Below are 56954 nucleotides of genomic sequence, written 5' to 3'. Positions count from 1 at the left end.
GTGGACGGCGCCCTGCGCGCCCTGCACGAGCTGGGCATCGACGAGCCCACCCTGCTGCGCGTCCCCGGCAGCTGGGAGCTGCCGGTGGTCGCCAAGGTGCTGGCCGGCCGGGGCTATGACGCCATCGTCGCCCTGGGCGTCGTCATCCGCGGCGGCACCCCGCACTTCGAGTATGTGTGTGAGGGCGTCACCCAGGGACTCGCCCAGGTCTCCGTGGACACCGGCGTTCCGGTCGGCTTCGGCCTGCTGACCTGCGACACCGAGGAGCAGGCCGTGGACCGGGCCGGACTGGAGGGATCCAACGAGGACAAGGGCCACGAGGCGGTCTACGCCGCGGTCGCCACCGCGGTGACCCTGCGCTCGGTCTCCGAACCCTGGCACTGACACCGGCGGGGGAGGCCGTAGGGTAGGACCACCATGTCCAAGAAGACGTTCGAGGAGCTCTTCGCCGAGCTCCAGCAGAAGGCCACCGGCGATCCCGCCACCTCCCGCACCGCGGAACTGGTGGGCAAGGGTGTCCACGCCATCGGCAAGAAGGTCGTCGAAGAGGCGGCCGAGGTATGGATGGCCGCCGAGTACGAGGGCGCCGAGGCGACCGCCGAGGAGATCTCGCAGCTCCTCTACCACCTGCAGGTGATGATGGTCGCCCGGGGCATCTCGCTGGACGACGTCTACGCCCACCTCTGACCGCACGAACGCCGTCCCCCTCCCCTCCCACGCACAAAGGAACCGACCTCATGCTGCGCATCGCCGTCCCCAACAAGGGTTCTCTCGCCGAGCCTGCGGCGGAGATGCTCCATGAGGCCGGTTACCGGCAGCGCAAGGACCGCAAGGAACTGGTGCTGGTCGACTCGGCCAACGAGGTGGAGTTCTTCTTCCTGCGGCCCCGCGACATCGCGGTGTACGTGGGCTCCGGCCGGCTCGACATCGGCATCACCGGCCGGGACCTGCTGCTGGACTCCGGCTCCCAGGCCGAGGAGATCATGCAGCTGGGCTTCGCCGCCTCCACCTTCCGGTACGCCACCCGTCCGGGCACGGTCCGGGACGTCGCCGAGTTCGGCGGCCTGACCGTGGCCACCTCCTTCGCCGGGCTGGTCACCAAGCACCTGGCCGACCACGGGGTGGACGCCGAGGTGGTGCACCTGGACGGCGCGGTGGAGACCGCCATCCAGCTGGGGGTGGCGGAGGTCATCGCCGATGTGGTGGAGACCGGCACCACCCTGCGCAACGCCGGGCTGGAGGTCATCGGCGAGCCCATCCTGGAGTCCGAGGCCATCGTCATCCGGCGCGCCGGGGCTCCCGCCGACGACCCCAAGGTGCGTCAGTTCCTCCGCCGGATGCAGGGCGTCCTGGTCGCCCGCCGGTACGTGATGATGGACTACGACATCCGCGCCGAGCATGTGGAGCGCGCGGTGGCGCTCACCCCCGGCCTGGAGTCGCCCACCGTCTCCCCGCTGCACCACGAGGGCTGGGTCGCCGTCCGTTCCATGGTCCCGGCCAAGGACGCCCAGCGGATCATGGACGAGCTCTATGAGCTGGGTGCCCGGGCCATCCTCACCACCGGCATCCACGCCTGCCGCCTCTGACCGCGGTCCGCACGCCGGACCGGTCCGCAGGCAAGAGCACGCCAGAGCCGCGAGAAAAGATCCCATGCCCGAGCTTCCCGTGACCTTCCGTCCCACCCGCACCCGTGTGGTGCTGCTGGGTGTGGGCGGCGCCATGGCCGCCGTACTGACCGTGGTGTCCTTCCTGCTGGACACCTTCACGGCCGGGGACCGGGCGTCCTTCGTCTTCGCCGGGCTGCTGGGCCTGGGTGTGCTGGCGCTGCTCAGCCGTCCCAAGGTGGTGGTGGCCGAGAGCGGGGTCACCGTGGTGAACCTCACCACGGTGCGCCGGCTGGAATGGGCCCAGATCGTCCGGGTCAATCTGCGGCCCGGCGACTCCTGGGTCCATCTGGACCTCTCGGACGGAACCGCGCTGCCCGCCATGGGCATTCAGACCGGCATCGACAAGCGGCAGGCCGTCAGCCAGGCCCGGGCGCTGAGCGCCCTGGTGGAGGAGCACGGCACCGGCCGATCGGCGACCTGACGGGCGGTGCCTGCCCGGTCCGCGGATTCCTTGATTACTCTGTTGCACACGAGCACACCCGTGCCCGGCCCCACCCGAGACGACCCGGCCGCCTGACGCGGCCCGGCGCGGGGCACCTGCGAACCGAGGAGTGAATCCCTCCGGGATGGACGGATCGTCCTGTAGTACCTGCGCCGCCCCGCTTTGTGAGGCGGCGCGATGAGCATCACCGTATCTCTGCTGCTGCTCGCGGCGGCACTGCTTCTGATCCTGGCCAACGGCTTCTTTGTAGCCGCCGAGTTCGGCCTGGTCACCGTGGAGAAGCCGGAGGCCGAACGGGCCGCGGCGGGCGGCGACCACCGCGCCCGGACCGTGGTCAAGGCACTGGGCGAGCTGTCCTTCCAGCTCTCCGGCACCCAACTGGGCATCACCATCACCTCCTTGGCGGTCGGCATGCTGGCCGAGCCCGCGTTGGGCCGGCTGCTGTCCGGGCCGCTGGGCGCGGCCGGACTGCCGGCCGGCGCCGCGGCCGGGGCGGCCGTGGTGACCGGCATGCTGGCCGCCTCCGCGGTGCAGATGGTCATCGGCGAACTGGTCCCCAAGAACTGGGCGGTCTCCCGGCCGCTGCAGGTGGCCCGCTTTGTGGCCCGCCCGCAGAGCCTGTTCGCCCACCTCTTCCGCCCGGTGATCACCCTGCTGAACACGGTCGCCAACCGGCTGGTAAGGGCCCTGGGCGTGGAGCCCGCGGAGGAACTGGCCTCCGCCCGTACCCCGGGCGAACTGGTCTCGCTGGCCCGGCACTCGGCGCGGGCCGGTGCCCTGGAGCCGGACACCGCCGACCTGTTCGTCCGCACCCTCTCGCTGGGCGAGCTCACCGCCCAGCATGTGATGACACCCCGGGTGAGGGTCAGCGCCCTGCAGACGGACGCCACCGCCGAGGACGTCCTCAACCTCACCCGGGCCACCGGACTCTCCCGGTTCCCGGTCTACCAGGAGCGCCTGGACGAGGTGGTCGGCATGGTCCACCTCAAGGACGCGCTGGCGGTGCCGCGCGAGGAGCGGCGGCGCACCCCGGTCGGTCGGATCGCGGTGCCGCCCATGCTGGTGCCCGAAACCCTGCCGGTGCAGCCGCTGCTGGAGCAGCTGCGCAGCGAGCAGCCGATAGCCGTGGTGGTCGACGAGTACGGCGGCACGGCCGGGGTGGTGACCCTGGAGGACATCGTCGAGGAACTGGTCGGCGAGGTCCGTGACGAGCACGATCACGCGGACGCCGCCCGTCCCGATCTCACCGCCGTGACCGGCGAGGACGGGCGTCCGGCCTGGGAGGCGGACGGCGCCTGCCGGGTCGACCTGCTGGCCCGCATCGGCCTCCAGGTGCCCGACGGGCCCTATGAGACGGTCGCCGGACTGGTCGCCGATCTGCTGGGACGTATCCCGGTGCCCGGTGACCGCGCCGAACTGCCCGGCTGGCGGCTGTCGGTGCGCCAGGTGGGCCACCACCGGGCCGAGCGGGTGCGCCTGGTGTGCACCGGTGCGGTGACAGGGGAGACCCGATGAGCCTGCTGCAACTGCTGTTTGCCGTACTGCTGGTGCTGGCCAACGGCTACTTCGTGGGCGCCGAGTTCGCGCTGGTGTCGGTGCGCCGCAGCCAGATCGAACCGAAGGCGGCCGAGGGGTCCGGGCGCGCCCGGACCGTACTGACCGGACTGGAGAACCTGCCGCAGATGCTGGCGGCGGCCCAGTTCGGCGTCACCATCTGCTCGCTGACGCTGGGCGCGGTGGCCGAGCCGACCGTGGCCCGGCTGCTGGAGCCGGTGTTCGCGGCGGTGGGGCTGCCGGACGGGCTGGTGCATCCGCTGGGCTATGTGATCGCCCTGGCGCTGGTGATCTCCCTGCATCTGGTGATCGGGGAGATGGTGCCCAAGAACCTGGCCATGTCCGCGCCGGACCGGGCGGCCCTGTGGCTGGGGCCCGGACTGGTCGCCTTCGCCCGGCTGTGCCGCCCGGTGACCCGGCTGCTGGGCGCCTGTGCGCACGGGGTGCTGCGGCTGTTCCGGGTGGAGCCCAAAGACGAGGTGGAGTCGGTGTTCACCAGTGAACAGCTGACGCACCTGGTGGAACACTCCCGGCAGGCGGGGCTGTTGGCGCCCGCCGAGCAGGAACGCCTGGAGGACGCGCTGGAGTTGGGCAGCCGGCCGGTGACGGATGTGCTGCTGGACCCGGCGCGGCTGGTGACCGTGGAGCCGTCGGTCACTCCCCGGGAGGTGGAGGAGCTGACGGTACGGACCGGGTACTCGCGTTTCCCGGTGTGCGGGCCCGGCGGGGCCTTTATGGGATACCTGCATGTGAAGGACGTTCTCGATCTGGAGGACCGGGACCGGGCGGTGCCGCAGCGGCTCTGGCGGCGGGTGCAGACCCTTCGGGCGGAGTTGCCGCTGGATGACGCGCTGACCCTGATGCGGCGGGGGGCCGCGCATCTGGCGGCGGTCGCCGACGCGTCGGGGCGGGTGCTGGGGCTGGTTGCCCTGGAGGACGTGCTGGAGATGCTGGTCGGCGAGGTGCGGGATCCGGCGCACCGGGTCGCGGTTCCCGCTACCCGGGGGGAGGGCGTCATGGTCGGCTGACCGCCGGTGGTGGGCACGCCCTTCGGGGCGTGTCCGCACCGCGCGCCCGGGGCGGTCAGGGGCGATCCGGCGAGCGGCCGGAGAGGACCTCGCCATAGGCCTGCATCAGATCGGGCAGGCGCAGGGTGGCGAGGTCGTCCCGGCCCGGGGTGCCGGGGAAGCCGGTGAGGCGCAGGTCCCGGTAGGCGCAGCTCTTCTCGTAGAGGGTGCGCAGGAACCGGCCGTTGCCGAGCTCGTCGATCCAGCCCTGCTCCACCACATGGGCGCTGATGCTGCGCAGTTCCTCCAGTGTTTCCTCGTCCCAGGTGTCGCCGTTGTCCGCGGCCAGCACCTCGCCGATCGCGGTGAGTTCGAAGGGGCGGTAGCTGGGGAAGTCGACCCGGCTGGTGAAGCGGCTGCTCAGGCCGGGGTTGGCGGCGAGCAGGCGGTCCATGCCCTCGGGGTAGCCGGCCAGGATCACCACCAGGCGGTCGCGGTTGTCCTCGGCCCGTTTGAGCAGGACCTGGAGGGCCTCGTCGCCATAGGCGTCGCCCTTGCTGTAGCCGGAGTTGGCCAGGCTGTATGCCTCGTCGACGAAGAGCACGCCGCCCAGCGCGGAGTCGATCAGTTCATTGGCCTTGACGGCGGTCTGGCCCAGGAACTCGCCGACCAGATCGGCCCGTTGGGCCTCCACCAGGTGGTCGCCGCCCAGCAGGCCCAGGGCGTAGAAGACCCGGCCGAGGATGCGGGCGACCGTGGTCTTGCCGGTGCCGGAGGGGCCGGAGAAGATGAAGTGGCGCTTGGGGGGCTGCACCGGCAGGCCCTGTCCGGCCCTCAGCCGGGCCATACGCAGTTGCGCGGAGAGCGCCTTGACCTGGCGCTTGACCGGTTCCAGGCCCACCATCCGCTCCAGTTCGGCCAGGGCCTCGGCCAGCAGCACGGGGTCGGCGGGGCCGGGTACCGGCCGGGCCGGGATCCGGCGCTTCTCCCGCACCCCGTCCACCGGGGCCGGGCTGCCCCCGCCGGGCTGGGGATCCCCGGTGAGCACCTCGGCGGCCGGTGCCCGGGGGCCGCCGGCCGGCTCGGTGCCGTCCGGGCCGGGTGCCACCAGCGCCACCGGGGCCGGGTCGGGCGGGTCGTCCAGGCCGTCCGAGTCGGCGATGGCGGTCAGCCGTGCGGAGGTGTCCATAAAGGTGGGGTCGACCCGGTGCACCGCGCGGTACAGCGGCAGCGCGGCGGCGCTGCGGCCGGTGCCCTCATGGGCCCGGGCCAGCCAGTAGCGCAGCTCCTTGCGCTGCGGCTGCTCGCTGCGGCAGCGCATCAGCGCGGTGGCCAGCAGGGGTTCGGCCTGGCCGTACATCTCCAGCCGCACCCGGGCCATGCCGCCGAACAGCCCGGCCTCGATGCCCAGCAGTGAATCGTCCAGCAAGGGGTCGGTCTGCCGGGCCAACTGCTCCCAGTCCTTGACCAGATACGCCCGGCAGGCGTGCAGGAAGCGGGCCTGGGGGTCGGTCTCCACCGGCGGGCAGTCGGCCAGCGCCCGGTCCAGCTCCGGCACATGGCGGCCGTCCAGCCAGTGCGAGGCGTGGGCCAGCAGCAGGTCGCGGCCGTTCTCCAGCACCGGCTGGACCCACCAGCCCAGCCAGTACCAGGAGTTCAGCGGGCGGCGGTGCCGGGCGCGCTGCTGGCCGAAGCGCTCCCGGTGGCGGTGCATGCGCAGCAGGGCGGTGGAGGTCTCGGCGCGCAGGGCATGCAGCCCCAGCCAGGCGTCGGCCATCCCCGGGTCGATGCGCACCGCGGTACGGAACTCCTCCTCGGCCTGGGTGTAGGCGCCCATGGTGTACGCGTCCACCGCGCGCAGCCAGGCGAGATCGGCCGGGGCGGGCGGGCCCTGAGTGCCGAAGTCCATCACATCCCCCACCAACCTGCCCCCGTGGCGGGCCGGTCCGTCTTCCGGGCCGCCCTGTGCGAAACACTCTTCTGTTTGACGGGAGTTGACCACAGCTCGGTCGGCGCTCCCGGCTGCGGGTGCGCCGTTCGCATCGTACCTGCGCAATCGGTGTGCGCCGTAGGGTGCCGAAGGCCCGTTCGCGGCGCGGCGGTGATCCCCGGCGCTCGGGAAAGCGCTCCGCAGAGTGGTCACGGTGGGTGACGTCAGGGGCTGTGCCGGAGCGGTACGAAGCCCCCGGTCACGGGGGAACAACCGGGGGCCTCGCGTTCACAAGCGGCCTGCGACGGCCGCGCATTCAGAACGTAAGTCCTGTAAGGCCCCGGGGTCAAGCGGAGTTGGGGCGCCGGGGGACGAGCGGATGGCCCCGTCCCGGGCGGCGGCCGGGAAGTGGCTACGGAGCGTAAGAACAAGGGGTGTTCAAGAGGTCTCAGCAGGCCCGGGAAGCAACTCATAACCCTCCTGGCACTGTCTCACCAGGATTTGGGCATAGGGACGGCTGGGATCCGCGGTGAAGTGCGCGTGTTCCGCGCGCATCCAGCCGTCCCAGAATTCGCTGAGCCCGGCACCATCACGGAGTTGACCCCGCTCCCAGGAGTGCTCATGCGTCAACTCCATCCAGAGCAGGGTCGCCAGATGGGGCCTCAGGTCGCGGCGGCCCGCGCCCACCCCTTCCAGGAGGACCACCGGTGCCGGCGCCAGCCGGTGTTCGGGGCCGGCGAACCGTTCCGCCACCCAGTCGTAGGCCCGGTACCGCGCCGCCTCGCCCCGGGCCAGCGGGTCCAGGACCTGTTCGCGCAGCCGGCCGACCCAGTCGAACAGCTGCTGATGGGTGGCCAGGTCGTCCAGGTGCAGTACGGGCGCCCCGCCCAGTGCCTCGGCCAGGCGGGCGCTGAAGGTGGTCTTGCCGGAGCCGGCGTGACCGTCGACGGCGACCAGCCGCACCGGACCCACGGACGGGGGGAGGGCGGGCAGCCAGCGGACCAGGGTGCCCAGGGCGTCGGTGCCGCCGGGGGAGAAGGGGGGAATGGAATCGCGCACCGGATCACCCTAGGAGACCCCCTACGCCGTGCGGAGGCAACGGGCCGCACAACGCTGGCCAAGCGGCGCCGGAAGCGGGGATAGTGGTCCGGCCGGACCCAGTCGCCCGCCGTGCCCCGACCAGCCGTTCGCCGCGCCGCCGACCGAGGGAACAACGCCATGTCCAGCAGACGCACCGTGCTCGCCGCCGTCCTCACCCTGACCGCCGCCGCCTCGCTGCCCCGGCCGGCCACCGCCTTCGCGGCCGGGCCGGCCGCCGGCCAGGGCGGACCGGCCGGGAACACCGGGCGCGCCGCCACCGGCTCCATCGACTACCGGGCCTGGACCGCGCCGGCCGACTGGCGCGACGGGACGGCCGACGGCACCGGGGTGGTGGCGGGGCGGCGGCCGTATCTGGCCATCGCCCGTCCGGCGGGCAGCATGGAGTACACCGATCCGCACACCGGCACCAAGGCCCGCTGGGAGTACGCCTCCTGGGTCTCGCCGGTGCGCACCCTGCCCGCTCCCGCCACCGAGCTGATCGCCTCCTGGAACGCCCGCACCCCGGCCGGCACCTGGCTGCAGGTCGAGGTGCGCGGCACCTACACCGACCGCACCCGCACCCCCTGGTACATCCTGGGCCGCTGGACCTCCGGTGACGCGGACGGCGACATCCGGCGCACCTCGGTGGACGGGCAGCGGGACAACAAGAGCGCGGTGTCCACCGACACCCTGGCCGTGGACCCGGCGAGCGGGGTGCGGCTGGCCTCCTATGTGCTGCGGCTGACCCTCTTCCGCCGGCCCGGTACCTCACTGACCCCCGAGGTCTGGCGGCTGGGCGCGATGGGCTCCGACATCCCGGACCGCTTCACGGTGCCGGCCTCCCGGCCCGGCGAGGGAGCGGGCCATCGGCTGGCGGTGCCGCGCTACTCGCAGGAGATCCACAAGGGCCAGTACCCGGAGTACGACAACGGTGGCGAGGCCTGGTGCAGCCCCACCTCCTCGCAGATGGCCGTCGAGTACTGGGGGCGCCGGCCCACCCGGGCCCAGCTGGCCTGGGTGAACCCCGCCTATGCCGACCCGCAGGTCTGCCACGCGGCCCGCTTCACCTATGACCACCAGTACCAGGGCTGTGGCAACTGGCCCTTCAACGCGGCCTATGCCGCGACCTACCACGACATGCAGGCGGTGATCACCCGGCTGCACACCCTGAACGATGCCGAGCGCCTGGTGCGGGCCGGGATCCCGGTGATCACCTCGCAGTCCTTCCTGGCCTCCGAGCTGGACGGCGCGGGCTATGGCACGGCGGGGCACCTGATGTGCGTGGCGGGCTTCACCAAGGCCGGGGACGTGATCGCCAATGACCCGGCCAGCGCCTCCGACAAGGTGGTTCAACGGGTCTACCAGCGGCGGCAGTTCGAGAACATCTGGCTGCGCACCAAGCGGCATGACGCCCAGGGGAAGGTCAAGTCCGGCTCGGGCGGGGTGTGTTACCTCTACTTCCCGGTCAGCCCCTCGGCGGCGCAGCAGCGGGCGCTGCGCGCGGTGGGGGTCCGCTGAGCCGCTGAACTCCCCGACGGATCCTGGCTGTTCCTCCCGGTCCGGCAAAAGATTCGCACAACGCTTCCCTCGCACTGGCGTATGGGTATGCTGTCGCCCCTCGAACCAGGGGGAGGGGTGTCGATGGAGCGCCGACGGTTCGGGCGCGGCGGACGGCGCACCCGCTCCCCGGATCCCGAGCAGGTGCCGTTGGACCGCCATCCCGCGCGCGGGGACCTGCCACTGCGCGCCGGGCTGGAGGACGCGGCGATGGGCCGCTGGGAGGGGCCGCGTGAGCTGCTGGCCGCCACCGGGCGGGACTGGGACCGGCGGATCTTCCGGCTGCAGGTGCTGGCCAGGGCCGGGGCCAGGCTGCGGTTCGCGGACACCTGGGCGCGGGCCGAGCCGGGTTCGGCCGACGCGCTGGCGCTGCTGGCCCATGTGCAGGCGCTGCGCTCGCTGATCGCCGGCCGGGGGGAGGGCCGGGAGCTGATGGAGGACGCCTGGCGCACCTGTGTGGCCGCCGCCGAGGCCGAGCCCGCCGATCCGGCGCCCTGGGTGGTGCTGCTGGCGCTGCTGCGGGTGCACGCCCCGGACCGGGCGCTGCTGCGGCAGGTGTGGGAGGAGGCCACGGCCCGGGATCCATACAACCGGGAGGCCCATCATGAGGTGCTCAGCTATCTCTTCGAGCGCAATCACGGCAGTGCCGGCGAGATGTTCCACTGGGCCCTGGAACGCGCCGAGACCGCGCCGCGCGGCCTGCCCCTGGCCGTACTGCCGCTGGTGGCGCTGGCCGAGTCGTACCGCCACCGCAGGGCGGCCGAAGGCGAACGGTACGGCCTGAGCATCCATCCATGGACCGACTGCCCGCATATCGACCGGGTGCTGGAGCGCTGGTGGCACCACCGGCCGCCCCGCCCGCACGCCCAGTTCGCGGAGGACGCCAACTACCTCGCGCACGCCCTGGGTTTCGCGGGGCGGCATGCGGAGGCGCACGAGGTGTTCGGCGCCATCGGCCCGTACGCCGTCGACGCGCCCTGGTGCTACTGCGGCGATCCGCGTGAGCTGTTCCTGAGGCACCGGGCCTGGGCCGCCCGTGCCGCCGCGGCCGGCCGGCCCCGGCCGGGCTGAGCCCTGCCGCCTCCGGTGCCGTACCTCCCCGACCACGACCGTTCGCCCCCGACCGCTCGCCCGAGGAAGAGGAATCCGTGCCACTCGATGTCCCCGGCGCATCCGGCGTCTCCGGCGTTTCCGATGAGGAACGCCTCGCCCAGCTCGGCTACCGGCAGACCCTGGCCCGCAGCATGAGCGGGTTCGCCAACTTCGCCGTCTCCTTCACCATTATCTCGGTGCTCTCCGGCTGTATGACGATGTATGGCTATGGGATGACCACCGGCGGCCCCGCCATGATCTCCTGGGGCTGGGTCGCGGTGGGGCTGATGACCCTGTTCGTGGGCCTGGCCATGGCCGAGGTCTGCTCGTCCTACCCCACCAGCGCGGGCCTGTACTTCTGGGCGCACCGGATGGCCCCGGAGCGCAGCCGGGCCGCCTGGGCCTGGTTCACCGGGTGGTTCAATGTGCTGGGCCAGATCGCCTGCACCGCGGGTGTGGACTTCGGCGCCGCCTCCTTCCTCAACGCCTACCTCGACCTGCAGTTCGACTTCGCGGCCACGCCCAGGCACACCATGACGCTGTTCGCGCTGATCCTGCTGCTGCACGCGGTGCTGAACACCTTCGGGGTGCGGATCGTGGCCGTGCTCAACACGGTCAGCGTCTGGTGGCATGTGGCCGGGGTGCTGCTGATCGTGGCGGTGCTGGCCGTGGTCCCGGACCACCACCAGTCGGCGTCCTTTGTCTTCACCCGGTTCGTCGACCGCACCGGCTGGCACAGCGGGCTCTATGTGGGCCTGCTGTCGCTGCTGATGGCCCAGTACACCTTCACCGGCTATGACGCCTCGGCGCATATGACCGAGGAGACCAACGACGCCTCCACCGCGGGGCCGCGCGGCATCGTCCGTTCCATCTGGACCTCATGGATCGCCGGCTTTGTGCTGCTGGTCGGGCTGACCTTCGCCATCCAGAGTTATGACGGGGCGGCCGGCTCGGACACCGGGGTGCCGCCCGCGCAGATCCTGATGGACGCGCTGGGCGCCAGCGGTGGCAAGGCCCTGCTGCTGGTGATCATCGGGGCCCAGCTGTTCTGCGGGATGGCCTCGGTGACCGCCAACTCCCGGATGATCTACGCCTTCTCCCGGGACGGGGCGCTGCCCTTCTCCCGGGTCTGGCACCAGATCAACCCGGCCACCCGCACCCCCACCAACGCGGTATGGCTGGCGGCCGGCGGGGCGCTGCTGCTGGGCCTGCCCTATCTGATCAATGTGACCGCCTATGCGGCGGTCACCAGCATCGCCACCATCGGCCTGTACATCGCCTATGTCATCCCCACCTTCCTGCGGCTGCGGCTGGGGGAGCGCTTCGAGCGCGGGCCCTGGCACCTGGGCCGCTGGTCCAGGCCGGTCGGGGTGGTGGCGGTGGGCTGGGTGTCGGTGATCACCGTGCTCTTTATGCTGCCTCAGGTGTCGCCGGTGACTCTGGAGAACTTCAACTACGCGCCCCTCGCGGTCGCCGTGGTGCTGGGATTCGCGGGGGTGTGGTGGCTGGTCTCGGCCCGTCGGTGGTTCCTCAATCCCGACCACCCCAGGAACACCACCGCCCACTCCGACCTCGTGGGCCCGGCCGACGCGGTCCGTCCGTAAACCCCCGCGGGGCAAGGATCACGCGCCTGACGCAATGACAGGGACCGCACTCGCACCGTGCGGTCCCTGTCGTGCGTCCGCGCGCCGGGGCAAGGCAGGACGCGCCCCTTGCGCGGGCGTCGGCACTCCATGATCATTTCCTGTAGTGGCTGAAATCGGGAACAGAGATGCATCTCACGCGCATAGTTGGTTTCGAACTCACCTGAGGCGCACACCTGCTGGAGGCGGGGGGTGATCGACGACCGGATGCGGACGCTCGGTGTCCACTTCCTTCTATCATTCGAACGAACGATCAGTAGCCTCTGCTCAGAGCCCTCAACACCCCCTGAGACGAGCTGGAGAGACGAAGTGACGGAGCGTCCCGCCTGGGCCCCCCAGGGCATCGATCTGTCCGTGCCTAGCGTGTCCCGCATCTACGACTACTACCTGGGCGGCTCGCACAACTTCGAGGTGGACCGCGAGGCCGGGCGGCAGGCCATGGCGGCCTATCCCGGCCTGCCCCAGGTGATGCAGGCCAACCGGGCCTTCCTACGGCGGGCGGTGCGCTTCGCGGTGGCCGAGGGGGTGACCCAGTTCCTGGACGTCGGCTCCGGCATCCCCACCTTCGGCAATGTCCATGAGATCGCCCAGCAGGCCGATCCCCGGGCCCGGGTGGTCTATGTGGACCACGATCCGGTGGCGGTGGAGCACAGCCGGGCCGTGCTGGCCGGCCAAGACCGCGCCACGGCCGTCGCCGCCGACCTCCGCTCACCACGGGACATCCTGCACAGCCGCCAGGTCCGGGAACTGCTGGACCTCGGCCGGCCGGTGGGCCTGCTGCTGGTGGCCGTGCTGCACTTCCTCCAGGACCACGAGGAACCCGGCAAGGCGGTGGCCGAACTGCGTGACGCCCTGGCCCCCGGCAGCCTGCTGATCCTCACCCACGCCACCGAGCAGGACGGGCCCATCCGCCCCGAGGCCGGCGCCAGGGTGCGCGATGTCTACCGGGCCATCGGCTCCCCGCTGCGCACCCGCTCCCGCAGCCAAGTGGCCGCCTTCTTCGAGGGGTTCACCCTGGTCGAACCGGGCCTGGTGCCGATGAACGCCTGGCGGCCGGAGCCCGACGGGCCCGGCGGCCCGGCACCCGCCGGTCCGGCCGAACGGGCCGGGGCCGCCGGGTTCGCCGGCGTGGGGCGCAAGCGGTGACGGGCGCGCCCAACGGCCGCACCCTCTATGGGACGGCCGCACCGTCCAAGCCGGCCACCGCGCCGCAGGAGCCCGCCCGGGACGCCGAGGAGCAGGAGCGGATCCGCGCCTTCGCCGCCGTCTGGTGCCGGGCGGTCCACCCCGCCGTCGGAACGCCGATGACGCGCCCCGAGTTCGAGCACTATCTGCGGCCGCTGGCCGGCCGGCTGCGCGACGCCCTGCGGGCCCAGCCCTTCGATCCGCGGCCCGGCTCCGAGGTGGGCGCCGCCCTGGTGCGCGGCCACTGCACCGACCCCGACGCCCTGCCACTGATCCTGGGCGCCGTCGACGCCTATCTGCCGCTGTACTGCCCGCCCGGCACCGGCCGTACCGTGGCCGAGGACCGGGCCCGCTGCACCCGGCTCCAGCACGCCCTGGCCGCCGGCTTCGCCCGGGCGCTGCGCGAACGCACCCTGGCCGAACAGGAGGCCATCTCGCGCGCCGCGCTGGCCGCCCAGGCCCAGACCGAACAGGCCCTGCACACCAGCGAGGCCCGGTTCCGCGCGGTGTTCGAGGGCGCGGCCATCGGGGTGGGCATCGCGGATGTGGACGGACACATCACCGATGTCAATGACGCCCTTGTGCGGATGTTCGGCAGCCTGGAACACCCGGTGGCCGGCCGCAATGTCGGCGAACTGGTGCACCCGCAGGACTCCCCGGAGGTCTGGGGCCTGTACGCCGAGCTGGTGCGCGGCGACCGCGACCACTACCGGGTGGAGAAGCCCTACTACCGGGGCGACGGCAGCGTGCTGTGGACCGACCTGTCGGTCTCCCTGCTGCGCGACGCCCAGGGCCGCCCCCAGTACCAGCTGGCGCTGATGGAGGACATCACCGAGCGCCGGCTGCTGCACGAGCGGCTGCGCCACCAGGCCACCCATGACGACCTCACCGGCCTGCCCAACCGCGCGCTGTTCTTCGAACGGCTGGACAAGGCACTGGAATCCGGCGGCGAGGGAGATGACTTCGGCCTGTGCTACCTGGACATCGACGGCTTCAAGGCGGTCAATGACAGCCTGGGCCACGGGGTGGGGGACCAGCTGCTGGTGGCCGTCGCTGAGCGGCTGCGCTCCTGTGTCACCGGCCCGCATGAACTGGTCGCCCGGCTGGGCGGTGATGAGTTCGTCGCCCTGATCACCGGACCCGGCGCCCAGCGCGATGTCACCGTCTTAGCCCGCCGGATGCTGGACGCGCTCGCCGAACCGGTTCGCCTCGACGGCCGCCATCTGTCGGTACGGGCCAGCATCGGCATCGTCGACGGCCCGGTCGGCCAGCTGGGCGCGGCCGAGGTGCTGCGCAGCGCCGACATCACCATGTACCGGGCCAAGGCGGCCGGCGGCAACCGCTATGAGACCGCCGACGCCGACTCCGACGCCCGGGCCATCGCCCGGCATGACCTCACCAACTGTCTGCCCGGCGCCCTGGACAACGGCGAATTCTTCATCGAGTACCAGCCGCTGGTACGGCTCGCCGACGGCACCGTGCGCGGCGCCGAGGCCCTGGTGCGCTGGCTGCACCCGGTCCACGGGGTGCTGGGGCCGGACCAGTTCATCCCGCTCGCCGAGAGCACCGGACTGATTGTGCCGCTGGGGCGCTGGGTGCTGGAGGAGGCCGCCCGGCAGGCCCGCGCCTGGCGCAACGACGACAACTGCCCGCTGCCGCTGCGGGTGAACGTCAACCTTTCGCCGGCGCAGCTGCGTTACCCCTCGCTGGTCGCCGACACCGTGGCCGTGCTGCACAACGCCGGCCTGGAGCCCTCCGCGCTCTGCCTGGAGGTCACCGAGAGCGCCCTCATCGGCGCCGACGAGGAGGAGCTGCGCCCGCTGCGCCAACTCGCCGACCTGGGCGTGGACATCGCCCTGGACGACTTCGGCACCGGCTACTCCAACCTCTCCTATCTGCGCCGGCTGCCGGTGAGCACCCTCAAGCTGGACCGGTCCTTCACCCGGGGCATGCAGTGCGCGCCCGCCGACCCCGTCGATGTGAAGATCGTCGAGGGCATCGTCTCGCTCGCCCACACCCTGGACCTCTCGGTCACGGTGGAGGGCGTGGAGACCGGAACCCAGGCCGACCACCTGCGGATAATGGGCTGTGAGACGGCCCAGGGCTGGTACTACGCGCGCCCCGGCCCGCCGGAACGCCTGCACACGCTCTCGCTGGCCGATGCCTCCTCCTGATCCCCGTCCAGACGTGCCTGCTCGGCGTCGGTCAACAGCCGGGAACGGACCAGGAAGCGCACCCCCTCCGGGGCCTCCAGGGAGAAGCCGCTGCCGCGCCCCGGCACCACATCCACCGTGAGGTGGGTGTGCCGCCAGCGCTCGAACTGCCCGGCCGACATCCAGAAGCCGACCGGCTCCGGCAGTCCGTCCACGGCGAGTTCGGCCAGCAGGACGTCCGAGGCGCCGGTGCGGAACTCGCCGCGCGGGTAGCACATCGGCGAGCTGCCGTCACAACAGCCGCCGGACTGATGGAACATCAGCGGCCCATGCGCGGCGGACAGCGCGCGGATCAGCCCGGCCGCGCGCGCGGTGAGCGCCACCCGGGCGGCATGTGTTCCCTCCATACCCTCAACTCTGCTGCGCCACCGCCGACTTGCCAAGGAGATATCAAGGCAGCCCGAACAGCTCATGGCAGGATTCCAGCCCTTCGACGCGCACCGGCACCGTCCGGTGCGCCGCCCACTCCTCGCGGGACAGCCGCCAGCGCCGCAGGGTGCGGCACCGGCCCTGCACGCTCTTGGTCTCCAGCCCGTCCGGCCGGTAGCCCAGCTTCTCCGACACCCGCTGGGAGGCCGGGTTGTCGCTCATCGAGGCCGAGGTCATGGACCGGGCGCCGAGCCCGGCGAAGGCCAGGTGCAGCACGGCGGCCCGCATCTCGGTGCCCAGGCCCCGCCCCTGATGGGCGAGCCCCAGCCAGGAGCCGGTGAGCCCCTCCCGGGTCACCCCGAAGTCCACCGCGCTGAAGCTCTGCACGCCCACCGGCTTCCCCTCGCTGAGCACCGCGAGCGGCAGCTCCCAGCACTCCGGGCGCCACCCGCCGATGGTGCCGAGCGTGTACTGGAAGACCGAACGCCCCCGCTCCCCGGGCGGTGCGTCGCTCCACGGCACGCTGAACGGCATGGCGTCCTCGTCATGCAGCCCCTCGGCGGCGACCTCCGCCAGCCCGGTCAGCACCTCCAGGCCGGGGAGGCGGAGCTCCAGGCGGGGGGTGGTCAGCACCAGGCCGTACAGCGGCCAGTAGCGGCTCTCCATGAACGGACTCTGCCGGGAACGGACGGGCGCTGTCGATCGATTTACCGGCCGGGCCGGCATGGAGTCCGCCGCCCGGCTTTAGCTGGAGCGGGGGCAGCGGTATCCGGTGGTGGACCGGCCGCCGGGCCGGCCTGCGGCTCAGGCCGGCCCGGGGGTGCGCTCGGCGCCCGTCAGATAGGCGGTGACCACCACATTGGCGCTGTACTCATGCTGGTCGCGGTCGTAGTCGCCGCCGCAGGTGATCAGGCGGAGCTCGGCGCGCTTGGTGTCCTCGGGGCCGTAGACGCGGTCGATGTCGAAGTGGTCCTTGGCGACCAACGAGACATCCTCGACGGTGAAGTCGGCGATGGAGCCGTCCGCCCGGGCGACCGCGATCTGGTCCCCGCGCTTGACGGTGCTGAGCTCGTAGAACACGGCGGGGCCGGTCTTGGTGTCCACATGACCGACGAGCACCGCGGAGCCGGAGGTGCCGGGCGCGGGGCCGTCCTGGTACCAGGAGACGGAGCCGGGGCGTTCATAGGGAGGCGGTTCCACGCCACCCAGGGGATCGAGGCCATGGCCTTCGATCGGGGCGCGCAGGCCCATGTTCTTGATGACCAGACCTTGAGGGCCGGCCCCCGGCAGCGGTTCATGCGCCGGGGGCAGGCCATGCGCAGGGGGGCGGGCCTGGGCGACGACATCGCCGGGCTTGGGAACCGTGGCTATCGGCTCCTCGGCGATGTCGTGGCCACGAAGCCAGAGGGCCAGCAGCAGTGCCACCCAGGCCGCCCCTGTCAGCAGGCGGCCGAAACCACCTGTGCGCGTCTCTGACATGATGCCGATCCGTTTCCCGTCAGCGCTTGGCCGCATTGGCGCGGCGGCGGGTCCAGATCAGGCCACCGGCGATACCCGCCGTGGCACCTGCGAGCAGGAGCGCGGGGGTGTCGGTGGCGGACTCGGCCGCGGCCACCTGGGCGGTGGCGCCGCCGCCCGCGTGCGCGGGACCGTGCGGACGGCCGTGTTCGTGGCGGCCCCCGTGGTCACGACCGTGGTCGCGCCCGTGGTCCTCACGGCCCTCGTGGTCGCGGCCGTGGTCCTCACGGCCTTCGTGGTCCCGGCCGTGGTCCTCACGGCCCTCATGGTCGCGCCCGTGGTCCTCACGACCCTCGTGGTCCCGGCCGTGGTCCTCGTCGCGGCCTTCGTCGCGGCCGTGGTCCTCGTCGCGACCCTCGTCCCGGCCGTGGTCCTCGTCCCGGCCTTCATGGTCGCGCCCGTGGTCCTCGTCCCGGTCACGCCCGCAGTCGTCCCGGCCGTGGTCGTGGTCGCAGGCCGGATGCTTGGCGACCATGCGGTGCTCCGAGTTGACCGGGGCAGCGGGATGGGCGCTGAGGGCGTAGGCGGCGGGAGCCGCGCAGACGGCGACGGCCGTCAGAGTGCCGCAGAAAGCGGTACGGATTGACTTCATTGGTGTACCTCCTTGATCCGAGGTTCACCTGGGAAATCCACCTGGGCATCCGGAGGGTAGCGGTATTGCTCCGTTCGGTAGCCAAGCTGCGCCGGATGGGTGGGCTCGGGGTGCCGGGAGGGGGCGGATGCGACGTGGCGCGGTCGTGGAGTGATAGGGCGCGGGCCGGGCTGGGCCCGGTCAGGACGCCTGACGCGCCCGGTCGGCCCTCGCATACCGGACCGGTGCGGGTCCGCAGGGCCACGGCGCGCCGGCGGTACCACACCGCCCCGCGGGCGGTGCCGGTGCCGGGCGGGGCGGAGCGCGGTCAGTGCCTTGCGTATGTGCGGGCCGTCTGCGGCTGGTCGCGCAGTTCCCCGCGCCCCTTATAGGGCGCCCCCCAGTCAGGAGCGCTGCTTTCGTGCGGTGACGTAAGTGAACGGTTCGCAGACGCCGGCGCTGTGGTGGCCGGCGGCCGTGAGGGCCAGGGTCAGGCGGTCACGTGGTTTGAGCCCCAGGTCCGCCGTGGCGTGCAGCGCGCCGAGGGCGAACTCGCCGCCGCAGCCCACGGCCGCGTATCCGTCGGCGGGTTCGGCTATCTGGTAGTCGTCGTAGACGGCGAACAGCCGGCCGTGCACACCGACCAGGAATGTCCCGGCCTGTTCCTGGTCGTCGTCCTTGCGCGCCCAGCCGCCGTTCTTCAGGCAGGCCCGCAGCCGGTCCACGAAGACGGTGGCCATAAAGCGGTCCAACTCACCTTTGGGCTTGGGTGCGTTGAACGCGTGGTGCAGCAACTGCCCCATGCGGAAGCTGGTGGTGAAGCCCATGGCGTAGGCGCCATTGCGGAAGATCTTCGGATCCCGGCGGACGGTGATTCTGAGGCCGGAGACTCCGGCCGAGTCCCCGCCCAGATGCACCCGTTCGTTGTGTACCAGCCCGACGATCACGGTCATGGTCCGCCTCCCCCTCCGCCGTACTCCCCCTCTCGATACTGCGCCCGGGGACGGGTGCGGAAACCGGCCGTCGCAGGGTCCGGCCGGCGGCCGGCGGACGTCGATCAACAACGCCCGCCGTCGTGTTGACCAAATGTTGATGCGGCGCCCCTAGGTTCCTTCTCCATAGCCGGCCGACGCCACAACGGACCGGTCCATCACCCACAGGAGGAGTTCCCATGGAGAACCTGTTCGACCTGGATGTGGAAGAAATCGCCATGCCGTCCTTTGAGGAGACCGGCTCCGCCGAAGCCGCGGGCTACTACTCCTTCCACCAGCCCCTCACCGGGCGCGTCTGCACCGTCGAGACCGGCTGCATCTGCTAGCCGGAGCCCCAAGCGCCGGCGGGACCCTCCGCCCCGCCGGCGTCGGAGCGGCCGGTACCCGAGGGAAGGGCAGGGAAGTGCGACAGGACATCAGGACCCCGGTATTCGTCTGCGGCGAAACCGTATTGCTCAGGGCGGCGGTACGGCCGCCCGCCCCGGCAGCCGCCGCGGCCACCGACCTCGCCGTACTCCAGCAGGCCGCCGCCGACCCCCTCCTGCGCGAAGCGATCGCCCTCGCCAGCCCCTCGCTGACGGCCGTCCTCGACACCGTGGCCACGGGCCGTATCCCACGGGACAAGGAGATCCGCCGGGCCGCCCGCGCGGTGACGCGCTACCGGCTGCGGATGAGCGGCCGGGCCACCCCCTTCGGCCTGATGGCGGGCGTGAGCACGGCCGGCTTCGCCACCGAGCCCACCGCCCACTGGGGCACCGGCCACACCAAGCACATCCGGGCGGACATGGGCTGGCTGTCCGGTGTCGTCGACCGCCTGGAGCGCGACCCCGCCGTGCTCGCCCGGCTCCGGGTCACCGCCAATGACCTCTGTACGGTCCGCGGTGACCGCCTGGTGCTGCCCTTCATTCCCACCGCGGACCAGGAACAGCCCCTCCAGGAGATATCGGTGCGGCACACCGATGCCGTGCGCCGCGCCCTGGAACTCACCGCCGCCCCGGTCGCCTGGACCGGCCTGCTGGCCGCGCTGCGCGACGCCTATCCGGACGCGCCCGCGCCGGTGGTGGAGCGGATGCCCGCCGAACTGGTCCGGCGTGGACTGCTGCTCACCGAGCTGCGCCCGCCCCTGGACGGGACCGATCCGCTCGACCATATCCTCGGCCTGCTCGACGGCCACCAGGACACGCTCTCGCCGGACAGCCGCCATATCGTCGGCGAACTCGCCACCGTGCGGAAGGAGTTGACCGGGTACGCGGCCCTGCCGCCGGGGGCGGGCCGGGCGGAGCTGGCCGGCGTCACCGCGCGGATGCGCCAACTCCACCCGGTCGAGCGCACGGTGCAGGTGGACCTCGCGCTGGACGCGCGTATCCGCCTCCCCGAGTCCGTACGGGCCGAAGCCGAACGGGCCGCCCGGACGCTGACGGCCCTGGCCGCCGGCCGCCCCGGCCTCCACCATCTGCGCGCCTTCCACCGGGACTTCCTGGAGCGCTATGGCACGGGCCGGGCCGTCCCCCTGCTGGAACTCCTGGACCCCGAGCGGGGCCTGGGGCTGCCGGCCGGCTATGCCCCGGGCTCCGCGCCCGCCCCCATGGCCGGCGAGGGCCTGGACGCGCGCGACCGGCAACTGCTGGCCCTGGCCCAGGAGACGGCCATGGCCGGCGAGCGCGAACTGGTCCTGGACGACGGACTGCTGACCGCGCTGTGCGCCGCCGGAACCCCGGCCGCCGACGCCGGACCACCCCCGTCCTTCGACCTGCTCGCCGAACTGCTGGCCGACTCCGTCGACGCGATGGCGGCCGGCGACTTCCGGCTGGTCGTGGGCGGGGCGTCCGGTGTCGCCGGAGCGGTCGCCGGGCGCTTCGGCCACCTGCTGGGCGACGCCGCCGAAGGCTTCGGCCGGGTGCTGCGCGCCGTGCCCACCCGCAACCGGCAGGCCCTGCGGGCCCAGTTGATCTTCCGTACCCGGATCGGCAGGGCCGGGAACGTCGCCACCGTGCCCCGCTGGCTGGACCACACCATCGCCGTTTCCACCTTCACCGACCGGTCCGCACGGCACAACCTCGCCCTCACCGACCTCGCCGTTGTCGCCGATCCCGAGCGACTCGCCCTGGTGTCGGCCACCCTGGGCCGGGAGATCGTCCCCACCCTGCCCAGCATGCTGCTGCCGCGCGGCAACGCTCCCGATGCCGCCCGTTTCCTGCAGGAGATAGCCCGCAGCGGGGAGAACGCCTGGCCGGGCTGGGACTGGGGGGCCGCGCTGGCCCTGCCGTACCTGCCACGGGTCCGCCACGGCCGGACCATCCTCGCCCCCGCCCGCTGGCGCCCCGCCGATCCCGCCCTGTACGGCCCCGCCACCGAACCGCACGACTGGCGGCGCCGCTTCGAGCACTGGCGCCGCAGGGCGGGAGTGCCCCGCCAGGTGGCCTCCGTCCATGGCGACCACCGCATCCCCCTCGACCTGGACGACCCCGCGCAGCTGGAACTGCTGCGCCATGAATGGCAGCGCCACCCGGACGCCTGCCTCCAGGAGCCGCCCGCCGGCGGGGACTACGGCAACGCCTGGGCCGGCGGCCGGCCCACCGAGGTCGCCTTCCCCCTGGTGCGCACCACCGCCGGCCACGCCCTGCCCCCCGCCTTCGGCCCGGCCCGCCCCCACACCACCTACGGCCCCGGTTCGCGATGGCTCTACGCCAAGCTCTACTGCGCTCCCGAGCGCCAGGACGCCCTGCTCACCCAGCGGCTGCCCACGCTGCTGGGCATGCTGCCCGAGGCGGTCGACCGGTGGTTCTTCCTGCGCTACCGCGATCCCGCACCGCATCTGCGACTGCGCTTCCACGGCGACCCGGCAGCCCTCGGTGCCGAACTGCTGCCCAGGCTGGGGCAGTGGCACCAGCAACTCGAACGGCGGGGCCTGTGCGGCCGGCTGGTCATCGACGGCTATGAACCCGAGTGGGAGCGCTACGGCGGTCCCGCGGCCATGGCCGCCGCCGAGGCGGCCTTCCGGGCCGACAGCCGCGCCTGCCTGGAACAGCTGGCCCTCAGCCGGGCCGGCACCCTCGGCCTGGATCCGCGTCTTCTCGCGGCGGCGAACTATGTCGACCTGCTGCACCGCTTCCACGCCGATGACGCCGACTGCGATGCCGCCGCCCGTGAACTCCTGGCCGGCGAAAGGCCCGAAGGGCACCGCGCCGCCCCCATCGCCCTCAGACGCGAAGCCCGCCGGATCATCGACCCCGAGGGCAACTGGCACCATCTCGGCTGGCTCCCCGGCGGGGCGGAACTGCTGCGGGTGTGGGAACGGCGCGGTCCCGCCGTCGCCGCCTATGGGGCACGGCTGCGGCAGCTCGGCGACGCCGCCTGGTGCGAGCCCGGCACCGCGGTGGCATCGCTGCTGCACCTGCACCACAACCGGCTGGCGGGCGCCGACCGCCGGGCCGAGGAGGAATCACTGGCGCTGGCGCGTATGGCCGTACGCGCCCACCTCGACCGGGAACGGGCCCTGGCATGAACCCACGACAGAGAGCGGCCGTCCTGTCCGCGGACATCGCCCGGCGGCTCGGCGACCCCGAGCACGTCCGTGAACTGCTGCCACCACGGCAGCAGTTCGAGTGGGCCCTGGGCCTGGCCGACGGCATCCCGGGCATCGCTCTGCTGCACCTCGAACGCGGCGGTGCCGACCAGCCGGCCCGGCGGACCGCCCACCGCTGGCTGAGCGAGGCCGTCGCCCGTGCCCGCACCATCCCGGGCGACGCCCCGGCCGTGCCTCCGGGCCTCTACCGGGGCGTGCCCGCGCTGTCCTTCGCCCTGGCCCGGGCCGTCCTGATCTCCGACCGGCCGGTCAAGGCGGCCGAGCACCTCGGCGACCAGGTCCGCGCCTTCGCCCGCGCGCTGGCCCGGTGGGAGCGGCAACGGCGCCCGCAGGACGGCGCGTGTGTGAGCATCGGCACCTATGACGCCATTTCCGGCCTGGCGGGCCTGGGCGCCCATCTTCTCGACGACCCCTGCCGCTTCGGCGTGCTCGCCGAGGTGCTGACCACACTCACCGGGCTGACCGCACCGCTCCGGGTGAACGGCCGGGTCCTGCCGGGCTGGTGGACCGCACAGTTCCAGGAGGGCCTGGCGCCGGCCACGGTGGAGACCGGACACGCCAACGCCGGACTGGCCCATGGCGTCCCCGGCCCGCTGGCCCTGCTCGCCCTGGCCCGGGAGGCCGGTGTGACCGTCCCCGGACAGGACGCGGCCATCCAGGTCCTGGCCCGGTGGCTGATGGACATCCGGCAGGACGGCGAGGACGGCCCCTGGTGGCCGCGCACCATGGTCCTCGGCCCCGGTGGTGAGGTCGTCCCCCGGGAGAGCGCCCCCGGCCGGCCGTCCTGGTGCTACGGCACGGCCGGCATCGCCCGGGCCCTGTACCTGGCCGGACGCGCCCTGGACAGCGCCGAGTGGCGCGAGGCCGCGGTCGCCGCCTTGCGGGCCGCCCTGTCCGGCGCCCGGCGGGCCCATGGCGGCCCGGCCGCCGACCGGCTCAAGGACGCGGGGCTGTGCCACGGCTGGAGCGGCCTGCTCCAGGCCGCCTGGCGGATGGCGGATGACACCGGCGACCCGGTGCTGCGGGCCCAGCTGCCCTGGCTGGCCGAGCGCGTGCTGGAACTCGCGGATCCCGACGACCCGTTCGGCCTGGTCCCGCCCCTGGTCCAGCACGGCATCACCAGCGACCCGGCCGGCTTTCTCACCGGCGCGGCGGGCGCGGCCCTGGCCCTGCACACCTTCGCCACCGACACCGCCCCGGCCACCCGCTGGGACCGCGCCCTCCTACTGGCCTGAACTACTCCGGCCGGAGCGGGTCATGGAGCCGGTACCGGCCGGGGGCGTGGGTGTCCAGCAGCCCGGCGTCCACCAGCGCCTCCGCGATGCGCTCCGCTTCCCGCGCGCCGGTGCCCAGGGACGCGGCGACCGCGTCGACGGACAACTCGCCGGCACCGCACCGGGCGAGCAGCCGGAAGGCGCGCGCCTGGCCGGGCGGCAGATGACCGGGGGCGGACTCGCCTCGCCCCCCGGTCCGGTGCCAGGGCCCGAGGGAGTAGTGCACGGCCCCGGGCAGGACCAGGACGCGGCTGCGGCCGGTGACCAGGACCGCGCAGCCGGGCGTGCCGGGCAGCAGCGGGGTGACCTGCGCGGCGTCCGCGGTATCGGCCAGCACGACCAGGACACGCCGCCCCGCCAGCATGGACCGGTACAGGGCGGCGCGTTGCTCCGTCTCACCCGGAACCTCACCGGCCGGCACTCCGAGGGAGCGCAGGAAATCCGCCAGGATGTCGGCGCTGTCGGCGGGTTGGGGGCCGGTCCCGCGCAGGTCGGCGAACAACTGCCCGTCGGGGAAGGCGTCGGCGGCCCGGTGCGCCAGCTGGACCGCGAGCGCCGTCCTCCCGGCCCCGCCGGTCCCGCCGGTCCCGGTGATCACCGCCACCGCCACCGCCACCGCCACGCCCTGATCCAGGGTCGCCCCACGGAGCACCCGTTCCGCCTGGTCCAGGATCGCCCGGGGGGCGGTGAACGCCGCCGATTCCGGGGGAAGCCGGGCCGGGCGATCGGTCGCGCGCCGCCCTTCCGTACCGCCGGTGCTCAACTCCACCCGCAGAGCGGTCAGTTCGCGGCCGGGCGGGACACCGAGTTCATCGGCCAGCAGCCGGCGCATGCCGTCGTACACCCGCAGCGCCTCGGCCTGCCGCCCACAGCCGGCGAGGGCGCGCATCAGCAGACACCGCAGCTTCTCGTCGAGCGGGTGCTCCTGGGCGAGCGCGGCCAGTTCGGGTACGGCCCCCTGGTGCATGCCGAGATCCAGGGCGCAGGCGAAGTACCGCTCCAGGGCCGTCAGCCGCAGTCCGGCGAGCCGGGTGCGCTGCCGCTCGGCGTGCGGACCCGGCACTCCGGAGAGCGGCTCCCCGCCCCATAGCGCGAGGGCTTCCGCCAGCAGGCCGTGCGCCACCGCCACTTCGCCGCGTTCGCGGGCTTCCCGGGCCGCGCCCAGGCGCCGCTCGAACAGGGTGGTGTCCACCGACTCCGCCGGCACCCGAAGCGTGTAGCCGCCCCGGTCCGATACCAGGACCCGGCCCGGCTCCCGGACGGCGCGGCCGGGTTCCAGCAGGGCGCGCAGGGCCCATGCGTAGGTGCGCAGGCTTCCGAGGGCACGGTCCGGGGCCTCATCTCCCCAGACGCCGGCGACCAGTTCGTCCGGTGCGACCGGCTGCCCCGGCCGCAGCAGCAGGATGCCGAGGACCGCCTGCTGCCGCGGCGGGCCCGGACGCACCGGCCGCCCCCGCAGCCGGATCCCCACCGGCCCCAGCAAGCGGAAGGCCAACTCCGTATCACCCCGGCGTTCGCCGTCCGCCACCCCGGTCCGCACGCCTGACCTCCCTCGATGCCTTGGGTACGCTCCTGATGATCAAGAACTTCAGTATCGGACAGGGGACGGACGGGAGTTCCCATGCACTGCGCCCACACCGTGGGGGAGCGGGGGAGAGAACCATGAACGGCGGTCCGGCCGAGCCGTGTTACTCCGTGCTGGGAGCGGTGGAGGCACGCCTGGGCGGCACACCGCTCGCCCTTGGCTCGCCTCAGCAGCGCACCGTGCTCGCCATGCTGCTGCTGCGGCGCGATGCGGCGGTGGGGCTGGACGAACTGATCGACGGCCTCTGGGGCGAGGAACCGCCGCGCAGCGCGGTGGGCACGGTCAGGATGTATATCCACCGGCTGCGCCGGGTGCTCGGGCCGCGGATCGCCACCCATGGCCAGGCGTACACCCTGCACCTCGCGCAAGGGGCGCTGGACCTCGATGAGTTCCAGGAACAGGCCGCCCGGGCCCGGGCCCGGGCGGCGGCCGGTGAGCCGGGCGTGGCGGGGGAACTGCTGGCCCGGGCGCTGGAGTTATGGCGGGGCGTGCCCCTCGACGGACTGCCCGGACCGTATGCCCGTATCCAGCGCGAGCGTCTCGCGGAGCTCAGGCTGACGGTGCTGCTGGAGCGGATCGAGCTCGATCTGCGGCTGGGGCGGCACACCCGGCTGGTCCCCGAACTGACCGGGCTGTGTGCGGAGTACCCCCTCAACGGGCGGCTGCGGACCCTGATCAAGGCGGCGCTGGCACCTGGCGGCCGGGCAGCGGAAGCCGCCCGTCCGGTTGCGTCCGCACTGCCCCCGCCGGCCCAGCTCCCTTATGTTCCCGGGGACTTCACCGGACGCGCCGAGGCGGTGCGCGCTCTGCTCAAGGCGCTGACGCCGGGCGGCGCCGAGTCGGTGGTGATCGCCTCGGTGGGCGGGATGGGCGGTGTCGGCAAGACCACGCTCGCGGTGCGGGTGGCCCAGCGTCTGCGGGCACACTTCCCGGACGGGCAGCTGTACGCCAATCTCCGGGGCGTACGGGAGGATCCGGCGGACCCCGCCGCGGTGCTGGCCGCCTTTCTCCGGGCGCTGGGTGTGCCGCAGGCCGCGATCCCGGACGATCCGGAGGGGCGCGCCGCGCTCTACCGGTCGCGGCTGGCGGGCCGGCGGGTCCTGCTGGTGCTCGACGATGCCCGGGACCAGGCGCAGATCGCACCGCTGCTGCCCGGCTCACCGGCTTGTGCGGTGCTGGTGACCAGCCGGGGGACGCTGCCCGAGCTGACGGCCGCGCCGCGGCTGTGGCTCGATGTGCTGCCGCCGGCGGAGGCGTTGGCCATGCTGGGCCGGATCATCGGGGAGGAGCGGGTCGCGGCCGAGCCGGCGGAGGCCGCGGCGCTGGCCGAACGGTGCGGCGGGCTGCCGCTCGCCCTGCGGCTCGCTGGGGCACGGCTGGCCACCCGGCCCGCATGGTCGCTGTCCGACTTCGTCCGCCTGCTGGACCACCACCGGCCGTCCCTCGCCGCGCTGACCGGCGGCGAGGACGGCGTGGCGGCCTGCTTCCGGCTCAGCTATGACCTGCTCGACGACCAGGAGGCCCGGCTGTTCCGGCTGCTGGCCCTGCCCCGTCAGGGGGCGACGGATGTGGCGGGCGCGGCGGCACTCGCGGGGCTGTCCCCGGCGGAGGCCGGCCGGCACCTGGAGCGGATGGCCGAGCTGGGGCTGCTGGAATCCCCCGGCCCGGAGATCTACCGCTACCACGATCTGCTCCGCGCCTTCGCGGCCGGGCGCTCGCGGGAACTCGACCGGCCCGAGGATCGGGCGGCGGCCCTCACCCGGCTCCTCGACCACTTCCTTGCCTCCGCCCGGCTCTGCTACGCCGTGCAGCGCCCCGGCCATCCGGTCGCCGGGCAGCTGATGCCCACCGCTTCCCCGGGCAGCGAACGGCAGTTGGCGGTGTCCGGGCACGAGGCGGTGCTGGCCGTCGCCGGCCAGGCGCCGGCAGCGGACCCCTCGTCGGCCGCCTTGGCCGCCGATGTGCTGCTGGCCCTGGAGCCGCTGCTGGACGGCTCGTTCCTCTGGGCCGCCCTGGTCGCCCCGGCCCGCCGGATCCTGCGCGCCGCCGGGGAGCGGGGACAGCCACGGGCGGCGGGACGCGCCGGATACATGCTCGGCACCGCGCTGACCCAACTGGCCCGGTTCGACGAGGCGGAACGGGTGCTCCAGGACGCCGAGTCCGCCACCCGGGCGGCGGCGGACGAGGCGGTACGGACCGAGATCCTCAACCGCCAGGCGCTGCTGCGGCAGTTCCGGGGAGAGTGGGCGCCGGCCGAGGCACGCTTCCGCGAGGCCATCGCTGCGGGGGAGGCCTGCGGCAGCACCTGGGGCGTCACCAACGCCCGCCTGAACAGCGTCAGTTCCCTGCTGCGCCTGGGCCGCCTCGATGAGGCGGCCGAGACCTGCCGGGCCACCCTGGCGCCGGCCCGGGAATCGGGGAACCGGTACGGGGAGGCGTACGCCCTCTACAACCTGGGGGTGGTGGCCCGGCACCGGGGGGACACGGACGAGGCGATCGCCCGGCACCGGGAGAGCACCGAACTCGGCGTCCGGATGGGATACCCCGCGTTCGAGGTGCTGAACTCGGTGTCGGAGACCGCCGCTCAACTGGCCGGAAACCGGACCCGGGAGGCCGTGGAATGCGGCGAACGGGCCCTGGCGGCCGCGCGCCGGTTCGGCTGGCGGGCGGCGGAGGCACGGACCCTCAGGCTGCTGGGCACCGCCCTGGCGGCGGCCGGGGAGCCGGAGCGGGCCAGGGTGCGGCTGGCGGAGGCCGTGGAACTCCTCGGCGCGCTGGGTGCGCCGGAGGCGGCACAGGCGTCGGCGGCCCTGGCCGCACTGTGAGCGGGCGTTCCCAACTCCCCATGCGACGACGCCGGTTAGGGCCTCATAAACCGGTTGACTCCATCCGCCGGCATCGCCCGGCATCGGGCCGCGCGTTCGTGACATGACGTCAGGCGTGTCTCACCTCACAGCCTGCGGAAGGTGTGCGGTGAGACACTGTCATTAATCGAACAAGTGAACCACTCGGGGGTAAAACGTGAAGGTGACGATTTCGCCGCGCTTCTCCGAAGTCGATGTGCTCGGCCATGTCACAAACTGACCGGCCAACTGGCCGACATACCGGCGGAGTGGGCCGACACCAAGGCCGGCGTGCGCCAGTGACCGGCGGGCACAGGAATCTCAAGGGCTCGCTCATCGCCCTGGCATTCGTCGTCGTCTATGGATCGGGATTTGTGGGCGGCCGCTATGGCCTGCCCTATGCGGAGCCTCTGTACTACCTGGCAATCCGGTTCGGCACCACCGCGGTTGTCCTGTTTGTCCTCGTCATATGCCTGAGGATCGACTGGCCGCGCTCCGGCTATATCCACCTCATCATCAGCGGCATCCTGCTCCAAGGCGTGTTCTCCGTCGGGGTGTTCTACGCCCTCTACCGGGGGATGACCCCCGCGGTCTCCGCGCTGATCATCGCGCTCCAGCCCATTGTGGTGTGGCTGATGGTCTCCGCCGTGACCGCCAGAAAGGTACGGCCGCTGTCGGTACTGGCCCTGGTCGGCGGGGTCGTCGGTGTCGCCATCACGGTGTACCGGGGCCTGGAGTCGTCATCCGGGCTCACCCCGGCCAATATCGCCTTTGGCTTCCTCGGCCTGGCGGGAGTGTCCACTGGACAGTTCTACTTCCAGATGAAGAACCCCGGCGCACACCCCTTGGTCAATGGCTTCGTCCAGTCCGGCTCGTCGGCCGTCGTCATGCTCGCCGGCGCGCTGATCTTCGAGAAGGGCGTCATCCACTGGACGCCCAAGCTGCTGTTCTCGGAACTGTGGATGTCGGTCGGGGTGTCCATCGGTGCGCTCAGCCTGCTGTTCATCCTGATGCGCTCGGAGAGCGCGGACCGGGTGGCGTCGTACTTCTACGGGGTACCGATCGCCGCGGGCCTGATCGCCTGGCCGGTACTGGGCCAGCGCCCGACCGTGTCGCAGATCGTCGGGTTCACGGTCATCGTGATCTCGATCATCGCCTTCAACCGCAGCAGCAGATCACCCGGCGCGGTGCCGGCTGACAACTCCCTGGCAGCCGAACGGCGTTGAGCGGGGTGGGGGCCAGGGTCGCGCCATGGCACGACGGTGGCCGGGCCTTCGGCTCCGCATCACAGCGCGCCCCGTAAGGGGCGCGGGGCAGTTGCATGATGCGGCTCCGCCGCGTGGGCGCGACCAGCCCCCAGCGGCCCGCACCGTGCATCGCACGGGGACACCCCCGACCTGACCCCAAGGCCCGTACAGCTCGGCGTTGTCGCCGACGCGATGCACGGCTTCCCCAGGCGTCCCTCAGCGGAGAAGCCCCTCTCCTGACGGGAGGAGAGGGGCGTGGAGTCACTTCTTACGGCGCTTGCGAGGCATGGGCACGGTCGGCGCCTCGGTTTCGCGGGCGGCGGCGTAGAAGGGCGCCATGACGTCCTCGTACTGCTTCAACGACTCGGCGCCCAGGTCGATTTCGAGCCACTTGGGCACCTGGATTTCCTTGATTTCCGTCACCGGCGAACCGTCCTCGTCCACCTCCCCGGTCAGGTCCTCCATTTCCTCGGTCACCGTTACGGCGAACCTGACCGTGGTCAGATTTTCGGTCACCTCGGGGGCGAGATCGTCGAAGTCGATTCGCTTGACGTAAATGGGCGTCGTGATCGTCTGACCGCCGACCTCGATCGTCTTCACCCCTTCTTCCACACCGGACTGACCCTTGTGGGATTCGTCGACCTCAATGAATTTCGTGCCCATGGACGGCGCCCTTCCTTATTGCTGGTACGTGGGCAAATTCTAGTGGAGCAAGGCGTGCTGACGCCAATTCAGATCGGGTGGGGAGGGTAATTCTGAAGTTCTATGACAGTTTGATCGGTTGGCCCTTTTCGTAGGGGAGAATCGAATCGCCGGGGACCGCTGAAAACAGGAGCCGGGGGCCGGCCGGCGGGCCGGTGCGATGTGTTGGCGCGGGACACCGGCCCGCCCAACTCCCCTAGAAGAAGCCGAGCTTCTTGGGGGAGTAGGACACCAGGAGGTTCTTGGTCTGCTGGTGGTGCAGCGCTCGTAGTGGTGCTGACCTGTTGTGATGGCGGCCTTGACTGCCGTTGGGAGAGCGTTGGTCCGGGTATGGTCCGGATCTTGGCCTCAACTGCCGAGAGCTGGGCGAGGGTTGTCGGTACCGCTCGGGAGGGCGACCGTCGCCAGGCTCCGGTGTTGAGGGGACGACGGCCGCTGCGGGCTCCGGCTCTCCGTGGACTCGGCGACGACCGCACCAATGCCCTTCGCGGCGCGTTGCGATCCTCGGCCGTCCCGGAGGACGACCCCTTCGCAGGGCGCACCACCATCGTTGCTCCCTTCACCCCGCACCGCACCTGGCCTCCTGCCGCGCGACCGGTAGTCGCCGCAGGCCAGGCGGGAAACAGCCGTCGGGGCGCTTCGCGGGGCGCGGGAGGACACTGGAGAGGTCCTGACAGCGCATTCAATTCAGCCGGGCGCCGGCGGGAAGCACCGGCCGGTTCCACGGGAGTGGTGGTGGGGCTGATGAGTATCAGCAGCGGCATGCGCATTCCGACCGAGTCCGGTACGGACATGGATACGGCAGATCCCTATCGGCGGATGGCGCAGACCTTCCCCCGGCTCGCCGACGAGCAGGTGGCTCGGACCCGCTGCTTCGGGCAGGTCGAGGACCTCCGCGCCGGAACCGTGCTGTTCCGGCGCGGAGACCGGAGCGCGGACTTCTTCGTCGTTCTCCAGGGCAGCATCGAGGTCTACCACCAAGCCCCGGACGGCACATGCCAGGTCATCACGGTGCACGGCCCTCACCAGTTCACCGGTGAGCTGGACCTGTTCAACGACCGTAAGACCCTGGTCAACGGCCGGATGGGCGAGGATGGGCAAGTGGTGCGCCTGCACCGGCCGCAGTTCCGCCGCCTGCTGGCGGCGGAACCGGACATCTCCGAGACCGTGATGCGAGCCCTGATCCTGCGCCGCCTGGGCCTGATCCAGCATGGTCAGGCCACCGTGCTGGTCGCCGGCCCGCCCACCACCGCCGACACCCTGCGTGTGCTGCGGTTCCTCGAGCGTAATGGCTACCCCGTTACTGGAATCGACCCTGCCGGAGGTCCAGGCGACCGGGAGCTGCTGAGCCGCTATGGCCTGGACGGCCGCAGGGCCTGGCCGGTGGTGGTCTACCGGCCCGACCGGTTCCTGGAGAACCCCACCAACCGGGAACTGGCCCACCACCTGGGCCTCGCCGAGGAACTCGACCCGACCGCGGTGTTCGACCTGGCTGTGGTCGGCGCCGGCCCGGCCGGACTGGCCGCCGCTGTCTACGCCGCCTCCGAAGGACTGCGCACCGTGGTACTGGAGGCCGAGGCGCCAGGCGGCCAGGCCGCCACCTCCTCCATGATCGAGAACTATCTGGGGTTCCCCATCGGCGTCACCGGCCAGGCACTGGCCGGACGCGCCCAGGTCCAGGCCCAGAAGTTCGGCGCCCGCATCGTTCTGCCACGCCTGGTGGTGGGCCTGGACTGTGGCCGGCGGCCCTACACGATCACGCTGGAGGACGGCGACCAGGTGCGGGCATGGACGGTCGTCGTGGCCACCGGCGCGCGCTACCGCCGACTGGACCTGCCCGGCCGGGCACGGTTCGAGGGCAACGGCATCCACTACGCCGCCACCCTCATGGAGGCGGGCCTGTGCGAAGGCGAGGACGTCGTGGTCGTCGGCGGAGCCAACTCCGCAGGTCAGGCCGCCGTCTTCCTCTCCCGGCACGCCCGCCGGGTCCACATGCTCATCCGGGGCCCGGGCCTGTCCGAGAACATGTCCCGCTACCTGCAAGACCGCATCGACGCCTCCGAGCGCGTCCTTGTACACCCGCACACCGAGCTCACCGCCTTCGACGGCGACGAGCACCTCAGCCGGGTGCAATGGGCCGACAACCAGACCGGCGCCACGCAGAGCCACACGATCGCCAATGTCTTCCTGATGCTCGGCGCCACCCCCAACACCGACTGGCTGCACGGCTGCCTGGACACCGACCACAGGGGCTTCGTCCGCGTCGGCACGGACGTCACCGACCGCCGGATGTACGTCGACGGCGCACAGCCAACCGGACTGGAGACCAGCCTGCCCGGCGTCTTCGCGGTCGGCGACGTCCGTGCCGGGTCCGTCAAACGCATCGCCTCCGCCGTCGGCGAAGGCTCCGTCGTCGTCTCCGCCGTCCACCACTCCCTCGCCGCCGTAGGCCCTCAATAGGAGGTGCTGGAGCGCCGGGGGGGACTGTGGTGCGGCGTTCGGCTCCCGCCCGCGTGACCGCTTCCGGGTCGTCTGTCCCGCCCGCCGTCCGTGGGACATACGGGTCATCGAGTGCCGCCGTTCGATGGGTGCGGCGGTCGGTCCGATGCGGCTGTCGTCGGCTGGGAAACCTTCCTTGCGGGCGTAGCGGAAGATACGCCCCGGCCTGAAGAGCAACCCGGTGTCGTGCGCGTTCCGAACCGCTTGCCCGTCGTTCACCTGGGTGATTGCAGGAAGGACCCTCGAGGTGTCTGATCCCGTCGTCCTCATCACGGGCGCGCTTACCGGTATCGGCCGCGCCACCGCCTTGGCGTACGCCCGTCAAGGCGCGAACCTTGTGGTCTCCGGCCGCCACGAGGACGTGGGCGAGCAGTTTGCCAGGGAGCTGGCCGACCTCGGTGCCCCGGCCGAGTTCGTGCGCGCCGACGTCCGCTTCGACGCCGAGGTGAAGGACCTCGTCGACCGTGCGGTCGCGCGGTTCGGGCGGGTCAATGTCGCCTTCAACAACGCCGGCACCGAGGGAACACCCGGCCCCATCACCGAGGTGACCGACGAGAGTTACCAGGCCACCTTCGATACCAACGTCAAGGGAACGCTGCTGTGCCTGAAGCACGAGTTCCGGGTCATGAGGGAACAGGGCGGCGGCAGCATCGTCAACGTCAGCTCCGGCTACGGTCTGATGGGTTACCCCGGGGCGGCCTTGTACGTCGGGAGCAAGCACGCCGTCGTCGGCATCACCAAGGCGGCCGCACTCGAAGGCGCCGCTTACGGTATCCGGGTAAACGCGGTCGCGCCCGGCTACACCCGGACCGCTATGTACGAGCGGTTCACCGGCGATGACACGGCGCGTGACGCGGTCGATTCGGTGCTGCCCATGCACCGGGCGGGTGCCCCGGAGGAGATCGCCGAGGCCGTCCAGTACCTGGGTTCCGGCCAGGCGAGCTACGTCACCGGGCACATCCTCGTTGTCGACGGGGGCCTCATGGCGGGCGGGCCGCTGTTCCCGAGCACGTGAATGGCGGGGGACGGCGCAAGCCGTGTCGGCCTCGGCGGTGCGGCGTCCGCTTGACGGGATCCTTCCGGTGCTCATCACCGGCCAAGACCGTGCGGACCGTCGCCGGCGTGGGAAGTCGGATGCGGCCGATGCACAGAACGCGGCCTGGGCGGTGCTGAGCGGGCGGGGACACGCCTGGGCCAAGTCCGGTGACGCCCGGTGCAGTTGGCCCGGATGTTCACACTCGCCAAGGGCTCGGCGGCCAAGGCCCGCACAATGTTCGGGCCAGCTGTACCCGATACGCTGGGTACAGCTGGCCCTGGGCCAGAGCCATGCGGCGCGTTGATGCCGCACGGCCGTGGGCAGTCAGATGTGTCGGGCCACGAAATCGGCGACCTGCGTGCCGAGTTGCTGGCCTGCCCGGTTGTCGATGGAGGTGTGCTGGCCGGCCCATATCCGGCTGAGCCATGCTTCGGTGGCGGCTTGTTGGAAGCCGGCGAAGGTTCGGGAGACGCCCTTCGATGTCACCACGAGGTGGTGCTGTGCACCGTAGAACCTGGTGAGCGTTGTTGCCGCCGCCTGGCTGAGAGCGCCGTGGGCGGCGGGGTAGGACGGATCCGGGGCGGTCGGCAGCAGGGGGGTCCAGTTGGGATCGCCATCGATGCGCGGGTTGTAGTGCGTACCGCCGAGCCGGATGGCGGTCACGGGCCGCCATACGTGGTAGGCGTACTTGGCGTCGTACATCGCGATCGTGGTGTCGGCGAGGGACAGGTTGAGCTGGGCGAAGACCTTCACCGCCTGGTCCAGGCTTGCGTGCTGGGAGGTGACGAGGTCCTGCGCGATCTGATTCCAGACGTTCCAGAGGGGCGCCGCCGCCCAGAACTTCCCGGCTGCGGTCTGATCGGGGGTGCGGGTGGTACTGGTCTTGCTCCCCAGGCTCTTGACCTCATTCAGGGCTGTGGCGTATTCGGCGGTGCTGACGGCCGACGGCGGCGCCGGGCGGAACTGGCTTCCTTTGGCCAGCACGAATGGCTTGACCGAGCCCCAGTTGGTGAACACCGGTGTGGGGAAGTCGGGCGGTGTGGGCCGGTAGCCGCCGGCCACGTTGCCGGGACTGAACGGCGGCGGCTTGGCCGAGGACCCATCATGGGATCGCAAGCTGATCAGTCGGCGGGCGACCTCGGCTCCCACGCGAGTGCCCGCCTGCTTACCGGGGTCGTTGGGAATCGCGGACAGCTGGCTGCTCAGCCGCCGGTCCACGCTTGCGCTCTTGGCCGGGTACAGGGCCACCAGCACATCGTGGGCTGCTTGGTCCGCTGCGGCATCCGCACGGGCGCCTCGCGGCGCCGACACCGAGAACAAGTAGGCAGGGCCGGTCCGGTTGACCGATACCACCGCGTCGTACTCGGCGGCCTGAAGGAGCGCGAAGCTGCGCGTGGGGTGGATGGTGGGCGGTTGGGCCTTCGGATCGCTCAGGACGGTAATGAGCTCACGGTTCCACTCCACGACCGACATCCCGGAGGGCGGGGCGGCGGCGCGCAGGGTTGGGGAGTGATCAGATGTGGTGGCGGCGGACGCGGGGGCCAGGCCAGTGAGTCCGGCTGCCAGCGCAGTTCCGGTCAGAACAGCGAGTATCTTGTGCTTCCCGTTCATTTTCTGTGGCTCCCTGTGATGGGTGATGGGCTGGGGCAATCGGTGGCCACGCACTTCGACCACGTGGGCCACTTCGGGCCAGACGGTCACCGGCACCACTGAACGAGCGTGTGCCGCAAAGAAGTACCCCGGGCGCCTGCTCCGGAGCCCGACTGGGCCATAAAGCCAGTTCCGTCTGCCCAGTAGTGGCGCTTGTTCATTTCCACGGGCGGCGGACGCCATACGGTTCGACGGACTCGCACCCGTCGCGCCGTGGCCGTGATCATGTGGGGTTGCCGGCCTGGTAGGCGGGGGTGGCGTGGTCACGTCCGGTGGCGTCCGCCGAGGCCTCGCATCGCGAGGACCGTGCGGACCGGTTGCTGCGATGAGTCGCGCCCCGCGCCAACCCCAGCCCACAGCAGGCTGATCCGCCCACCGGGCGGTCCATGCCGCAGGTGCCCGAGCCCGGTTTGTTGGAGCAACTGCTCTGGCAGAGAGCCGCAGCGCATGGTCGGGAGGCGTGTGCATGGGCCGCACGGTGGGGCGGCCCCGAGGGGGTTCCACGGGTGCCGGGGGGTTGCGCGGTTCGGCGCGTAAGTGTCTTTTGTGAGATTTCAAATGTTTGCGCAATATGCGATGATCGTCTTATGGCGTGGAGTCTCCGGAAGCGCGGTCCAACGAGTGAGCCGGATCGCTCCGCGAACCGTGTCTCTGATACGGGGACCATTTCCCGCGCTGACGAGGAACTGCTCCGCATGCTGTACGCGGAGCATGCCGGGCCGCTGTTTCACTTCGCCCTGCGACTGACCTCAGGAGACTGGCAATGGGCCGAGGATGTCGTGCAGGAGACACTGCTGCGGGCCTGGCAGCACCCGGCGGCGTTCGACCCCGAGCGCGGACCGGCTCGGGCGTGGCTGTGCACGGTTGCCCGGCATCTGGTCATCGACGCCCACCGGGCCCGCCGGGCCAGGCCGACCGAGGTCGATGGCGAGGCGCTGGAACGGGTCGCGGAGCGGACGTCCGGGGAAGACGAGATCGAGCAGGCGCTGCAAAGCTGGGCGATGGCCGACGCCATCCGGACTCTGTCCCCGGACCACCGGGCCGTGCTGCTGGAGACGTACTACAAGGGCCGGACGATGGTCGAGGCCGCGGAGGTGCTCGACATTCCGGTAGGCACCGTGAAGTCGCGGACGTACTACGCCTTGAAGGCGCTACGGCTGGCGCTGCAGGAACGGGGTATCGAGCCGTGACAGCGGCGTGGAGGAGGTGCGGACCATGAATGGCGACCATGACGCCGTCCGGTTCTCCTTGGGTGGATACGTGCTGGGAACACTGTCCCCGGCGGAGGCGAAGCAGGTGCGCGCCCACCTCGCGGAATGCGACGAGTGCCGGGCCGAGCATGCCGAACTGGCGGGGTTGCCCGCGCTGCTCGCGACGGTCAGCGTGGCCGAGGCCGAGGCCGCAGGGGAGGCCGCGCCCGCAGCAAGCGAGGAACTGGCCGACCGGCTCGTACGGCGGGCCGCGGAAAGCGCGCAGCCGCAGCCTGCGGCCGCTGCCGTACCGGGCGTACCGCGGCGATTCGAGCAAACCCGGCTTGACCGGTTGCTCCAGCAGGCCGCGTACCGACGTCGTACCGTCTGGCGGAGGCAGCTGGTGGCGGTCGCCGCGGCCACGACGCTCATCGCGGCGGCGGCGTCGGGCGGCACGTGGCTGGCCGTCATCGCGTCCACGAGCAGCCAGGTGGCACAGCCCGCACCGACGTCACCGGCTCCGGCTCGCACTTTGTCTGCAAGCGACCCCACCACTGGCGTGTCCGCCTCGGTGAAGGTCTCGCCCGCCGCCTGGGGCAGCGCCCTGCAGGTCTCGGCCAAGGGAGCGCCCCCCGGGATCACGTGCAGGCTGCAAGCGGTCGGGGTCACGGGCGCCACGGCGACCGCCGCCACCTGGCAGGCGGGCAGGTACCCGGGCGACGCCATGATCTTCGGGACGGTACCCATGTCCCCAGGAACGATCAGTCACTTCGACATCTACGCCGGCAACGGCCAGAAGCTCCTCACCATCCCGGCGTGATGCCTCGGCCCGGCTCGTACCTCATGGCCGGCGGTGTGCTCGCGCAGATTGCGCTGGCTCGATGCCGTTCATGCCGGGCATGTGGGCGTCCATCACCACGAGATCGGACAGGTGCCTGCTCGACGGCGGACCGCCCGTCCTGCGCCCCGGCGACAACGAGATCACACGGCTGGGACTGGCGTGGATCACCGGCTTTATCGACCATTTCGCCCTCGAACCCCGCCGGCAACCCCTGGTGCACATGTCTTGGGACCTCATAACGCGCGAACCGCCGCCCGGCAAAAGCCGGACGGCGTGCATTCGGTCGGCATGTGAGCAACACGGTGACGTGGTAACCGAAGCTCACCGAGTTCGGTCATGCCGAGCACTGAAGGCAGGCGTGTACTTCGCGGCCGTCCAGAGCTTGGTGGACCTCGGTCGATTGCGCGAGGCACTCGATGATGCCGTTGCCGCGGCCGTGTTCGTCCGGAGCGACGTCACGGCGAGGGCGGTCTATGTCGGCTCCGAAGTCGATGACCACGATGTGCAGCGTGTGGTGGTCGAGGGCCAGTTGCAGCGTCATGTACTCGTGGCCGTATCGGGCGGCATTGGCGGCGAGCTCGTCGACGATGAGGACGGCGGAGTCCCGCTCGTCCTGGGGAATGCTCCAGTTCTCCAGCAGGTCCGCAGTGAGGTGACGGGCGGCGGAGACATGTGCTTCCTGCGCCGGCAGGGTGAGCAGCGCCTGGCGGCGGCAGTCTCGCGGGGGCGGTGTGGGCCGGGAGCGCTGCGGGCCTCGGTTTGTGGCGTGGGGGCGAGCGTCGCGGACGCTGCGCGCGTCTGCCGGGAGTCGCTGGATCATTTCAGCTCACTCCTTGCGGATGGGAGGGGGGAGAGGAGGAGATCTCGTGAATACCAGCGCTTGTCTACTTTCACGTGCGGCAGGCGTCATCGGGTTCAGCGCATTCATGCCCTTCGTTCGATTGAGACCGTGTTCTATGTGATGAGGTGGACGTTGGCCGAACATGGGGCGGTTACGTGGAGTTGGATCGTTCCGGACGGGCTGTGGGAGATCGAAAGGCCGCTGATCCCGCAGGAGTGGGTGCGGCCGCAGGGCGGCGGGACACCGAACACTCCGCTATGTCGCCTGAGAGGTCTTCGACCTGGTCAGGCCCTCACCGTCAGGTCCCCGTCATAGGGGCAAGGGCGGCGATCCTCTGTCGGACTCGGTCTCCAGGGTGATCCTGGAGCGAGCACTACCTGGGCCTGTGGCGGTTCGACGGCTCGGGCCGCCGGGTGTTCGAAGCCGACCAGCGCAGGCTGGAGCCGGGCCGGCCGTTTCTGCGCCACCTGGCCGAGTGGCGATACGAGCAGGAGGATCTCCCTGATCTTTCGGACGAAGCCTTGAGACGAACCATCGATCTGTACCCGGACGGGAAGAACAGCCAGGGCCTGTACCCACGTGGGCGGCGCGGCGGGGCGAGCCATACGCCGGTCGACCTGCCGCGTGACCTTTGGTGGCTGCCCGTTCCGGAATTCGGGCGCTGGGAACACCTCCTGACGGCGCCCCAGTTCGGGCTGCGGGCAACGTTCAAGACCGTCGAGGAGACGTCTGCTCCGAGCGGGCCGAGCGGAAGGCGCCTGACGGGCAAAAGCCCAGGGCAGGCGCCTTTTCTTGGGCCCTTAGAAGAAGCCGAGTTTCTTCGCCGAGTACGACACGAGAAGGTTCTTGGTCTGCTGGTAGTGCTCCAGCATCATCCTGTGCCCCTCCCGCCCGATCCCCGACTGCTTGTAGCCGCCGAAGGCGGCGTGGGCCGGATAGGCGTGGTAGCAGTTGGTCCACACCCGGCCGGCCTGGATGGCGCGGCCTGCCCGGTAGGCGGTGTTGGTGTCGCGGGTCCAGACGCCGGCGCCCAGGCCGTAGAGGGTGTCATTGGCCAGGGAGATGGCGTGGTCGAAGTCGGCGAAGGGGGCCACGGCGACCACGGGGCCGAAGATCTCCTCCTGGAAGATGCGCATACGGTTGGTGCCCTCGAAGATGGTGGGCTCCACGTAGTAGCCGCCCTCCAGCTCGCCGCCCAGGGCGGCGCGGGAGCCGCCGGTGAGGATGCGGGCGCCTTCCTGCTTGCCGATGTCCAGGTAGGAAAGGATCTTCTCCAGCTGGTCGTTGGAGGCCTGGGCACCGGTCATGGTGGCGGTGTCCAGCGGGTGGCCGGGGACGATGGCCTCGGTGCGGGCGATGGCCGCCTGGAGGAAGGCGTCGTAGTGGCCGCGCTGGATCAGGGCGCGGGACGGACAGGTGCAGACCTCGCCCTGGTTGAGGGCGAACATGGTGAAGCCCTCCAGGGCCTTGTCCAGGAAGTCGTCCTCGGCGGCCGAGACATCGTCGAAGAAGATATTGGGGCTCTTGCCGCCCAGTTCCAGGGTGACCGGCTTCAGGTTCTCCGAGGCGTACTGCATGATCAGGCGGCCGGTGGTGGTCTCCCCGGTGAAGGCGATCTTCGCCACCCGGGGGCTGGCGGCCAGCGGCTTGCCCGCCTCCACCCCGAAGCCATTGACCACATTGACCACGCCCGGCGGCAGCAGGTCGGCCACCAGGCCCAGCCAGACATGGATGGAGGCGGGCGTCTGCTCGGCCGGCTTGAGCACCACGGTGTTGCCCGCGGCCAGGGCCGGGGCCAGCTTCCAGGCCGCCATCAGCAGCGGGAAGTTCCACGGGATGATCTGGGCGACCACGCCCAGCGGCTCATGGAAGTGGTAGGCGACGGTGTCCTCGTCCAGTTGGGAGAGGCTCCCCTCCTGGGCGCGCAGCACGCCCGCGAAGTAGCGGAAGTGGTCGATGGCCAGCGGGATGTCGGCGGCCAGAGTCTCCCGGACCGGCTTGCCGTTCTCCCAGGACTCGGCCACCGCCAGTGGCTCCAGATGGGCCTCCATGCGGTCGGCGATGCGCAGCAGGACGGCCGACCGCTCGGCCGGCGAGGTGCGCGACCAGGCCGGTAACGCCGCGTGCGCCGCGTCCAGCGCGCGCTCCACGTCCTCGGCCGTGCCCCGGGCCACCTCGGTGAAGGGCCGGCCGTTGACCGGGGTGGGGTTCTCGAAGTAGCCCCCCTGGGCGGGCGCCACATAGTCGCCGCCGATCCAGTGGTCATAGCGGGAGCGGAAGGAGACCAGGGCGTCGGGGGAGCCCGGGGAGGCGTAGCGGGTCATGGTCGTGGACCTCCTGCGACGGTGCCACCCGCACCATCGCGGGCGGCGGACGGCAGGAAGCTACCCCTCGGGCCGCCGCCATAGCCCTGATCACTGTGGTGTACACATCAGTAAAAGACCGTTCCCGTTGCCTGAGGCCCCGTCAGGCCCGTGCAGAAATAGGTGAATTCATGAACAAGAAGGTGCTCATCGACATAGCCGAGCGCACCCTCGCCGCGTATGTGACCACCTTCCTCGGCCTGATCCTGGCCGATGGCTTCGACCTCACCAGCGTCTCGGCGCTCAAGGCGGCCGCCATCGCCGCGCTGCCGGCCGCCCTCTCGGTGATCAAGGGGGCGCTCGGCAGGTTCATCGGCGACAAGGACAGCGCGGCCTGGCTGCCGGCGCGGGATTCCCGGAGTTCTCAGTCCAGTTCGTAACGCCGGGCCGCCTCGCGCACCGTCTCCGGCTTGACCTCGCCGCGGCGGGCCAGGGCGGCCAGCGCCGCCACGGTGACCGATTGCGGGTCCACCCCGAAGTGGCGGCGGGCGGCCTCCCGGGTGTCGGAGAGGCCGAAACCGTCCGTGCCCAGGGACGTCCAGTCCTGCTCCACCCAGGGCGCGATCTGGTCCGGAACCGCGCGCATCCAGTCGCTCACCGCCAGCACCGGTCCAGGCGCGTCCCGCAGCACCCGGGTCACATAGGGGATCCGGTCCTCGCCGTGCAGCCGGGCCGCGTCACAGGCGAGCGCGTCGCGGCGCAGCTCGGTCCAGGAGGGGGCGGACCATACATCGGCCGCCACGCCCCAGTCGCCGGCCAGCAGCCGCTGGGCGTCCAGCGCCCAGTGCACGGCCGTGCCGGAGGCCAGCAGTTGCAGGCGCGGCGCGTCGGCGGGCAGGCCGGCGGCGGCCTCCCGGTAGCGGTAGAGGCCCTTGAGGATGCCCTCGGTCACACCCTCGGGCATGGCCGGCTGGACCTTGGGCTCGTTGTAGACGGTCAGGTAGTAGAAGACGTCCTCGGCCTCGGGGCCGTACATCCGGCGCAGTCCCGCACGGACGATGACCGCGATCTCATAGGCGAAGGCCGGGTCGTAGCCGAGGGTCGCCGGATTGGTGGAGGCGATCAGGTGTGAGTGGCCGTCGGCGTGCTGGAGTCCCTCCCCGGTCATGGTGGTGCGGCCCGCGGTGGCCCCGATGACAAAGCCGCGTCCCAACTGGTCGGCCAGCGCCCAGAACTGGTCGGCGGTGCGCTGCCAGCCGAACATCGAGTAGAAGATGTAGAAGGGGATCATCGGCTCGCCATGAGTGGCGTACGAGGTGGCGGCGGCGGTGAAAGAGGCCAGTGAACCGGCCTCGGTGATGCCCTCGTTGAGGATCTGGCCGTCCTTTGCCTCCTTGTAGTACAGGAGTTGGCCGCGGTCCACCGGGTCATAGGTCTGTCCGGCGGGCGAGTAGAGGCCGGCCGAGGGGAAGAGCGACTCCATGCCGAAGGTGCGGGCCTCGTCGGGCACCACGGGCACCCAGCGCCGGCCGGTCTCCTTCTCCCGCATCAGGTCCTTGACCAGCCGGACGAATGCCATGGTGGTGGCGATCTCCTGGGCTCCGGAGCCCTTCTCCAGCGCGGCGAAGGGCTGGTCGGAGGGCTGGGGCAGCGGCCTGGGCCGCACGGTGCGGGCGGGCGCCGTCCCGCCCAGCGCGGCCCGCCGTTCGCGTAGGTAGCGCACCTCGGCGGAGCCGGCCCCGGGGTGCGCGTACGGCATGCTCCCGCCGTCCAGATCCCGGTCGGGGATGGGGAGTTCCAGCAGGTCCCGCAGGGCGCGGAACTCCTTGCCGGTGAGCTTCTTCATCTGGTGGTTGGCGTTGCGGGACTCAAAGCCCGGGCCGAGGGTGTAGCCCTTGACGGTCTGCGCCAGGATCACCGTGGGCACGCCGGTGTGCTCCACCGCGGCCCGGTAGGCGGCGTACACCTTGCGCGGCTCATGGCCGGCCCGCGAGGTGTGGAACAGCTCCAGCAGTTCGCCGTCGGTCAGGCCGGCGCCCAGTGCGCGCAGCGCGGGGCCGGTGCCGAAGAAGTGGTCGCGGATATAGCCGGCGTCCCGGGTGGCATAGGTCTGGAACTGGGCGTCCGGCACCTCGCCCAGCCGGGCCGTCAGCATGCCCTGGGTGTCCCGGGCCAGCACACGGTCCCAGGCGCTGCCCCACAGGGACTTGATCACCTGCCAGCCGGCCGCGCGGAACTGCGCCTCCAGCTCCTGCACGATCTTGAAGTTGGGGCGGACCGGGCCGTCCAGCCGCTGGAGATTGCAGTTGACCACGAAGACCAGGTTGTCCAGGCGTTCGCGCCCGGCCAGGGCGAGTGCGGCGGTCGACTCCGGCTCGTCCATCTCGCCGTCGCCCAGGAACGCCCACACCCGGGAACGCGAGGTGTCCTTGATGCCGCGGTGCTCCAAGTAGCGGTTGAAGCGGGCCTGGTAGATCGCGGAGAGCGGGCCCAGGCCCATGGAGACGGTGGGGAACTCCCAGAACCAGGGCATACGGCGCGGGTGCGGGTAGGACGGCAGGCCGTCGCCCGCCGCCTCCTGCCGGAAGCGGTCCAACTGCCCCTCGGTCAGGCGGCCTTCGAGAAAGGCGCGGGCATAGATCCCGGGGGAGGCGTGGCCCTGGAGGTAGAGCTGGTCGCCCGAGCCGTCGTCCTTGCCGCGGAAGAAGTGCTGGAACCCGGTCTCATAGAGCCAGGCCGCCGAGGCGAAGGTGGCCAGGTGCCCGCCCAGCCCGGCACGCTGGTTGCCCCGGCTGACCATGGCGGCCGCGTTCCACCGGTTCCAGGCGGTGATCCGGTGCTCCAGCGCCTCGTCGCCCGGGTAGGGCGGTTCGGCGGCGGTCGGGATGGTGTTGAGGTACGGCGTCCTGAGCAGCGGGGGGACGTCCAGTCCGGTGTGCCCGGCGTGTTCCACGGTCCGGTGCAGCAGCTGGGCCGCGCGGTGCGGGCCGGCGTGCCGGGCGGCCGCGTCCAGTGACTCCCGCCATTCGGCGGTCTCGGACGGGTCCGGGTCGGGCAGTTGGTCGAGCTGGGCCACGGTTGGATCCCCTTTCGCTTCCGGATGGAACCTCATTGTTCCGTCAATCGGAATCCATTTTCCGTGATCGATGATCGATCATTCGAGGCGAGGGGTCAAGGGCCTTGGTCCGGCCTCAGCGAGGGCCCTCGGCCCGGCCTCGGACGGAACAGCGGAATCCGGGGTTTCACACCGGGTGTGCGGCAGCGCACTCCAAACCGGCCCGTACACACGCTCCCGGCGCACGCCACCGCACGGGACCCTTTTCCTGCGAGTCCCACTGGCGCGACGGGACCGGGCTGCCGGTCGTCCCCCCGAGCCGGCGGCCCGCCGCCCCGTACCGCCGGGCGGACGGTACGGGGCGGAGCCATGCGTCCGAGCGGGGGGAAGCGGACCGATCACCCGCACCCGGCCGTCGCGCGGCTCGGGGCGGGTGCAACGATGTGCACGTCATGAGTGCGGGACAGCGGGCGGAGCAGGGACCCAGGGCGTTGCGGGCCATGGTGTTCGCAGCGGTCTGTGTGCTGCTCGCGGCCCTGGGCCACGCGGTGATGTCCGGCAGCGATGTCCCCTGGTGGGCGGTGGCGGTGGCGCTGTCCGGTACCGCCGGCTGCGCCTGGTTCCTGGCCGGCCGGGAACGCGGCCCACTGCTGGTCACCCTGGCCACCGTGGGTGCGCAGGCCGGCCTCCATCTGTTCTTCTCGCTGGCGCAGACGGTCGCCCAGGGCGCCGGGCCCGCCGCCGTGGCCCAGCGGATGGCCATGAATCCCGGCCGGATGCTGTGCGGCGCGCACGGCATGACCGCACAGACCATGACCGGCGGCCACTCCATGACCATGGGGCACGCCATGTCCGGCATGCCCATGGGCGCAATGGACGGGATGGATGTGATGCCGGCGCACACCGGGCACGGCGCGGCCGGCATGTGGTCCGCGCACCTGCTGGTGGCGCTGGTCTGCGGGATCTGGCTGTCCGGCGGCGAACAGGCCGCTTTCCGGCTGGGCCGCGCGGTGGGGGCCCGGCTGTTCGCCCCGCTGCTGGTCCTCTTCCACGGCCCGGTGTCCGCCCCGTGCCCGCCGCGCATCCGCGGCGGCCTGGGGCGCGCCGCGCAGCGGCTGCGGCAGCTGCTGTACGCCCATGTCCTGGTCACCCGGGGTCCGCCCGCGGCCTGCGCCGCCCTCGGCTGAGCCCACGACCTGGCACAACGGGTCCATGGGGCTCGTCGACGGCGGCCGGTGAAGGCCGTAACCGTCACCGGGCCGGGCACGCCGAGGCGTCGCCGGGGCCCGGATTCCAGGAAGGACCCAGGGCGATGACCCCTGCCCGTACGCCGTTCTCAGACCTGTTCACAGCCCCGGCCTCAGCCGAGGCCGAGGCCCGCCGCGAGAATCTTCAGCCGCCGGGCGCGTTCGCCCCAGCCGCGGCACTCGGCACAGTCCCGCAGATGCGCGTCCAGCGCCGCCCCGGACACCCCCGGCGGCAGTTCCTCCCCGTCGACGCGGGCGGATATAGCGGTACGAAGCTCACTGCAGTGCACCCCGCCATGGTCTCCGGCGCGCGCCGGGCGCAGTCCACCGGGGGCCGCGGTGCGTGACGACGAGACGGTGACCACCTGGGCGCTGGCGGCACGGACCGGCGATGCCGAAGCGGTGGAGCACTTCATCCGGGCCACCCAGAGCGATGTGCGGCGGTATGTCGCCCGGCTCAGCAATGACCCGCAGGGTGCGGACGACCTGGTGCAGGAAACCTATCTGCGGGCGCTGCGGGCCCTGCCCCGCTTCGAGGGCCGCTCCTCGGCCCGTACCTGGCTGCTGTCCATCGCCCGCCGCACGGTGGTGGACCGGCTCCGGTTCAACGCGGCCCGGCCCCGGCTGTCGGACACCGATGACTGGCAGTCGGCGGCCGAACGCGCCCAGCCCGCGGAACTGCCCGGTTTCGACGAGGGCGTGGCCCTCTCGCAGTTGCTGGACCGGCTGCCCTATGAGCGCCGGGAGGCCTTTGTACTGACCCAGTTGCTGGGGCTGCCGTACGCGGAGGCGGCGCTGGTCGCCGGCTGCCCGGTCGGCACGGTGCGGTCCCGGGTGGCGCGGGCCCGGGAGGCGCTGATCGGCCAGCTGGAGACCGCCGAGCGGGCTGCGGCGGAGCGGGTTCGGGTTCCGGTGCTGATGGCTGCCGCCGACTGAGTGGGGGGCGTCGGGATCGCCGGGTGCGCCCGGTGGTCCCGCCGGGGGCGCCCCTGAGGCCCTGTCCGACGGCTGCCCGGCGGCACCATCGCCGGGTCGGGGTGCCCCCGTGCCGTCGAGTGCGGGCCGTCGGTGGCTGGTCGTGCCCACGCGGCGGAGCCGCATCATGCAACTGCCCCGCGCCCCTTATGGGGCGCCCCCCTCAGCCTTGGTAGAAGCGGAACCGGCTGCCATTGGGCAGCCCCAGCCGGGCTCGCAGGCGGATGCTCTCCCGCGCGTCGGGCAGCGTCAGGTCGGTGCCGGACTCGGCGAGACGGGCCAGCCGCTGCCCCCGGTAGCGGAAATAGACGCGCAGGCGGTGCTCGCCCGGCGGCAGGTCGAGTGCCTGGTCGCCCCACTTCGCGGGGCGCTCCGCCCCGTCGATCTCGACGACGGGCCGGGTGAACGAGTGGTGGAACCAGGCCGCCAAGGGCGCGGGGCGTATCGACAGCAGCAAAGTGGTCACCGGGAGAGTCGATCACGTGGGTGCCCCAGGCGCCAGACCCTCAGCCGTTGCCCGGCCGCACCACTTCCGCGGTCACCCGTACCACTCCGCTCCTGGCGAAGGTCAGCACCAGCGGCAGCCGGTCACCCAGGCGCAGCCGGGGCGGGCGGGTGATCATGATGTCCAGATCATGGGGCGACATGGTCAGCGAACCATGCGCCCTGATCACCGCCGACTGAACCATTTCCATATGGCTGACCGCGTTGCGGGTGACCGTCCGGCTGAGCATCGCCCCGTCCGCCGAGGGCGCGTCCACGTCCAGCAGCCGGTCGTCCTCGTCGCCGTTGTTGCGCAGCCGGACGAAGGCCGCGGTGTCATCGGTGCCGAAGGGCAGCAGCACCCGGGCGCCGGAGGCGGTGACCTCCGCCGGGTGGCCGGCCGCCCCGGACGCCGTCCAGGCGCCGAGTCCGCCCAGGGTCAGGGCGCAGGCGCCCAGCGGTACCAGTGCCGCCCGCAGGGCGCGCAGCGGGGCCGGGATCCTCATCGGACCGCCTTTCGTCGGGTCGGGACGGGCTGCCAGGTGCGCAGCCGCAGGCTGTTGCCCACCACCAGCAGGGAGCTGACGGACATCGCGGCCGCCGCGAACATCGGGCTGAGCAGCCCTACCGCGGCCAGCGGCACGGTGACCAGGTTGTAGCCGAAGGCCCAGGCCAGGTTGGCCCGTACGGTCAGCGAGGTGCGCCGGGCCAGCCGCACCGCGTCGGCCAGCGCGCCCATGTCCTCGCGGACCAGGGTGACATCGGCGGCGCCGATCGCCGCGTCGGTGCCACTGCCCATGGCGATGCCCAGGTCCGAACCGGCCAGCGCGGCCGTGTCATTGACGCCGTCCCCGATCACCGCCACCCGGTGGCCGAGTGCGCGCAGCTCGCGCACCAGGGCCGCCTTCTCCTCGGGCGTGGCCCGGGCGTGCACCTCGTCGATGCCCAGCTCGGCGGCGACCGCGCGAGCCGTGGCCGGGCTGTCACCCGTGGCCAGCACCGGCCGCAGGCCCAGCCGCTTGAGGTGGTCCACGGCCCGGTAGGCATCGGTGCGCACCGTGTCGCCCAGGGCGATCACCGCCTGGGGTTCGCCGTCCACCGTGACCAGTACGGCCGTGCGGCCCAGCTCCTCGGCCTCCCGCACGGCGGCCGCCAGCACCCCGGGCAACTCGGGCCCGGGGCGGCCGGCTTCCACCCGGTGGCCGTCCACGGTGGCGGTCACGCCCAGTCCCGGCACGGCCCGGAAGTCCTCGGCGGCCGGCAGCGGCCCGGGCACCTGGGCCAGGATCGCCCGGCCCACCGGGTGTTCGGAGCCGGCTTCGGCGGCTGCGGCCAGCCGCAGCACCGCCTCGGCGCCCGGGCCGTCCGGGTGCGCCGTGACCCCGGTGACGGCCATGGCGCCGGTGGTGAGGGTGCCGGTCTTGTCCAGCACCACGGTGTCCACCCGCCGCAGCCCCTCCAGCGCCTGCGGCCCGCGGACCAGGATGCCCAGGCCCGCGCCCCGGCCGGTGGCGGCCAACAGGGCGGTGGGGGTGGCCAGTCCCAGCGCACAGGGGCAGGCCACCACCAGCACCGCCACCGCCGCGGTGACCGCGGCCTGCGGGCTGGCGCCGGCGCCCAGCCAGAAGCCGAGCACCGTGACCGCCACGGTGAGCACGGCCGGGACGAACACCCCCGCCACCGCGTCGGCCAGCCGCTGCACCCGGGCCTTGCCCGCCTGGGCGTCCGCCACCAGGCGGGCGATCCGGGCCAGTTGGGTGTCGGCGCCGACCGCCTCGGCCCGTACCCGGAGCACCCCGCCGGAGTTGACCGCTCCGCCGATCACCGAGGCGCCGGGTCCGGCCTCCACCGGGGCGCTCTCCCCGGTCACCAGCGACAGGTCCAGTGCCGAACTGCCCGAGACCACCACGCCATCGGTGGCCACCCGCTCACCGGGCCGCACCATGAAGTGGTCGCCCACCCGCAACTCGGCGATGGGCACCCGGCGTTCGGTCCCCCCGCTGTGCACCACCACGTCCTTGGCGGCCAGCGCGGCCAGCGCGCGCAGCGCCGAGCCGGTGCCATGCCGGGCCCGTGCCTCCAGCAGCCGGCCGGTCAGTACGAACAGCGGTACCCCGACCACCGCCTCCAGATAGACATCGGCGGTGCCGCCCATCACCGAGGGCGTCAGCGAGAACGGCATCCGCATCCCCGGCCGCCCGGCCCCGCCGAAGTACAGCGCGTACACCGACCAGGCGTAGGAGGCCAGTACACCCAGCGACACCAGGGTGTCCATGGTGGCCGTGGCGTGCCGTAGCCCGCGCAGTGCCCGCTGGTGGAACGGCCAGGCACCCCAGGCGGCCACCGGGGTGGCCAGCGCGAAGCACAGCCACTGCCAGTGGGTGAACTGCCAGGCGGGCACCATGGACAGCACCAGCACCGGCACCGACAGCACCGCGGTGATCAGCAGCCGGGTCGACTCCTGCCCGGACGACGGGAGTTCGGGGTCCTGGGGGCGTTCCGGCTCCGGGAGGGACGCGGTGTAGCCGGCGCCCTCCACCACGGCCATCAGCTCGGCGGCGGTCACCGCCGGCGGATGGCTGACCCGGGCCCGGCCGGTGGCCAGGTTGACGCTGGCGCTGACCCCGTCCAGCCGGCCGAGCTTCTTCTCCACCCGCGCCACACAGGCGGCGCAGGTCATCCCGCCGACGACCAGTTCGGTCTCGATAGCGGCGGTGGTGGTGCTGGTGGTCATCAGTGGCCCATCCCCGGCATGTCGTGCGAGCCTCCGCCACCGCCCCCGGAACCGGAGCCCGGAGCGGATCCGCCGCCGGTGCGGTGCATACCGGGGGCCACCGGACCGGCCGCCGACCCGGCGGCGTAGGCGGCGCCGAAGACCACGGCCAGCAGCAGCACAAAGCCGGTCAGCGCGGCGTAGGGAGTAAGTGGATGACGAGCGGTCATCGACGCATCGTGGCATGTCCGGGCGGTTCACAGGCAACCCGCGCCGCCGGTATGGCGCGTGAGGATTGTCCCTTTCGCGGCCGGGAACCGGCGGGCCCCGCCGGCCGACTACCAACAGATCACGGGCCTGCCCCGGACGGCTCGTACGAATGTCCGGGAACTCATCGCGGGCGCCGTCCGACTTCCTCAGGGCCCACGTCGTCACAAGGAGCCCGCCACCGTGCAGCCGCCGCCCGAACCCGTACCCCTCTACGGCCCCGACTACAAGCGGGACCCCTATCCGCTGTACGCCCGCCTGCGCGAGGCGGGCCCCATCCACCGGGTGCTCTTCCCCAGCGGGGTACGGGCCTGGCTGGTCACCGGGCACGCGGCCGCCCAGCGCACCCTGGCCGACCCCCGGCTGGGCAAGAACCACGCACGGGGCAACGACCGCTGGCGCGCCAAGGCTTCGATCATGCCGGAGCCACAGCACTCCCAGCTCCAGGTCCACCTGCTGCACCAGGACCCGCCCCAGCACACCGTGATGCGCCGGCTGATCACCGATGCCTTCGCCCCGCGCCGGGTGGAGCGGCTGCGTCCGCGCTTCGAGGCGATGGCGGAGCAACTCCTGGACGCCATTCCCGAAGAGGCCCCCACCGTCGACCTGGTGCGCTGCTTCGCCGCTCGCTTCCCCTTCCAGGTGCTGGCCGAGGTCATCGGCCTGCCCCCGCACCTGGCCGCCCGCTTCCGGCGGGAGTGGGGCGGCGTGGTGGCCCCGGTCGGCCCCGACGATCCCGGCCGGCCCGCCTATGAGGCACTGCTGCGCGGCCTCCAGGAGTACATCGCCGAGGTGGTCGCCGACCGGCGCGCGGCACCCGGCGACGGACTGCTCAGCCGGCTGGTCACCGCCCGGGACGAGGGCGAACTGACCCCGCAGGAACTGGACTCCATGATCTTCCAGTTGCTGGTGGCCGGACAGGAGCCGGTGACCAACCAGATCACTACCGCGCTGGTCGCCCTGCTCCGCCGCCCCGACGCGCTGCGGCGCCTGCGGGACGAACCGGAACGGATGCCGGCCGCCGTGGAGGAACTGCTGCGCCTGGACAGCGCCTTTGAGCTCACCACCTGGCGGTTCCTCACCGAGGACGCCGAACTGCACGGCACCCGGGTACCGGCCGGCGACTCGGTGATCGTCTCGCTGTGCGCCGCCAACCGCGACCCCGAGCGCTTCCCCGACCCCGACACTCTTGACCTGGACCGGGCCCAGGGCCCGCACCTGGCCTTCGGCCATGGAGTCCACTTCTGCCCCGGCGCGGCCCTGGCCCGCATCGAACTCCAGGTGGCCCTGGGCGCCTTGCTGCGCCGCCTGCCCGGCCTGCGGCTGGCCGTATCCGAGGACGAACTGCCCTGGATCCCCGCCGTCCTGGGCCGGGGCGTGAGCCGCCTGCCCGTCGCCTTCGACCGCTCCGCCTGTCCGCACCTCCGTGGCTGACCCGCGTCTCCGTGGCTGACCCGCACCTTCGTGTAAGACCCGCACCTTCGCGCAAGACCCGCGCCTTCGTGGACGACCCGCACTCTCGTTGGATGACCCGCATATGACCTCGACAGCCCTGGTGGCACCCCCCGCGGTGGAGACCCGCGTGCTGAGCCTGCTGCTGCCCTACCACCGCACGCCCGGAGCGGCCTCGCCCGATCCCCTGGACCACCCGGAACAGCTTCGCCAGATACGGAAGTTCACCCGGGCCGGGGAGCCGGTGGTCTTCACCCTGCCCGGATTTCCCTGCAAGTCGCCCAACCCGGCCAAGGTGCTGGGCCATCTGCCGGACGAGGGGGAGCGGCTCTCCCTCGCCTTCCTGGACCGGCTCTGCGCCCGCATCGCGGAGATCTACCCGCCCGGCGCCCGGATGCTCATCTGCTCCGACGGCCATGTCTTCGCGGACCTGATCCAGGTGTCGGACGCGCATATCGACGCCTACGGCGATGAGTTGCGGGCCATGATCCGGCGGGCCGGGCTGGCCCATCTGGACACCTTCGACCTGCGCGCGGTCCATGGCGACCTGCCGTATGACACCAAACGCGCCCTGGTCACCGAGGAGTTCGCGCCCGCGTTGGCGGAACTGCGCGCCCAGGCCCGTACCGACGAGGAGACCGCCCGGCTGTACCGGGGCATCACCCGCTTCCTGGTGGAGGACACCGCCGACTTCCATGGCAGCCGCTCGGCCCTGCAACGGCAGTGCCGGGAACGGGCCTATGGGGTGATCGCCCGCAGCCGGGCCTGGGGCGAACTGATCGCATCCTGCCATCCGGAGACCGTACGGCTGTCCATCCACCCGCAGTCGCCGGGGGCGGCCAAGTTCGGCATCCGGCTGCTGGACGCGCCGGACGCCTGGGCCACGCCCTGGCATACGGCGGTGCTCCGGGAGGCGGACGGCCGGGCGCGGCTGATACGGCGGGCTGACGCGGAGCGGGTGGGGCGGCTGGTGTTCCGGGAGGGGCGGCCCAGCCACTTTGTGGCTTTGGGTGGCTGAGCGGTCCGGCTCCGCCGGGGGGTACGGGGCCTGGGCGGTGTCGCTGTCGTCTTTCGGGTGCGGGCCGTCCGTGGCTGGTCGCGCCCACGCGGCGGAGCCGCACAACGCAGCCGCCCCGCGCCCCTGATGGGGCGCCACGCGGCGGAGCCGCATTACCCAGTCGCCACGCGCTCCTGACGGGGCGCCGCCCGCACCGTCGCCCGGTGGTCGAAGGCGATCAACGGGTCACCGGTGAGCGGGTGTTCCACCACGGCGGCGCGGATGCCGAACACCTCCGCCAGCAGCTCCGCCGTGAGCACCTCCCGTGGCGTACCGGACGCCACCACCACACCCCCGTGCAGGACATGCAGCCGGTCGCAGACCGAGGCGGCCGCGTTGAGGTCGTGCAGGGACAGCAGCGTGGTGCGGCCCAGTTCCCGCAGTATGCCCAGGAGTTCCACCTGGTGCCGGACGTCCAGATGGTTGGTGGGCTCGTCCAGCACCAGCACCTCGGGGTCCTGGGCCAGGGCCCGGGCCAGCAGCACCCGCTGCCGTTCGCCGCCGGAGAGCGCCGAGAAGCGGCGTCCGCCGGCATCGTCCATGCCCACCCGGGCCAGCGCGGACGACACCGCCGTCCGGTCGGCCGGGTCATCGGCCGCGAAGGCCCGCTTGTAGGGGGTACGCCCCATGGCGACCACCTCGCGCACCGACAGCTCGAAGTCCGAGCCCCGTTCCTGGGGCAGCGCCGCCACCCGCCGGGCGGCCTGGGCGGCGCTGAGCGCGCGGACGTCCGTACCGCCGACCGTCACCAGCCCGGCATGCGGCCGCAGATGGCGGTAGACGGTGCGCAACACCGTGGACTTTCCGCTGCCGTTGGGGCCGATCAGCCCGGCGATCTCGCCCGGCTCGGCCACCACCCGCACGCCGGAGACGATGGTCCGTCCGGACAGCACCACCTCAAGGTCCTCGACACAGGTCCTCATGCCCGCTCCAGCCGTCGGTCCAGCAGATACAGCAGGGCGGGCGCGCCGACCAGCGCGGTCACCACCCCCACCGGCAGCTCCTGATCGGGCAGCGCGGTACGGGCGATGAGGTCCACCACCACCAGCAGCACCGCCCCGAACAGCGCCGAGAGCGGCAGCAGCCGCCGGTGGTCGCCGCCCACCACCATCCGGCAGACATGCGGCACCATCAGGCCGACAAAGCCGATGGCACCGGAGACCGACACCAGGACCCCGGTCAGCACACTGGTGACGACAAAGAGTTCGCGCCGCAGCCGGGCCACGTCCACCCCCAGACCGGCGGCCGTCTCATCGCCCATCAGCAGCGCGTTGAGCGCCCGGGCCCGGGCCGTCAGCAGCACCAGACCCAGCGCCACCGTGACGGCGGGCGCGGTCAGGGTGGACCACTGGGCGCCGCCCAGCGAGCCCATCAGCCAGAACAGCACCCCATGTGTCTGCTGGTCGTCCCCGGCCTGGAGCACCAGATAGTGGGTGAAGCCGGAGAGGAACTGTCCAATGCCCACCCCCGCCAGCACCAGCCGCAGCGGGGAGAAGCCGCCGCCGCGCCGGGCCACCGCCCACACCAGGGCGAAGGAGGCCAGCGCCCCGGCGAACGCGGCCGAGGACAGCCCCAGCCCCAGCGCGCCGCCCGTGCCCGCCCCCAGCACGATCGCCGAGACCGCGCCCAGCGAGGCACCGCTGGAGATGCCCAGCAGATAGGGGTCGGCCAGCGGATTGCGGACCAGTGCCTGGACGGCCGTACCGACCAGGCCGAGTCCCGCGCCCACCACGGCCGCCAGCAGCGCCCGGGGCACCCGCAGCCGCCAGACGATCAGGTCCTGGGTGCCCGGCACCGGGCCCTGGCCGCGCACCCCGCGCACCACCGCCGACCAGACCTGTCCCGGCGGCACATGGGTGGAGCCCAGGCACACCGAGGCGACCAGCGCGGCCAGCAGGGCGGCGGCCAGCGCGGCCGCCACCCAGCCGGTGCGCGGCGCCCGTCGCGTCTCGTCCAACTCCCGCGCGAGCGCGGTCACTTACTTCACCAGGTCCGGGTGCAGGGTGTGCGCGATCTCCCGGACGGTGTCCGCGCTGCGCACCCCGCCGATGGTGGTGAGCTCGGAGTTGAGGCGCAGGAAGTGGCCTTCCTTGACGGCCTTGAGGTCCTTGGTCGCCGGGAAGGACCTCAGGAACTCGGCGGCCTCGTCGAATGCCTTGTCATTGGCCTCCGCGCTGCCCCGGTTGCGGACCGCCAGCTGGATCCAGTCCGGGTTCTTGGCCACCACGTCCTCCCAGCCGACCGGCTTGAAGTCGCCCTCGCAGTCGGCGAACACATTGCGGCCGCCGCCCTCGGTGATCACCGCGTTGGCGACCTGCCGGTTGCACACCGCCATCGGCTGCTTGGTGCCCGCGTCGTAGTCGAAGAGGAAGTAGCTGGGCCGCTTGTCCTGGGGCACGGACTTCAGCGCACCGCGCACCGCGTCCGTCTTCTTCCGCATCCCGGCGACCAGTTCGGCGGCGCGCGCGGAGGTGCCGGTCACCTTGCCCAGCTGCTCGATGTCGGCCTCCACCCCGGACAGGTCGGTGCGCGGCGCCTTGTTCATCGCCGCACAGGCGGTGGACTTGAGGAAGACCCGCCTGATGCCCGCGGCCCTGAACTCCTCGGGGGTGGGCGCGTCGCCCATCTTCCCCATGTTCTTCATGGAGGAGAAGGAGTCGATATAGAGGTCGGCGCCGGAGGCCAGCAGCTTCTCCTTGGGAATCACCGTCCTGCCCAGCACCGGCACCTTGGCACCCTGGGCGGCCAACTGCCCGGGCAGTGCGCCCTTTCCGGGCGGGAAGCCGGTGCCGGCCACCCGGTCGCCCGCGCCCAGCCACAGCAGCAGCTCCAGAGCGGAGGCATTGCTGGTGACGATCTTCTTGGGCGCCGCATCAAAGGTGGTCTTGGCACCCATGCAGTCGGTGACGCTCACCGGGAAGCCGGCGCTCTGCGCGCCCGCCTCGGCGGTCTTCCCAGCAGCGCCCTCGTCCGAGCCACCGCCACAAGCCGTCGCCGTCAGGGCCACCGCGGCCAGCACGCCGCACCACGCACCAGGGCGCATCAAAAACACTCCAGGAACTCGTTTCACAGGGACCCGAGGTAACGGATCCCGGAACAGGTAGTCGGCCGGTACCCGCCCCGAGTTCCCGTCCCAATGCGATGATCTTGGAAGCGCCCGTTCGCTGACTCCACCCGCTGAGGAGGAACCGCATGGCCGAGCAACTCCGGGAGATGCCCACCGACTGGCGCCGCGCCCTGGCGATCGTCGCCCACCCCGACGATCTGGAGTACGGGGCCGCGGCCGCCATCGCCACCTGGCTGGACGACGGGCGCGAGTGCGCCTATCTGCTGGCCACCGTCGGCGAGGCGGGCATCGACACCCTGCCGCCCGCCGAAGCCGGGCCGCTGCGGGAGCGGGAACAGCGGGAGAGCGCCGCCGCGGTGGGGGTGAGCACGGTGGAGTTCCTCGGGTACCCCGACGGCGTCATCGAGTACGGCACCGCGCTGCGCCGGGACTTCGCGGCCGCCATCCGCCGGCACCGGCCCGAGCTGGTCATCACCCTCAATCACCATGACACCTGGGGCGGCGTCGCCTGGAACACCCCCGACCACCGGGCGGTGGGCCGGGCCACGCTGGACGCGGTGGGCGACGCGGGCAACCGCTGGATCTTCCCCGAGCTGGTGGAGCAGGGCCTGATGCCCTGGAACGGGGTGCGCCATGTGGCCGTGGCGGGTTCGCCCCAGCCGACCCATGCGGTGGACGCCCGGGCCGGACTGGACCGGGGAGTGGCCTCGCTGCTGTGCCACCGCACCTATATCGAGGCGCTGACCCAGGAGGACCCGGAGCGCTACGCCCGCTCCTTCCTGGAGGGCGGTATGGCCGCCGTGGCCGAGCGCTTCGGCGGGCGCCCGGCCGTCCCCTTCGAACTGTTCAGCCGCTGAGGCCGCCCACCGGGCTCACAGCTTCCGGTAGGTCCGGGCGTCCTCGGCCGCGGCCAGCACCGCGGCCAGGTCGCCGCCCGCCGAGGCGGTGACGGCCGCCGCCACGGCGCCCTCCACAAAGGGGGTGTCCGCGATATGCACCTCGCCGTGAGCCTCGCCCAGCTCCGGCAGCAGTTCCCGGACGGTGAGCACCGCACTGCCCATATCGCAGACGACCACCACCCCGGCTCCCTGGTCCGCCGCCCGGACCGCCTTGCGGACCAGTTCGGCGCTGGTGCCGGTCCTGCCGTCCGGGAGTCCGCCGGCCGGTGCGACCGGTGCCGGGTCACCCGTGCCCACCAGGGCCTTGGCCAGGGCGCCGGTGGCGGTGGCCACCTCCCGGCTGTGCGAGACCAGCACCAGTCCCACCCGCCCGGGCTCCTTGGGCCGCTCCTGCTTGGCCACCGCCAGCGGCTCCGGCTCCACCGCGCACAGCTCCGGGTCGGTCGCCTCGTACAGCGCCGTGACCAGCATCGCCGAAGAGGCGGCCCCCGGATCCAGGTGGCCGATGCTCCGCTCGCCCAGATAGCTGGCCCGGCCCCGCCGGGCCCGCAGCGGAACCGTCGCCCGCGCACCGTCCCGGGCCGCCCGGGCCGCCGCGTCCAGCGCGGCCGCCGCGTCCTGCCCGTCCTGGACGGCGGCGGCATAGGCATCGGCCGCGGGCTGCAGCGCGTCCACCATCGTCTTGTCGCCCGGCGCCGAGTCGCCCAGCCGACGAACGCTGGCCACCGCCGCCGCCAGCGCCTTGCCCAGGAGGGCCGGTTCCACCACCGGCTCCTCGCCGAGGACCTTGCCCATCCGGCGCAGCACTGTGCCGAACAGCGGGCCGGAGGCCCCGCCCACCGTATTGGTCAGATGCGCCCCGACGGCGGTGAGCAGCGCACCGGGGGTATCGGCGGTGAGCTGTGCCACGGAGGTGAAGCCGCGCTTGAGATTGGCGCCGTGGTCGGCGTCGCCGATGGCGGCGTCCAGGTCGGTGAGGTACGGGGCCTGGACGGTGATCACTCGGGTGGCGCGGTCCAGGAAGCGGCGGAAGAAGTCCAGGTCGAGCGTGGCGGTCATCGCTGGCGAGCTCCTTGGTGGCGGCGGGACGGGGTTGGCACGCTAGCCGAGCCGGGGGAGTAGCGGTTGGTGGGCGGTGGGTGAGTTCGGGGGGTGTGGGGTGTGAGCCCGCCCATGAGACCTGGCTCACTTACGAGTCTCTTTAGTGATAACCGAGGGCCGGAGGGAGCGAGTTGGCGGGGTGTGGCCGGGTTTCAGCATGAGGTTTGGTCGTAGGTCACACCCTTTGCCAGGGGGTTTTTGCGTCGCTAAGACTGGTCGGG

48 protein-coding genes and 1 pseudogene (1 of these 49 running past the window's edge) are annotated in these 56954 nt (G+C 72.1%); 26 read left to right on the top strand and 23 right to left on the bottom strand.

Going from position 1 to position 56954, the window contains the following annotated elements:
* The 6 genes from ribH to ACIHFE_RS21670 all read left to right on the top strand — a co-directional run.
* A protein-coding gene (ribH, locus tag ACIHFE_RS21695; protein WP_400108835.1) for a 6,7-dimethyl-8-ribityllumazine synthase crosses the window boundary here: on the top strand, window positions 1-384 show its 3' portion. Its footprint begins 102 nt before the window's first position; only the last 384 of its 486 coding nucleotides appear in the window; its start codon lies off the left edge, out of view; the stop codon is at window positions 382-384.
* A 33-nt stretch (window positions 385-417) separates the two neighbouring features.
* On the top strand, window positions 418-687 hold the full coding sequence (locus ACIHFE_RS21690; protein ID WP_109278790.1) for a phosphoribosyl-ATP diphosphatase: 270 nt from the start codon (window positions 418-420) through the stop codon (window positions 685-687).
* A gap of 50 nt (window positions 688-737) precedes the next feature.
* Window positions 738-1586: an ATP phosphoribosyltransferase gene (gene hisG / locus ACIHFE_RS21685; protein WP_400108834.1), complete on the top strand. Its 849-nt coding sequence runs from the start codon at window positions 738-740 to the stop codon at window positions 1584-1586.
* Window positions 1587-1650: 64 nt separating this feature from the next.
* A complete protein-coding gene (locus ACIHFE_RS21680) occupies window positions 1651-2088 on the top strand; it encodes a PH domain-containing protein (RefSeq protein WP_400108833.1) in 438 nt (145 codons plus the stop codon).
* A 204-nt stretch (window positions 2089-2292) separates the two neighbouring features.
* Complete coding sequence (locus ACIHFE_RS21675) at window positions 2293-3624, top strand: hemolysin family protein (RefSeq protein ID WP_400109275.1); 1332 nt, start codon at window positions 2293-2295, stop codon at window positions 3622-3624.
* On the top strand, window positions 3621-4691 hold the full coding sequence (locus tag ACIHFE_RS21670) for a hemolysin family protein (protein WP_400108832.1): 1071 nt from the start codon (window positions 3621-3623) through the stop codon (window positions 4689-4691). The genes ACIHFE_RS21675 and ACIHFE_RS21670 overlap by 4 nt, the downstream gene beginning before the upstream one ends.
* Before the next feature lie 55 nt (window positions 4692-4746).
* Here the strand turns inward: ACIHFE_RS21670 and ACIHFE_RS21665 are convergent, their stop codons facing one another.
* Both ACIHFE_RS21665 and ACIHFE_RS21660 read right to left on the bottom strand, forming a co-directional pair.
* Entirely contained in the window at window positions 4747-6579 is a 1833-nt protein-coding gene (locus ACIHFE_RS21665; protein WP_400108831.1) for an AAA family ATPase, read from the bottom strand.
* A 459-nt stretch (window positions 6580-7038) separates the two neighbouring features.
* The gene (locus ACIHFE_RS21660) at window positions 7039-7647 is read right to left on the bottom strand and encodes a uridine kinase (RefSeq protein WP_400109274.1); all 609 of its coding nucleotides are present in this window, start codon (window positions 7645-7647) and stop codon (window positions 7039-7041) included.
* A gap of 171 nt (window positions 7648-7818) precedes the next feature.
* Here ACIHFE_RS21660 and ACIHFE_RS21655 point away from each other — a divergent pair, with 171 nt between their 5' ends.
* The 5 genes from ACIHFE_RS21655 to ACIHFE_RS21635 all read left to right on the top strand — a co-directional run bounded on the left by ACIHFE_RS21655 (window position 7819) and on the right by ACIHFE_RS21635 (window position 15331).
* Complete coding sequence (locus ACIHFE_RS21655) at window positions 7819-9198, top strand: peptidase C39 family protein (protein ID WP_400108830.1); 1380 nt, start codon at window positions 7819-7821, stop codon at window positions 9196-9198.
* Window positions 9199-9321: 123 nt separating this feature from the next.
* Window positions 9322-10308, top strand: coding sequence for a hypothetical protein (locus ACIHFE_RS21650; RefSeq protein WP_400108829.1), 987 nt, complete (start codon window positions 9322-9324; stop codon window positions 10306-10308).
* Window positions 10309-10385: 77 nt separating this feature from the next.
* Window positions 10386-11933: an amino acid permease gene (locus tag ACIHFE_RS21645; protein ID WP_400108828.1), complete on the top strand. Its 1548-nt coding sequence runs from the start codon at window positions 10386-10388 to the stop codon at window positions 11931-11933.
* A 348-nt stretch (window positions 11934-12281) separates the two neighbouring features.
* Window positions 12282-13118, top strand: a complete 837-nt coding sequence (locus ACIHFE_RS21640) for an SAM-dependent methyltransferase (RefSeq protein WP_400108827.1) — start codon at window positions 12282-12284, stop codon at window positions 13116-13118.
* Window positions 13115-15331 carry a putative bifunctional diguanylate cyclase/phosphodiesterase gene (locus ACIHFE_RS21635; protein WP_400108826.1) on the top strand — a complete coding sequence of 739 codons (2217 nt, stop codon included), beginning with the start codon at window positions 13115-13117 and terminating at the stop codon, window positions 15329-15331. Before ACIHFE_RS21640 ends, ACIHFE_RS21635 begins: the two co-directional genes overlap by 4 nt.
* Here the strand turns inward: ACIHFE_RS21635 and ACIHFE_RS21630 are convergent.
* The 5 genes from ACIHFE_RS21630 to ACIHFE_RS21610 all read right to left on the bottom strand — a co-directional run bounded on the left by ACIHFE_RS21630 (window position 15268) and on the right by ACIHFE_RS21610 (window position 18781).
* Window positions 15268-15717, bottom strand: a complete 450-nt coding sequence (locus ACIHFE_RS21630; RefSeq protein ID WP_400108825.1) for a DUF779 domain-containing protein — start codon at window positions 15715-15717, stop codon at window positions 15268-15270. The genes ACIHFE_RS21635 and ACIHFE_RS21630 overlap by 64 nt on opposite strands.
* Window positions 15718-15760: 43 nt before the next feature.
* Window positions 15761-16405 (bottom strand): GNAT family N-acetyltransferase, encoded by a 645-nt coding sequence (locus ACIHFE_RS21625; protein WP_400108824.1) that lies wholly within the window; start codon window positions 16403-16405, stop codon window positions 15761-15763.
* A gap of 138 nt (window positions 16406-16543) precedes the next feature.
* Window positions 16544-17218 carry a class F sortase gene (locus ACIHFE_RS21620; RefSeq protein ID WP_400108823.1) on the bottom strand — a complete coding sequence of 225 codons (675 nt, stop codon included), beginning with the start codon at window positions 17216-17218 and terminating at the stop codon, window positions 16544-16546.
* A 19-nt stretch (window positions 17219-17237) separates the two neighbouring features.
* Window positions 17238-17849: a hypothetical protein gene (locus tag ACIHFE_RS21615; protein WP_400108822.1), complete on the bottom strand. Its 612-nt coding sequence runs from the start codon at window positions 17847-17849 to the stop codon at window positions 17238-17240.
* A 383-nt stretch (window positions 17850-18232) separates the two neighbouring features.
* Window positions 18233-18781, bottom strand: a complete 549-nt coding sequence (locus ACIHFE_RS21610) for a hypothetical protein (RefSeq protein WP_400108821.1) — start codon at window positions 18779-18781, stop codon at window positions 18233-18235.
* Between the two features lie 218 nt (window positions 18782-18999).
* On the opposite strand from ACIHFE_RS21610, the gene ACIHFE_RS21605 reads away from it, so the two are divergent.
* From ACIHFE_RS21605 to ACIHFE_RS21595, 3 genes are all read left to right on the top strand, one after another.
* On the top strand, window positions 19000-19146 hold the full coding sequence (locus tag ACIHFE_RS21605) for a hypothetical protein (RefSeq protein WP_400108820.1): 147 nt from the start codon (window positions 19000-19002) through the stop codon (window positions 19144-19146).
* A gap of 77 nt (window positions 19147-19223) precedes the next feature.
* Window positions 19224-22325, top strand: a complete 3102-nt coding sequence (locus ACIHFE_RS21600; protein ID WP_400108819.1) for a lantibiotic dehydratase — start codon at window positions 19224-19226, stop codon at window positions 22323-22325.
* Window positions 22322-23641: a lanthionine synthetase C family protein gene (locus tag ACIHFE_RS21595; RefSeq protein ID WP_400108818.1), complete on the top strand. Its 1320-nt coding sequence runs from the start codon at window positions 22322-22324 to the stop codon at window positions 23639-23641. Before ACIHFE_RS21600 ends, ACIHFE_RS21595 begins: the two co-directional genes overlap by 4 nt.
* A gap of 1 nt (window position 23642) precedes the next feature.
* Here the strand turns inward: ACIHFE_RS21595 and ACIHFE_RS21590 are convergent, their stop codons facing one another.
* Window positions 23643-25220, bottom strand: a complete 1578-nt coding sequence (locus ACIHFE_RS21590; protein ID WP_400108817.1) for a BTAD domain-containing putative transcriptional regulator — start codon at window positions 25218-25220, stop codon at window positions 23643-23645.
* Between the two features lie 122 nt (window positions 25221-25342).
* Here ACIHFE_RS21590 and ACIHFE_RS21585 point away from each other — a divergent pair, with 122 nt between their 5' ends.
* Together ACIHFE_RS21585 and ACIHFE_RS21580 are read left to right on the top strand one after the other, a co-directional pair.
* Entirely contained in the window at window positions 25343-28090 is a 2748-nt protein-coding gene (locus ACIHFE_RS21585; protein ID WP_400108816.1) for a BTAD domain-containing putative transcriptional regulator, read from the top strand.
* Between the two features lie 317 nt (window positions 28091-28407).
* A complete protein-coding gene (locus ACIHFE_RS21580) occupies window positions 28408-29334 on the top strand; it encodes a DMT family transporter (RefSeq protein ID WP_400108815.1) in 927 nt (308 codons plus the stop codon).
* 282 nt (window positions 29335-29616) lie between these two features.
* Here ACIHFE_RS21580 and ACIHFE_RS21575 read toward each other — a convergent pair whose 3' ends face one another.
* Window positions 29617-30018, bottom strand: a complete 402-nt coding sequence (locus ACIHFE_RS21575) for a hypothetical protein (RefSeq protein WP_400108814.1) — start codon at window positions 30016-30018, stop codon at window positions 29617-29619.
* Window positions 30019-30801: 783 nt separating this feature from the next.
* Between ACIHFE_RS21575 and ACIHFE_RS21570 the strand changes: the two genes are divergently transcribed.
* Entirely contained in the window at window positions 30802-32517 is a 1716-nt protein-coding gene (locus tag ACIHFE_RS21570; RefSeq protein ID WP_400108813.1) for an FAD-dependent oxidoreductase, read from the top strand.
* 286 nt (window positions 32518-32803) lie between these two features.
* Window positions 32804-33571 carry an SDR family NAD(P)-dependent oxidoreductase gene (locus ACIHFE_RS21565; protein ID WP_400108812.1) on the top strand — a complete coding sequence of 256 codons (768 nt, stop codon included), beginning with the start codon at window positions 32804-32806 and terminating at the stop codon, window positions 33569-33571.
* Between the two features lie 345 nt (window positions 33572-33916).
* Here the strand turns inward: ACIHFE_RS21565 and ACIHFE_RS21560 are convergent, their stop codons facing one another.
* A complete protein-coding gene (locus ACIHFE_RS21560; protein WP_400108811.1) occupies window positions 33917-35203 on the bottom strand; it encodes a vanadium-dependent haloperoxidase in 1287 nt (428 codons plus the stop codon).
* A gap of 626 nt (window positions 35204-35829) precedes the next feature.
* Here ACIHFE_RS21560 and ACIHFE_RS21555 point away from each other — a divergent pair.
* Window positions 35830-36432, top strand: a complete 603-nt coding sequence (locus ACIHFE_RS21555; RefSeq protein ID WP_400108810.1) for a sigma-70 family RNA polymerase sigma factor — start codon at window positions 35830-35832, stop codon at window positions 36430-36432.
* Between the two features lie 25 nt (window positions 36433-36457).
* Window positions 36458-37252 carry an anti-sigma factor family protein gene (locus tag ACIHFE_RS21550; protein WP_400108809.1) on the top strand — a complete coding sequence of 265 codons (795 nt, stop codon included), beginning with the start codon at window positions 36458-36460 and terminating at the stop codon, window positions 37250-37252.
* 355 nt (window positions 37253-37607) lie between these two features.
* Here ACIHFE_RS21550 and ACIHFE_RS21545 read toward each other — a convergent pair whose 3' ends face one another.
* Together ACIHFE_RS21545 and ACIHFE_RS21540 are read right to left on the bottom strand one after the other, a co-directional pair.
* Window positions 37608-38093 carry an ATP-binding protein gene (locus tag ACIHFE_RS21545; protein WP_400108808.1) on the bottom strand — a complete coding sequence of 162 codons (486 nt, stop codon included), beginning with the start codon at window positions 38091-38093 and terminating at the stop codon, window positions 37608-37610.
* An 821-nt stretch (window positions 38094-38914) separates the two neighbouring features.
* Window positions 38915-40438 carry an aldehyde dehydrogenase family protein gene (locus ACIHFE_RS21540; protein ID WP_400108807.1) on the bottom strand — a complete coding sequence of 508 codons (1524 nt, stop codon included), beginning with the start codon at window positions 40436-40438 and terminating at the stop codon, window positions 38915-38917.
* 170 nt (window positions 40439-40608) lie between these two features.
* Between ACIHFE_RS21540 and ACIHFE_RS21535 the strand changes: the two genes are divergently transcribed.
* The gene (locus ACIHFE_RS21535) at window positions 40609-40857 is read left to right on the top strand and encodes a holin (protein WP_400108806.1); all 249 of its coding nucleotides are present in this window, start codon (window positions 40609-40611) and stop codon (window positions 40855-40857) included.
* Here the strand turns inward: ACIHFE_RS21535 and aceE are convergent.
* Window positions 40842-43493 carry a pyruvate dehydrogenase (acetyl-transferring), homodimeric type gene (gene aceE, locus ACIHFE_RS21530; RefSeq protein WP_400108805.1) on the bottom strand — a complete coding sequence of 884 codons (2652 nt, stop codon included), beginning with the start codon at window positions 43491-43493 and terminating at the stop codon, window positions 40842-40844. The genes ACIHFE_RS21535 and aceE overlap by 16 nt on opposite strands.
* 431 nt (window positions 43494-43924) lie before the next feature.
* Between aceE and ACIHFE_RS21525 the strand changes: the two genes are divergently transcribed.
* A complete protein-coding gene (locus ACIHFE_RS21525) occupies window positions 43925-44659 on the top strand; it encodes a hypothetical protein (RefSeq protein ID WP_400108804.1) in 735 nt (244 codons plus the stop codon).
* A 173-nt stretch (window positions 44660-44832) separates the two neighbouring features.
* Here the strand turns inward: ACIHFE_RS21525 and ACIHFE_RS21520 are convergent, their stop codons facing one another.
* Entirely contained in the window at window positions 44833-45009 is a 177-nt protein-coding gene (locus ACIHFE_RS21520; protein WP_400108803.1) for a zf-HC2 domain-containing protein, read from the bottom strand.
* Window positions 45010-45058: 49 nt separating this feature from the next.
* Between ACIHFE_RS21520 and ACIHFE_RS21515 the strand changes: the two genes are divergently transcribed.
* A complete protein-coding gene (locus ACIHFE_RS21515; RefSeq protein WP_400108802.1) occupies window positions 45059-45655 on the top strand; it encodes a sigma-70 family RNA polymerase sigma factor in 597 nt (198 codons plus the stop codon).
* Between the two features lie 202 nt (window positions 45656-45857).
* Here ACIHFE_RS21515 and ACIHFE_RS21510 read toward each other — a convergent pair whose 3' ends face one another.
* From ACIHFE_RS21510 to ACIHFE_RS21495, 4 genes are read right to left on the bottom strand one after another with little or no spacing between them, the layout of a single operon-like run.
* Window positions 45858-46160, bottom strand: a complete 303-nt coding sequence (locus ACIHFE_RS21510) for a hypothetical protein (protein WP_400108801.1) — start codon at window positions 46158-46160, stop codon at window positions 45858-45860.
* A 40-nt stretch (window positions 46161-46200) separates the two neighbouring features.
* A complete protein-coding gene (locus ACIHFE_RS21505) occupies window positions 46201-46683 on the bottom strand; it encodes a copper chaperone PCu(A)C (RefSeq protein WP_400108800.1) in 483 nt (160 codons plus the stop codon).
* Window positions 46680-48911: a heavy metal translocating P-type ATPase gene (locus tag ACIHFE_RS21500; RefSeq protein WP_400108799.1), complete on the bottom strand. Its 2232-nt coding sequence runs from the start codon at window positions 48909-48911 to the stop codon at window positions 46680-46682. Before ACIHFE_RS21500 ends, ACIHFE_RS21505 begins: the two co-directional genes overlap by 4 nt.
* Entirely contained in the window at window positions 48911-49120 is a 210-nt protein-coding gene (locus ACIHFE_RS21495) for a hypothetical protein (protein WP_400108798.1), read from the bottom strand. The genes ACIHFE_RS21500 and ACIHFE_RS21495 overlap by 1 nt, the downstream gene beginning before the upstream one ends.
* A gap of 220 nt (window positions 49121-49340) precedes the next feature.
* Between ACIHFE_RS21495 and ACIHFE_RS21490 the strand changes: the two genes are divergently transcribed.
* Both ACIHFE_RS21490 and ACIHFE_RS21485 read left to right on the top strand, forming a co-directional pair.
* Entirely contained in the window at window positions 49341-50591 is a 1251-nt protein-coding gene (locus ACIHFE_RS21490) for a cytochrome P450 (RefSeq protein ID WP_400108797.1), read from the top strand.
* A gap of 103 nt (window positions 50592-50694) precedes the next feature.
* Complete coding sequence (locus ACIHFE_RS21485; protein ID WP_400108796.1) at window positions 50695-51627, top strand: L-tyrosine/L-tryptophan isonitrile synthase family protein; 933 nt, start codon at window positions 50695-50697, stop codon at window positions 51625-51627.
* Between the two features lie 152 nt (window positions 51628-51779).
* Here the strand turns inward: ACIHFE_RS21485 and ACIHFE_RS21480 are convergent, their stop codons facing one another.
* From ACIHFE_RS21480 to ACIHFE_RS21470, 3 genes are read right to left on the bottom strand one after another with little or no spacing between them, the layout of a single operon-like run.
* Window positions 51780-52589, bottom strand: coding sequence for an ABC transporter ATP-binding protein (locus ACIHFE_RS21480; protein ID WP_400108795.1), 810 nt, complete (start codon window positions 52587-52589; stop codon window positions 51780-51782).
* The gene (locus tag ACIHFE_RS21475; RefSeq protein ID WP_400109272.1) at window positions 52586-53587 is read right to left on the bottom strand and encodes a FecCD family ABC transporter permease; all 1002 of its coding nucleotides are present in this window, start codon (window positions 53585-53587) and stop codon (window positions 52586-52588) included. Before ACIHFE_RS21475 ends, ACIHFE_RS21480 begins: the two co-directional genes overlap by 4 nt.
* A 57-nt stretch (window positions 53588-53644) precedes the next feature.
* Window positions 53645-54709 (bottom strand): ABC transporter substrate-binding protein, encoded by a 1065-nt coding sequence (locus ACIHFE_RS21470; protein ID WP_400108794.1) that lies wholly within the window; start codon window positions 54707-54709, stop codon window positions 53645-53647.
* 149 nt (window positions 54710-54858) lie between these two features.
* On the opposite strand from ACIHFE_RS21470, the gene ACIHFE_RS21465 reads away from it, so the two are divergent.
* Window positions 54859-55590: a PIG-L deacetylase family protein gene (locus ACIHFE_RS21465; RefSeq protein WP_400108793.1), complete on the top strand. Its 732-nt coding sequence runs from the start codon at window positions 54859-54861 to the stop codon at window positions 55588-55590.
* 15 nt (window positions 55591-55605) lie between these two features.
* Here the strand turns inward: ACIHFE_RS21465 and dhaM are convergent, their stop codons facing one another.
* A complete protein-coding gene (gene dhaM, locus ACIHFE_RS21460) occupies window positions 55606-56103 on the bottom strand; it encodes a dihydroxyacetone kinase phosphoryl donor subunit DhaM (RefSeq protein ID WP_400109270.1) in 498 nt (165 codons plus the stop codon).
* A pseudogene (gene dhaL / locus ACIHFE_RS21455) lies at window positions 56077-56691 on the bottom strand (dihydroxyacetone kinase subunit DhaL); the annotation flags it as partial. The gene dhaM and the pseudogene dhaL, both read right to left, overlap by 27 nt.
* Window positions 56692-56954: the final 263 nt, after the last annotated feature.

Source organism: Streptomyces sp. NPDC052396, assembly GCF_044593195.1.
Lineage (GTDB): Bacteria > Actinomycetota > Actinomycetes > Streptomycetales > Streptomycetaceae > Streptomyces.
The sequence above is the reverse complement of the archived record's forward strand: the minus strand, read 5'-3'. Positions and strand labels throughout refer to the sequence as shown.

Coding starts and splice junctions, on each gene's coding strand:
- ACIHFE_RS21545 (WP_400108808.1), bottom strand. CDS start 38,093: ATGATCCAGCGACTCCCGGCAGACGCGCGCAGCGTCCGCGACGCTCGC.
- ACIHFE_RS21550 (WP_400108809.1), top strand. CDS start 36,458: ATGAATGGCGACCATGACGCCGTCCGGTTCTCCTTGGGTGGATACGTG.
- dhaM (WP_400109270.1), bottom strand. CDS start 56,103: ATGCTGGTCACGGCGCTGTACGAGGCGACCGACCCGGAGCTGTGCGCG.
- ACIHFE_RS21665 (WP_400108831.1), bottom strand. CDS start 6,579: ATGGACTTCGGCACTCAGGGCCCGCCCGCCCCGGCCGATCTCGCCTGG.
- ACIHFE_RS21650 (WP_400108829.1), top strand. CDS start 9,322: ATGGAGCGCCGACGGTTCGGGCGCGGCGGACGGCGCACCCGCTCCCCG.
- ACIHFE_RS21670 (WP_400108832.1), top strand. CDS start 3,621: ATGAGCCTGCTGCAACTGCTGTTTGCCGTACTGCTGGTGCTGGCCAAC.
- ACIHFE_RS21505 (WP_400108800.1), bottom strand. CDS start 46,683: ATGAGGATCCCGGCCCCGCTGCGCGCCCTGCGGGCGGCACTGGTACCG.
- ACIHFE_RS21655 (WP_400108830.1), top strand. CDS start 7,819: ATGTCCAGCAGACGCACCGTGCTCGCCGCCGTCCTCACCCTGACCGCC.
- ACIHFE_RS21585 (WP_400108816.1), top strand. CDS start 25,343: ATGAACGGCGGTCCGGCCGAGCCGTGTTACTCCGTGCTGGGAGCGGTG.
- ACIHFE_RS21480 (WP_400108795.1), bottom strand. CDS start 52,589: ATGAGGACCTGTGTCGAGGACCTTGAGGTGGTGCTGTCCGGACGGACC.
- ACIHFE_RS21525 (WP_400108804.1), top strand. CDS start 43,925: ATGAGTGCGGGACAGCGGGCGGAGCAGGGACCCAGGGCGTTGCGGGCC.
- ACIHFE_RS21625 (WP_400108824.1), bottom strand. CDS start 16,405: ATGGAGAGCCGCTACTGGCCGCTGTACGGCCTGGTGCTGACCACCCCC.
- ACIHFE_RS21620 (WP_400108823.1), bottom strand. CDS start 17,218: ATGTCAGAGACGCGCACAGGTGGTTTCGGCCGCCTGCTGACAGGGGCG.
- ACIHFE_RS21680 (WP_400108833.1), top strand. CDS start 1,651: ATGCCCGAGCTTCCCGTGACCTTCCGTCCCACCCGCACCCGTGTGGTG.
- ACIHFE_RS21555 (WP_400108810.1), top strand. CDS start 35,830: ATGGCGTGGAGTCTCCGGAAGCGCGGTCCAACGAGTGAGCCGGATCGC.
- ACIHFE_RS21575 (WP_400108814.1), bottom strand. CDS start 30,018: ATGGGCACGAAATTCATTGAGGTCGACGAATCCCACAAGGGTCAGTCC.
- ACIHFE_RS21595 (WP_400108818.1), top strand. CDS start 22,322: ATGAACCCACGACAGAGAGCGGCCGTCCTGTCCGCGGACATCGCCCGG.
- ACIHFE_RS21470 (WP_400108794.1), bottom strand. CDS start 54,709: ATGCGCCCTGGTGCGTGGTGCGGCGTGCTGGCCGCGGTGGCCCTGACG.
- ACIHFE_RS21630 (WP_400108825.1), bottom strand. CDS start 15,717: ATGGAGGGAACACATGCCGCCCGGGTGGCGCTCACCGCGCGCGCGGCC.
- ACIHFE_RS21485 (WP_400108796.1), top strand. CDS start 50,695: ATGACCTCGACAGCCCTGGTGGCACCCCCCGCGGTGGAGACCCGCGTG.
- ACIHFE_RS21495 (WP_400108798.1), bottom strand. CDS start 49,120: ATGACCGCTCGTCATCCACTTACTCCCTACGCCGCGCTGACCGGCTTT.
- ACIHFE_RS21615 (WP_400108822.1), bottom strand. CDS start 17,849: ATGAAGTCAATCCGTACCGCTTTCTGCGGCACTCTGACGGCCGTCGCC.
- ACIHFE_RS21610 (WP_400108821.1), bottom strand. CDS start 18,781: ATGACCGTGATCGTCGGGCTGGTACACAACGAACGGGTGCATCTGGGC.
- ACIHFE_RS21535 (WP_400108806.1), top strand. CDS start 40,609: ATGAACAAGAAGGTGCTCATCGACATAGCCGAGCGCACCCTCGCCGCG.
- hisG (WP_400108834.1), top strand. CDS start 738: ATGCTGCGCATCGCCGTCCCCAACAAGGGTTCTCTCGCCGAGCCTGCG.
- ACIHFE_RS21540 (WP_400108807.1), bottom strand. CDS start 40,438: ATGACCCGCTACGCCTCCCCGGGCTCCCCCGACGCCCTGGTCTCCTTC.
- ACIHFE_RS21560 (WP_400108811.1), bottom strand. CDS start 35,203: ATGAACGGGAAGCACAAGATACTCGCTGTTCTGACCGGAACTGCGCTG.
- ACIHFE_RS21570 (WP_400108813.1), top strand. CDS start 30,802: ATGAGTATCAGCAGCGGCATGCGCATTCCGACCGAGTCCGGTACGGAC.
- ACIHFE_RS21690 (WP_109278790.1), top strand. CDS start 418: ATGTCCAAGAAGACGTTCGAGGAGCTCTTCGCCGAGCTCCAGCAGAAG.
- ACIHFE_RS21500 (WP_400108799.1), bottom strand. CDS start 48,911: ATGACCACCAGCACCACCACCGCCGCTATCGAGACCGAACTGGTCGTC.
- ACIHFE_RS21465 (WP_400108793.1), top strand. CDS start 54,859: ATGGCCGAGCAACTCCGGGAGATGCCCACCGACTGGCGCCGCGCCCTG.
- ACIHFE_RS21605 (WP_400108820.1), top strand. CDS start 19,000: ATGGAGAACCTGTTCGACCTGGATGTGGAAGAAATCGCCATGCCGTCC.